We start from the raw sequence: 54283 nt of genomic DNA, 5'->3' as shown, positions 1-54283 counted from the left end.
TTGCCGGTTTGCCCTGGAAGACCCGGATTACGGGCGTTGCAGCTATGCCGAAGGGCATATCGAGGGGGCACAGTATGCCGATCTGGAACGCCACCTCAGCGGGCCGGTGACTAAAGGCGTGACTGGACGCCATCCGCTGCCGGCACCCGAGGCGCTGGTCCAGCAGTTGCGGGCCTGGGGCATCCATGCCGACAGCGAAATCGTGCTGTATGACGATGGTCCTGGCGCATATGCCGCCCGTGCCTGGTGGCTGCTGGCCTGGTTGGGCAAGCGCGACGGGGTGTCGATCCTCGATGGTGGCCTGAAGGCCTGGCACAGCGCCGGTTTCCCTTTGAGCCTGGATGCGCCGGGCACCGAGCCGGGGACCTTTGCTGGCACTGCGGACTACGACCTGCTACTGGACGCAGAGCACCTGCAAAAACGCCTGGGCCAGCCGGGCCTGACACTGATCGACGCCCGGGCCTTGCCGCGCTTTCGCGGTGAGGTGGAACCCATCGACCCGATTGCCGGGCATATTCCCGGCGCGCAATGTGCGGCGTTCAGCGAGAACCTGGGCAGTGACGGGCGCTTCTTGCCGGTGGAGCAGCTCAAGCAGCGGTTTGCCGACAAGCTGCAAGGTCGTTCGCCGAATGAGTTGGTGGCGTATTGTGGCTCGGGCGTGACGGCATGTCACAACCTGTTTGCCCTGAGCCTGGCGGGGTATCCGTTGGGCAAGTTGTATGCGGGGTCGTGGAGTGAGTGGATCAATGATCCGCAGCGGGCAATTGCTACTGGCGACTGATTTCACCAGGCAAGCCAGCCACATTACTTATCGAGTTGAGACAGCAGCCATTGCGGGATCCGCCGCTCCAGGTAGTACCCGGGCTGTTTCAGCGAACCATCGACAAACCCCACGTGCCCGCCCTTGGCCTGCAATTCAAACTCGATGCAGTCCGACAGTTCACTGGCCTGGGGCAGGCTGTGGGCAAACACAAAAGGATCATCTGCCGCCTGGATGATCAGCGTCGGTGTGCGAATCGCCCCGAGGAAGTAACGGCTCGACGCCCGTCGGTAATAGTCCTCAGCACTCAGGTAGCCATGCAGTGGCGCAGTGACGCGCCCATCAAAATCCCAGAACGTGCGCATCTTTTCCAGGGAGCCCAGCTCGGCCAGGGTTTTCAGTGCTTCTTCGCGACCATCCTGTAGGAATTGGCGCTGCTTGACCCGGATATAGCCGAGCATCTCGCGCATGAAGTGCTTCTGATAGACCCGTGAAAAGCCCAGGCCGATACGGTCGGCGCACTGGTCCAGGCGAAACGGTACCGACACCGCGGCCGCGCCTTGCAGGCCGGAGTTGTCGCCGGTTTCGCCCAAGTGCTTGAGCAACACATTGCCGCCCAGGGAGTAACCCACGGCATACAGCGGCGCCAATGGGCGCTTGGCCCGCAGGTGCGCGATGGCGGCCGCCAGGTCTTCACTGGCACCGGAGTGATAACTGCGGGCCAGCAGGTTGGGTTCGCCGGAACAACCACGCCAATTCAACGCGACACTGGCCCAGCCCTGACTGGCCAGGACTTTTTGCAGGCCGGCGACGTAGGGCGAATTGGACGAGCCGGTCAGCCCATGCAGCACCAGCACCAAGGGCGCATGCGGGTCGTGGGGGCCGTGCCAGTCAAGGTCGAGGAAGTCGCCATCCTCCAGCCATAGGCGCTCGCGTTGGCGTTCGAGGTGGGTGGTGGGGCGCCAGAGCGGGCCCCACAACGTTTGCAGGTGAGGGTTGCCAAGGCCGAAGGCGGGGGTGAAGCGGTGGGAGGGTTGCGGCACGATGGGTGGTCTCGACACTGCTTTAATGTTGGCTGCGTATTTTGTGGCTGTGGCTTGTGGCTTGTGGCTATGGCTATGGGTGTGGCTGTGGCTGTGGCTGTGGCGAGCGGGCTTGCCCGCGTTGGACTGCGCAGCAGTCCCATTTTCTAGGGTCGCTGCGCAACCCAACGCGGGCAAGCCCGCTCGCCACAGTAAAGCGGTTTGCCACGTTATTTAGTCAGCGGTCTGGACCGTACGTTGCCACAACGCGTAATACACCCGCCCGGATTTTTGCTCGCGGTGCAGGCGCCAGTTGCCCGGCAGGCCCAGGGTCGACGGCGCGGTTTCGCTTTCGGTGTAGACCCAGGCGTCATCGGCCAGCCACTGGCGCTCTTCCAGCAGCGCGCAGACGGTTGGCAACAGGTTCTGGTTGAACGGCGGGTCGAGGAACACCACGTCGAATGCACTGGCTGGCTGGGTTTCCAGGTAGCGCAGGGCATCGGCGGTTTGGACGTGACCGGTGGTGCAACGCAGGGTGCCCAGGTGTTCGCGCAGACTGGAAACCGCCACGTTGCTCGCGTCCAGCGCCTGGCCCAGGGCGGCGCCGCGGGACAGGGACTCGAGGAACAACGCGCCGCTGCCGGCGAACGGGTCAAGCACCTTGGCCCCTTCGATATACGGCGCGAGCCAGTTGAACAGGGTCTCGCGGACCCGGTCCGGGGTCGGGCGCAGGCCCACGACATCGGGGAAGCTCAGCTTGCGGCTGCGCCATTGGCCGCCAATGATGCGCAGCTGGCCCACACCGTTATGCACGTTATGGACAGGTTTTTTAGGGCGGGATGGACTAGCCATTAATGCTCCGGAACCCCGAGCGGCTGCTCGGCAGGTTTATCAGTGGGGGGCGGTAGTGGCTTTTGCGCGGTGGTGGGACCAGCGGTCACGATCACCATTTTATCGCTGCTCAAGTGCTTGTTCATTGCGGCCTTGACCTGTTCGGTAGTCAGGGCCTGGGATTGCTTCATGAAATCTTCCAGGTAGTTGAGCGGCAGGTTGTAGAAACCCATGGCGCCCAGTTGCCCGACGATATCGGCGTTGCTCGCAGTGGACAGCGGGAAGCTGCCGGCCAGTTCGCGCTTGGCGTCATCCAGTTCTTTTTGCGTCGGCCCGGTCTTGAGGTAGTCGGCCAGCACTTGCTCCACCAGGCGCAAGGTGCCGCCGCTCATCTCGGCGCGGGTCTGCAGGTTGATCATGAACGGACCACGCACCTGCATCGGCGAAAAGCCCGAGTACACGCCATAGGTCAGGCCGCGCTTCTCGCGCACTTCGCTCATCAAGCGAGTGCCAAAGCCACCGCCGCCAAGGATCTGGTTGCCCAGGGACAGGGCCGCGTAGTCCGGATCGGCGCGGTTGATGCCCAGTTGTGCGAACAACAGGTGCGTCTGCTTGGAGGGAAACTCGATATGCCCCAGGCCGGCCTTGGGCTCGGTCGGCTCGGCGATCTTCGCCAGTGCCGGGCCCTTGGGCAGGGATGCGGACACCTTGGCTGCCATGGCTTCGGCGTCGGCACGGGACAGGTCGCCGACCATCGCGATCACCGCGTTACCGGCGGCGTAGGCCTTGGCGTGGAATGCCTTCAGCTGTGCCTGGGTAATGGCCGGAACGCTCTCGGGCGTGCCTTCGCTCGGGTGCGCATAGGGATGGTCGCCGTACAGGCGCTTGAACAGCTCGATGCTCGCCAGCTTGCCCGGGTTCTGCTTCTGGTACTCGAAGCTGGCCAGCAACTGGTTCTTGATCCGCGCCAGGGAGTCGGCGGGGAAGGTCGGCTGGCCGATCACCTGGTCAAACAGCGTGAGGGCGGCCTCGCGCTTGTCGGCGGCACTGAGGCTGCGCAGCGACACCAGCGCCATATCGCGGTAGGCACCGTTGCTGAAATCCGCGCCCAGGCCTTCAAAACCGGCGGCAATCTGCCCCACATCCTTGCCCGGCACGCCTTCGTTGAGCATGGCGTTGGTCAGCAGGGCCAGGCCCGGCGTGTTGCCGTCCTGGCTGCTGCCGGCAGCGAACAGGATGCGCATGTCGAACATCGGCAGTTCGTGGGCTTCGACGAACAGCACCTTGGCGCCTTCGGCGGTGTTCCAGGTCTGCACGTTGAGCTGGCGGTTGGTTGGGTTCTTGCCGTCCAGTTCTGCCAGGGATTGCAGGGTCTTGCTGGACTTGGCCTGCTCCAGCGCCGGGCTGGCAACGGAGTCGTCCGGGCGACCGATATACACCGCGACTGCCGCCACCAGAGTCACGACGATCAGGCCAGGCAGCACCAGGCGGTTGTTTTTGCGATCACTCATGAGTGCTCTCCTGTGGCATGACATGGGCGACACTCAGGCGTTCGCGGGTGAAATACGTGCGCGCGGCCTTCTGGATGTCTTCGGGCGTCACGCTTTGCAGTTCGGCAAGCTCGGTGTCCATGAGTTTCCACGACAGGCCGACCGTTTCCAGGGAGCCAATGGCTGTGGCCTGGCTGGTGATGGAGTCACGCTCGTAGACCAACCCGGCAATGACCTGGGCGCGAATACGCTCCAGTTCCTCGGCGGTCGGTGGCTTGGCCTTGAGTTCATCCAGTAGGCGCCAGAGCCCGGCTTCGGCCTGGGCCACGGTTTTCTTCTTCTGCTGGTTGGGGGTGGCGCTCAAGGTGAACAGGCTGTCGCCGCGGGTGTAGGCGTCGTAGCTGGTCGAGGCAGCCGACACCAATTCTTCACCGCGTTCCAGCTGGCTCGGGATGCGCGCGCTGTAGCCGCCATCGAGCAGTGCCGAGATCAGGCGCAGGGCGTTGACCGAGCGCTTGTCTTCGGCGGTGGCCAGGCCCGGTACGTTGAAGCCGAGGATGACGCTCGGTAGCTGCGTCTGCACATGCATGGTCAGCAGGCGTTCGCCCGGCTCGGCCAGTTCCAGGGGCTTCTTCGCCGGTGGCACGTCACGCTTGGGGATCGGGCCGAAGTAACGCTGGGCCAGGGTTTTCACCTCGTCCGAGGTCACGTCGCCGACCACCACCAGGGTGGCGTTGTTCGGCACATACCAGGATTGGTACCAGTGGCGCAGTTCCTCGACCTTCATGCGGTCCAGGTCGGCCATCCAGCCGATGGTCGGCGTGTGATAGCCGCTGGCCGGGTAGGCCATGGCCTTGAAGCGTTCGAAGGCCTTGGACATTGGATTGTCATCGGTGCGCAGGCGGCGCTCCTCCTTGATGACTTCGATCTCGCGGCTGAATTCGTCGGCCGGCAGGCGCAGGGTGGCCATGCGGTCGGCTTCCAGCTCCAGGGCCACGCCCAGGCGGTCGCGGGCCAGCACTTGGTAGTAGGCGGTGTAGTCGTCGCTGGTGAAGGCGTTCTCTTCGGCGCCCAGGTCGCGCAGGATCAACGAGGCTTCGCCGGGGCCGGTCTTGGAGCTGCCCTTGAACATCATGTGTTCCAGGGCGTGGGACAAACCGGTCTGGCCAGGGGTTTCATAGCTGGAGCCGACCTTGTACCAGACCTGCGAGACCACCACCGGGGCGCGATGGTCTTCGCGCACGACGACCTTGAGGCCGTTGTCCAGGGTGAATTCATGGGTGGGTTGTGGGTCGGCAGCCAAGGCTGAAAGGGGCAGACAAACTGTGCTGAGCAGCAGGCCTGCGGCGCGGCGGGCTAGAGCATTCATTCGTTTTTAAACCTGTTGGGCTGCCCGCTTGGTCTTAGCGTCGGCGGGCGAGGAGGTGCTAGGATACTGATCCGTATTAGCGGCGGCCACTGCGGCTGTCATATCGTTTCGGATCCAGTCGTCGTAAAGATGGAGTTATCCGTGGGTTTCCCCGGTTTTAATTCGCTTTTCGCCGATTTTATCGCTTCAGTCCTATATTGAATCGATTTGTTGAGGCTGTATTCACGCCTCACAAAATGCTGCGCATGAACAAGCTGGCTAAAAAACAGTCTGTTGCGCATCGAATATTATTTACCGAGGCGCCTCCTTGGCGCGTCGCTACCGTGAGATAGCCGTCCTCCATGTTTGGTTCCAACGACGACAAGAAGAGCCCAGCTGCGGCTGGCGAGAAAAAAGGCCTGTTCGGATGGCTGCGCAAAAAGCCGCAGGAAACCGTCGTCGAACAGCCGCAAGTCCAACCTGAGTCGGTGCCTGAGCCTGTTCTGCAAGCGGAACCGGCGATTGAGCCCGTGGCCGAGCCTGTCGTCGAGACGCCAGCGCCGGTGGTGCTGCCTATCGCCGAGCCGGTCTTGCAGCCGGAGGTGGAGGCTGCGCCAGAGCCAGAGCCAGAGCATAAGCCGTGGCCGTCATTGCCGGTGGCTGAAGAGCCTGTTGCGTTGGTCGAGGATGTGCAGGCCGAACATGTGACGCCGCCGATCCCTGTGGTGGTGGAGCCGGTCCAGGTCGCCGTCGAGCCCCAGCCCGTTTTCGTTGAGCCGGCGCCGTTGGTGGTCGAGCCAGTGGTTGCCGAGCCCGTTGCGGTGGTTGCCGAACCCGTCGCTGCACCTGCTGAAACCAGTAAGACCGGCTTCTTCGCCCGCCTCAAGCAAGGCCTGAGCAAGACCAGCGCGAGCATCGGCGAAGGCATGGCCAGCCTGTTCCTGGGCAAGAAGATCATTGATGACGAGTTGCTCGAAGATATCGAGACCCGCCTGCTGACCGCTGACGTGGGCGTCGAAGCCACTGCCGTGATCATCCAGAGCCTGACCCAGAAGGTGGCGCGCAAGCAGCTCACCGACGCCGACGCGCTTTACAAGTCATTGCAGGCCGAACTGGCCGCCATGCTCAAGCCGGTGGAAGCACCGCTGGTGATTACCGAGAAAAAACCCTTTGTGATCCTGGTGGTCGGCGTCAACGGCGCCGGCAAGACCACCACCATCGGCAAGCTGGCGAAGAAGCTGCAACTGGAAGGCAAGAAAGTCATGCTCGCCGCCGGTGACACCTTCCGCGCCGCCGCCGTAGAGCAATTGCAGGTGTGGGGCGAGCGCAACAAGATCCCGGTGATCGCCCAGCATACCGGCGCCGATTCTGCCTCGGTGATCTTCGACGCCGTGCAGGCCGCCAAGGCCCGCAACATCGACGTACTGATTGCCGATACCGCTGGTCGCCTGCATACCAAAGACAACTTGATGGAAGAGTTGAAGAAAGTCCGCCGGGTGATGGGCAAGCTCGACGCCGACGCGCCGCACGAGGTGCTGTTGGTGCTGGACGCCGGTACTGGGCAGAACGCCATCAGCCAGGCCAAGCAATTCAACCAGACAGTCCAACTGACTGGCCTGGCGTTGACTAAGCTCGATGGCACGGCCAAGGGGGGGGTGATTTTCGCCCTGGCTAAACAATTCGGGCTGCCGATTCGTTATATCGGTGTAGGCGAAGGTATTGATGACCTGCGCACGTTTGAGGCCGAACCCTTTGTCCAGGCACTGTTTGCCGAGCGGGAGCGTTCATGATTCGTTTTGAACAGGTGGGCAAGCGCTACGCCAACGGGCATGTCGGCTTGCATGAGCTGAGTTTCCGGGTGCGCCGTGGCGAGTTCTTGTTTGTCACCGGTCATTCCGGGGCCGGCAAAAGTACGTTGCTGCGCCTGCTGCTGGCCATGGAGCGCCCGACCACCGGCAAACTGCTGCTGGCAGGCCAGGATCTGGCCACCATCAGCAATGCGCAGATCCCGTTCCTGCGCCGGCAGATCGGCGTGGTGTTCCAGAACCACCAGTTGCTGTTCGATCGCACGGTGTTCAATAACATCGCCCTGCCATTGCAGATCCTCGGGCTGTCCAAGGCCGAGATCGTCAAGCGTGTGGATTCGGCCCTGGAGCGCGTGGCGCTGTCGGACAAGACCGACCTGTATCCCGGCGACCTGTCCACCGGCCAGCAACAGCGCGTCGGCATTGCCCGCGCCATCGTCCATCGCCCGGCCTTGCTGCTGGCGGACGAACCCACCGGTAACCTCGACCCGCGCCTGGCGGCGGAGATCATGGGTGTCTTTGAAGACATCAACCGCCTGGGCACCAGTGTGCTGATTGCCAGTCACGACCTGGCATTGATCGCGCGTATGCGCCATCGCATGTTGACCCTGCAGCGCGGGCGCCTGATCGGTGACGGGGAGGCCGGCGTATGAGTGCCACACGCAGCCCTAAAGTTTCCGAGCGCGTGGCGCCGAAAGCCGCCGACCCGCAACCGCAGAAAAAGAAACGCGACGATGATGACGGTCCTGACTTCAGCACCTTGCTGCACGCCTGGATCGAAAGCCATCGCGCCAGCCTGGTGGACAGCCTGCGCCGCCTGGGCAAGCAGCCGATTGGCAGCTTCTTCACCTGCCTGGTGATGGCCGTGGCGTTGAGCCTGCCGATGGGTTTGTCGTTGCTGCTGAATAATGTCGAGCGCCTGGGCGGTTCCTGGCAGCGCGCGGCGCAGATTTCCCTGTACCTGCAACTGGATGCCAGCGCCACTGAAGGCGAGGCCCTGCGCGAGCAGATCAAGAACCTGCCGGGTGTGGCGGATGCCGAGTACATCAGCCGCGACCAGGCGCTGGAAGAGTTCCAGCAACAGTCCGGCCTGGGTGAGGCGCTCAAGGAGCTGCCGCAGAACCCGCTGCCAGGGGTTGTGCTGGTCACGCCCAATGAAATCGACAAGACGGCCCTTGAAGCATTAAGACAAAAATTGGCTGAACTGCCCAAGGTGCAACAGGCGCAGCTTGATTTAGTGTGGGTCGAGCGTCTGGCGGCGATTCTCAAGCTGGGCGACCGGTTTGTCTTCGGCCTGACGGTGTTGCTGGTTTCTGCATTACTTTTGGTGATAGGCAATACCATTCGTCTTCATATTGAAAACCGCCGCACCGAGATAGAAGTGATTAAACTGGTCGGCGGCACAGACAGCTATGTGCGTCGTCCTTTTCTATATATGGGCGCGCTTTATGGCTTCGGTGCGGGGATTCTGTCCTGGGGCGTCCTGGCGTTTGGCCTGGATTGGCTGAACGACGCGGTAGTCGGCCTGGCCGGATTGTATGGCAGTGACTTTGCCCTGGCTGGCGTACCTGCGGCCGATGGTCTATCACTCTTGCTTGGCGCGGTGTTGTTGGGGTATATCGGTGCTTGGATTGCGGTCGCACGGCATCTACGTGAGCTGGCGCCGAAGTAGTTAATGTCAGATTAATGTGGTTTCGTTTGTATTGACCGTATCAGTGGTTTAGGGAACTTGTCCTACGGTTCCCGGTCAATTTTCGCAGTGCTGAACTGCACGAGTTATGTGAGTCGGAGGTTTTTTCGTATGACCACTTCTTTGCAACCTGCTTATGCTCTGGTCCCGGGTGCGAACCTGGAGGCTTATGTGCACACGGTCAACAGCATTCCATTGCTGACGCCTGAGCAGGAGCGTGAACTGGCCGAGAGTCTCTACTATGAGCAGGATTTGGGGGCGGCTCGGCAGATGGTGCTCGCCCACCTGCGTTTTGTCGTACATATCGCCCGTAGCTATAGCGGCTACGGCCTGGCCCAGGCTGACCTGATCCAGGAAGGCAACGTCGGCCTGATGAAGGCTGTAAAACGCTTCAACCCGGAAATGGGTGTGCGCCTGGTGTCGTTCGCTGTGCACTGGATCAAGGCGGAAATCCACGAGTTCATCCTGCGCAACTGGCGCATCGTGAAAGTGGCGACCACCAAGGCCCAGCGCAAGCTGTTCTTCAACCTGCGCAGCCAGAAGAAACGCCTGGCGTGGCTGAACAACGAGGAAGTCCACCGTGTGGCGGAAAGCCTCGGTGTGGAGCCTCGGGAAGTGCGCGAGATGGAAAGTCGCCTGACCGGCCATGACATGGCCTTCGACCCGGCCGCCGAAGCGGACGACGACAGCGCTTTCCAATCGCCGGCCAACTACCTGGAAGACCACCGGTACGACCCGGCGCGTCAACTGGAAGATGCCGATTGGAGCGACAACTCCAACCACAACCTGCACGAAGCGCTGGAAGTGCTGGACGACCGCAGCCGTGACATCCTCTACCAGCGCTGGCTGGCAGAAGAAAAAGCCACGCTGCACGACCTGGCGCAGAAGTACAACGTGTCGGCCGAGCGTATTCGTCAGCTTGAGAAGAGCGCGATGAATAAGCTGAAACTGTCGATCGCCGCCTAACACGCTGCGAACGACCAAAAAAATGCCCCGATCGAAAGATCGGGGCATTTTTGTTCGTGCCCGAAAAACCTCAAGCCTTACGCGGTCCAAGGTGTAGGCGCTGGCTGGCCTGCGATCGCGGTGGGTCAGCCAGCCCTATTGGGTGGTGTCAGTTGGCCCACGGCGCCTGCCGCGTACTGTTCAGCTCATTCAAATAGCCGGTACCACCCAACTGCCCCATCTGCTGACGAATCCAAGCCGCCCGCCGCGCCACATACGCCGTCGGATGGCTGGCACTCCACACCCGTGGATTAGGCAGTACAGCGGCCAGATAGCTGGCCTGCTGCCGCGAAAGTCCCTTGGCACCCACGCCAAAATGATGCCGCGCCGCCGCCTCTGCGCCAAACACCCCTTCATCCCACTCCACACTGTTGAGGTACACCTCAAGGATCCGCTGCTTGGGCCACAGGATCTCGATCAACCCGGTAAACCAGGCTTCCAGGCCCTTGCGCAAATAACTGCGGCCGGCCCACAGGAACAGGTTCTTCGATACCTGCTGGCTCAGCGTACTGGCACCGCGAATCGAACCACCGCGCTCGTTATGCAGCAAAGCGGCCTGGATCGCACCAAAGTCAAAGCCCCAATGCTGCGGGAAGCGCTGGTCCTCGCCGGCCATCACCGCGACTTTCAGGTCATCGGAGATCTCATCCCACGGCACCCAGGTCCGTTGCAGGTCAATGGGCTCGCTGTCGATCCAGGATTCGATCTTGCGCTCGACCATCAGTGCGGTGAACGGCGGCGGGACGACACGAAACAGCAGCACCAGCAAAACACTGCCGATGACAAACCATTTCACGACTTTGAGAAAACGACTGAAGAGGACACGCAGCATAGAGATGGCTTGGCCGAACCCGTTGAGCGGGCCATTATACAGACCCTGCCCAATGAGTCTGACTGGAGTTCCTCATGTTGCGTGGCTTTCTGATGCTGGCTGCCTTTTTCGGTTTTACCGGTGTTGCCCTCGGCGCATTTGCCGCCCATGGCCTGAAAAAGAGCCTGAGTGCTGAGTACCTGGCGATTTTCCACACCGGTGTGACCTACCAGTTGGTGCACGCCCTGGCGTTGTTTGGCGTGGCCTTGCTCGCCGCGCATATGCCTGGGCGGCTGGTGCTGTGGGCCGGAGTGTCGTTCAGCATCGGTATCCTGTTGTTCTCCGGCAGCCTGTACCTGTTGACCACCATCGGCATCGGCAAACTGGGAATCATCACGCCGTTTGGCGGCCTGGCGTTCCTGATTGGCTGGCTGTGCCTGGGGCTCGCCGCCTGGCGCCTGCAACTGACCGCCTGACGCTTGTAGCTGACCTTCAGGTCACGATCAGGCTAGAATGCTGGCCCCTAAAAACGATGGCGGCCCGTGGCATGCGCATTCAATTGAACGGCGAATCCTATGAACTGCCCGACGGTGAAACCGTCGCGGCCCTGCTGACCCGTCTGGAACTGACCGGACGTCGCGTCGCAGTGGAGCTCAACCAGGATATCGTCCCGCGTAGCCAGCACACCGAAACCGCCCTCACCGAAGGCGACCAGGTCGAAGTGGTCCACGCCATCGGCGGCGGCTAGGCCCGGGGCAACTACCCGAATTCTGCAGAACCTCACCCCAACTCGAGGATTTCCCATGAGCATCGTTCGTAGCGACAAGCCCTTCGTCCTGGCCGGTCGTACTTACCAGTCGCGTTTGTTGGTAGGCACCGGCAAGTACCGCGACATGGAAGAAACCCGCCTGGCTATCGAAGCCTCGGGCGCCGAAATCGTGACAGTGGCCGTGCGCCGCACCAATATCGGCCAGAACCCGGGCGAACCGAACCTGCTGGATATCCTGCCGCCGGATCGCTACACCATCCTGCCGAACACTGCCGGTTGCTACGACGCCATCGAAGCCGTGCGCACCTGCCGCCTGGCCCGTGAGCTGCTCGACGGCCACAACCTGGTGAAGCTGGAAGTGCTGGCGGACCAGAAAACCCTGTTCCCCAACGTGATCGAAACCCTCAAGGCCGCCGAAACCCTGGTCAAGGAAGGTTTCGACGTGATGGTCTACACCAGCGATGACCCGATCATCGCCCGCCAACTGGCCGAGATCGGCTGCATCGCGGTGATGCCACTGGCCGGCCTGATCGGCACTGGCCTGGGGATCTGCAACCCGTACAACCTGCAGATCATCCTCGAAGAAGCCAAGATCCCGGTGCTGGTGGATGCCGGCGTCGGTACCGCGTCCGATGCCACCATTGCCATGGAGCTGGGCTGCGAAGCGGTGCTGATGAACTCGGCCATCGCCAACGCACAACAGCCGATCATGATGGCCGAAGCCATGAAACACGCGATTGTCGCCGGCCGCCTGGCGTACCTCGCCGGGCGTATGCCGAAAAAACTTTACGCCAGCGCCTCCTCGCCGCTGGATGGTCTGATCAAGTAAGAGCCATTGATGACTGAATCAAACGAAACGCCGAACCCCGTGGAAGAAGGCGACGAGTCCAAGCACCGCCGCATCAAGAGTTTTGTGATGCGTGCCGGGCGCATGACCGAAGGCCAGCAAAAGGGCCTCGACCAGGGCGCGCCGCTGTTCGTCCTGCCCCTGGCTGACGCGCCGGTGGACTTTGACCAGGTGTTTGGCCGTTCTGCCCCGCGCTCCCTGGAGATCGGCTTCGGCATGGGCCATTCCCTGCTGGAAATGGCTGCAGCGTCGCCCGAGCAAGACTTTATCGGTGTGGAAGTGCACCGTCCGGGCGTAGGCGCACTGCTCAACGGCGTGCTGACCCAGGGCCTGAAAAACCTGCGGGTCTATGACTGCGACGCGATCGAAGTGCTCAACCGCTGCATCGCCGATAACAGCCTCGACCGCCTGATGCTGTTTTTCCCGGATCCATGGCACAAGAGCCGTCACCACAAGCGCCGTATCGTCCAGGCGTCCTTCGCGGAGCTGGTGCGCAGCAAACTCAAGGTCGGCGGCATCCTGCACATGGCCACCGATTGGGAACCGTATGCGGAGTACATGCTGGAAGTGATGAACGTCGCCCCTGGCTACCGCAACCTGGCCGAAGATGGTCAGTGCGTACCACGCCCGGCCGAGCGTCCGATCACCAAGTTCGAACGCCGTGGCGAGCGATTGGGGCATGGGGTTTGGGATTTGAAGTTCGAAAAGCTGGCGTAATCAGCTAGCAAGCTGAAATGCGATTAACTGTGGGAGCTGGCTTGCCGGCGATAGCATCACTTCGGTGTCACTGATACACCGAGGTGCTTGCATCGCAGGCAAGCCAGCTCCCACAGTTGTTTTGTGGTGGGCTTTGAGTCAGCGGCGGTCGGCAACCACGCCAATCAACACCAGCACCACCAACAGCACCGGTGCCAGGCTGTAGTTATTGAACTGGCTCAACCCCCGCACAATCCAGGGTGTGGCGTAGATCAGCGCAGCACCGCTGCCGATCATGCACAGCAGGGCCATCAACGGTACGCGCAAGGCGCCGGCGATGTTGCCCAGGCGTGCTTCGACCCAACCCTTGATATCGGCGCCGAATAGCACCAACAGGCAGCCTACCAGCGCCAGGGAGATTTCCGACAGGTTGCTACGGCTCCAGCGGGATACGGTGGCGAGCAGGTCGAGTACCAGATCCATTCGATTTCCTTAGAGCGATCAGCTCAAAAACTTCTGCAGCAGGTCATTGAGAAAGAGTTGCCCACGGTCCGTGGCCGCCAGGCGTGACGGTTCGACCTGCAATAAGCCACTTTGTTCGGCATCCCTGCGGGCTTGTTCCAGGCTGGCCAAGTCCAGGCCGGTGCGCTCGGCATACAGCCTGGCTTCGACGCCCTCGGTCAGGCGCAGGGCGTTCATCAGGAACTCAAAGGGCAACTCTTCATTGCTCAGCTCTTTCGACCCGGCCTGGAAGGTTTTTGCCGGGTTGAGGTAGTCCTTCGGTGCGCGGGTCTTCCAGGTGCGCACGATGCGCCCGTCTGGATGGCTGAGCTTGCCGTGGGCGCCGGCGCCGATGCCGATAAAGTCGCCAAAACTCCAGTAATTGAGGTTATGCCGCGCGGGCCGGCCCGGCTGGGCGTAGGCCGAGACTTCATATTGCGCGTAGCCGTGTTCGGCGAGCAGGGCCTGGCCGGCTTCCTGGATATCCCACAGGGTGTCGTCTTCCGGCAGCGTCGGCGGCTGGTTCCAGAATACAGTGTTGGGTTCCAGGGTCAGTTGGTACCACGACAGATGGGTCGGCTTGAGCGCAATCGCCTGGCGCAGGTCGCCCAGGGCGTCGTCCAGGGATTGGTCGGGCAAACCGTGCATCAGGTCCAGGTTGAAGTTATCGAAGCCGGCCTGGCGTGCCATGCCGGCGGCGCGTACGGCTTCGTCGCCGTTGTGGATGCGGCCCAGGGCCTTGAGCTTGTCCTGCTGGAAGCTCTGGATGCCAATCGACAGGCGATTGATCCCCAGCTTGCGGTAGGCGACGAACTTCTCTTGCTCGAAGGTACCGGGGTTGGCTTCCAGAGTGATCTCGATGTCGCGGGCAAACGGGATACGTTGCTCCACGCCCTCCAGCAACCGGCCCAGCGCCGCAGCACTGAACAGGCTTGGCGTGCCGCCGCCAAAGAAGATCGAACTCAGCTCGCGGCCATACACCGCGTGCAGGTCCTGATCCAGGTCCGCCAGCAACGCGTCGACATACTCTTCTTCCGGCAGCACCTTGCTGGCGGTGTGGGAGTTGAAGTCGCAATAGGGGCATTTACGCACGCACCACGGGATGTGGATGTACAGCGCCAGGGGCGGCAGTACTGGCAGGGCCGCCCGAGGTGTTTGCGCGCCACCGAGGATCAGGGGCTGCGCGGAGGTGTTCTGGGTCATTTCAAGCCCAGACGCTGGCGCAGCAAATCCATTGCGCGGGCGCGGTGGCTGATCTGGTTCTTGTCGGCGGGGCTCAGTTCGGCGCTGGACACATTGCGCTCCGGCACCCAGAACAGCGGGTCATAGCCAAACCCGTGCTCGCCGCTGGCCGCGTGCAGGATGCGCCCGTGCCACAAGCCTTCGCAGAGAATCGGCAGCGGGTCGTCGGCATGTCGCACCAGGGCCAGCACACAGACAAACTGCGCGCCGCGCATCGCGTCCGGCACGTCCTTGAGGGCGTCCAGCAGCTTGGCGTTGTTCGCCGCGTCGCCTTTGCCGTCGGCATAGCGCGCCGAGTAGATGCCGGGGGCGCCGCCGAGGAAGTCCACGGCCAGGCCGGAGTCGTCGGCCAGTGCCGGCAGCCCGGAAATGCGCGCGGCATTGCGGGCCTTGAGGATGGCGTTCTCGACGAACGACAGGCCGGTTTCCTCCGGCTCCACCTGGCTGAACTCGCCAATCGAGCGCAATTGCACCGATTCGCCGAGCATGGCCTGGAGTTCCTTGAGTTTGCCGGCGTTATGGCTGGCCAGTACGAGTTGTGTCAGGTTCATTATTCGGCCGGGAACAGTTCTTGGGTGAAACTGAAGCCGTGGGCTTTGCCGCCGGTTTCAACATTGATGGTAAAGGTGCGGAATTCCTGTTGCGGCACCGAGTAGGGGGCGAGGTAGTAGATAGCGCCTTTTTCGGTGATTTGCTTGAAGGTCAGCATTTCACTCTTGCCGGTCAAGTCCTTGATCGTGCCGGTCACTTGGGCCGCCACGGGCTCCACGCCCTTGATCACCGAGACATTGATCATGCCCTTGTTCTTGCTGCGCACCACGCCCACGGCCTGGGCCGTCTCGGGTTGCAGGAAGCTGGAGGTGAAGGTGCTGTAGTGCACGGTGATATCACCAAACGCCTTCTGCCGATTGCTGTCGATAGGGCCGGCAGCCATGGCGCTGGCGCCCAGGCAGGCGGTGAGTAGAAAAATAGCCAGGCGACTCATGATCGTCCTCCTCGAAAATGGTTAGACGGCAATCTGATGATCGGTCAGGCCAGGACTGCTGACCCGATAAATCCCGATTTCACCTAAAAGATTAGGCCATAGCTTACTTGCCCAGCCGTGGCGATGCTGTTGATCGACGGCAAGGCGATTGATCACCTTGGCTTCGCGCCCGCTGCACAGCGCTTCGAAGTCCTCGAAGGTGCAGAAGTGAATATTGGGCGTGTTGTACCAGGTGTACGGCAGGAAGTCCGATACCGGCATCCGGCCCTTGGTGGCCAGGTACCAGCGGCAGCGCCAGTGGCCGAAGTTGGGGAAGGTGATGATGCACTGGCGGCCGACGCGCAGCATTTCGTCGAGGATCCGGTCCGGGTAATGCACAGCCTGCAGGGCCTGGGTCATCACCACGATATCGAAGCTGTTGCTGGCAAAGTTGCCCAGGCCCTTGTCCAGGTCCTGCTCGATTACGTTGATGCCCTTGGCCACGCACTGGGCGATGTTGTCCGGGTCGTTTTCCAGGCCATAGCCGGTGACTTGCTTGTTGTCGCGCAGCCAGCTCAGCAGTTCGCCATCGCCGCAACCCAGGTCGAGCACGCGGCTGCCGGCGGGGATCCAGTCTTGGATGATTTCCAGGTCGGCTCTCATGGCGTTCTCACAAAGTTATGCGGTTCATGTAATTGCTGAAGGCCTGCAGATAGCGCGGGATCGGGATCAGGAAGGCATCGTGGCCCTGCGGTGCGTCGATCTCCAGGTAGCAGACGTCTTTGCGCGCAGCCATCAGCGCATCCACCAGCTCCCGCGAACGGGCCGGCGAGAAGCGCCAGTCGGTGGTGAATGACATCACGCAGAACTTGGCCGTGGCGCCTTCGAAGGTCTTCGCCAGGTCGTCATCAAAGTTTGCCGCCGGGTCGAAGTAGTCCAGGGCCTTGGTCATCAGCAGGTAGGTATTGGCGTCGAAACGCCCGGAAAACTCCTCGCCCTGGTAACGCAGGTAGCTTTCGACCTGGAATTCGACGCTGTGGAAGTCGTAGTTGAGCTTCTCGCTCTTGAGCCCACGGCCGAATTTTTCGCCCATGGAGTCATCCGACAGGTAGGTGATATGTCCGACCATCCGCGCCAGCATCAAGCCGCGCTTGGGGATCACCCCGGCTTCCTGGAATGAACCGCCGTGGAACTCGGGGTCGGTGAGGATCGCCTGGCGCGCCACTTCGTTGAAGGCGATGTTCTGTGCCGACAACTTCGGGGCCGAGGCGATGGCCAGGCAATGGCGCACGCGGTCGGGGTAGGTAATGGTCCATTGCAGGGCCTGCATGCCGCCCAGGCTGCCGCCGATCACCGCTGCCCATTGCTGGATGCCCAGCCGGTCGGCCAGGCGTGCCTGGCTGTGCACCCAGTCTTCCACGGTCAGTACCGGGAAGTCGGCGCCAAACGGCTTGCCGGTTTCCGGGTTGAGGCTGCTGGGGCCGGTGGAGCCGTTGCAGCCGCCGAGGTTGTTCAGGCTGACCACAAAGAACTTGTTGGTGTCGATGGGTTTGCCAGGGCCGATGCAGCTGTCCCACCAGCCGGGCTTGCGCTCGTCGGCGCTGTGGTAGCCGGCGGCGTGATGATGGCCCGACAGGGCGTGACAGATCAGCACGGCGTTGCTGGCCGTGGCGTTCAACGCACCGTAGGTTTCATAGATCAGGTCATAGGCCGGCAGCGACCGCCCACAGGCCAGGGCCAGGGGTTCGCTGAAGTGCGCCACTTGGGGCACGACCAGTCCAACAGAATCGGGGGGAAAGGCAGTTGGCATCGACCCTGCTCTCGTTTAAATGAGGCGTAAGTCTAAAGAGCGGGGGGCCTAGCGGCAAGCGAAGGCCTGCATGGATTCACTTCAAGACACAGTTACAAAAATGTGGGGGCTTGCCTGCCCCCACATGTTGTCCTGCGCAGCCCGCAAACAGTCGTCAGATCAGCAAGCGCAGGATGTCCGGCATCATGGTCATTGCCGCCAGGTTGTTGATCACCAGCATGTCCAGGAGCTTGAGCACCATGAACGCGAGGATCGGCGAGATATCCAGGCCGCCGAGGTTCGGCAGGATCTTGCGGAATGGCGCCAGGGCCGGTTCGCAGATCTGGTTGACCAGTTCGGCGCCAGGGTTATGGCTGCCCGGTGCGACCCAGGACAGGATCACGCTGATGATCAGTGCAAAGAAGAAAATCTTCAGGAACAGCGCGGTCACGCCGATCAGGGCCCAGACCAGCAGTTGCAGGAAGTTGCCCATGGTGCCGTAGGTCAGCAGCAGCGTCAGGGCCATCAGCGCCAGTTGCACCAGGATCGCCAGCACCAGCGACGACATGTCCAGGCCGAACAAGCTCGGGATTACCCGGCGCAGCGGCTTGAGCAGCGGCTGGGTGGCCTTCACGGCGAATTGGCAGAGCGGGTTGTAGAAGTTGGCGCGTACCAGTTGCAGGACAAAGCGCAACAGCACGATCAGCAGGTAAAGGCTGCCGAGGGTTTGCAGTACATAGACGGCAGCGGTGTTCAAACCAATCATATTGGCTCCTTATTGACCCAGTTGTTCGGCAAGTTCAGCCGAGCGGTGCGCGGCGGCACCCAGTGCTTTTTCGACCAGGGCTTCAAAGCCCCCGGCCTGGAATGATTCGATGGCCGCCTGTGTGGTGCCATTGGGCGAGGTCACGCGACGACGCAATTCGGCCGCATCCACATCGCTGGAGACCACCATATGTGCGGCGCCGAGGGCGGTTTGCTGGGTCAGTTGCTCAGCGATTTCCCGTGGCAGGCCCAACTTCACGCCGGCGGCGGTCATGGCTTCGACCAGCAGGAAGAAATACGCCGGGCCACTGCCGGACACGGCGGTGACGGCGTCCAGTTGCTGCTCTTCTTCCAGCCACAGGGCCACACCCACGGCCGACAACAGCTCCTGGGCCTGCTCACGCTGGGCGGCGCTCACTTGGGCGGTGGCGTACAGGCCGCTGACACCCTGGCGCAGCAGCGATGGGGTGTTGGGCATGCAGCGCACGATGGGCTGGGCGCCGAGCCAGTTGTTCATGCTGGCGCAGTTGATACCGGCGGCAATCGACACCACCAGTTGCTGCGGCGCCAGGCTTGGGCGCAAGGCTTCGCACACGGCTTTCATGGCCTGTGGCTTGACCGCCAGTACGATCACGTCGACGCCCTGGATGGCTTCGGCGTTGTCGGCGAAGGTTTCGATACCGTGTTCTGCGCTCACCCGGGCACGGGTCTCGGCGCCCGGATCGCTGGCGCGAATCTGCGAGGCTTGCAGGCCCTTGGCCCGCAGGCCACCGATCAGGCTGGCCGCCATGTTACCGGCGCCGATAAAGGCTATACGCGTGCTGCTCATGACAGGTCCTTACTCAGATGGAAGTCAGCCATTTCATGGCTGGCCGTAGTCGCGGGCACCAAACAGCGCGGTACCGATCCGCACCCAGGTGGCCCCTTGGGCAATGGCCGACTCAAGGTCATGGCTCATGCCCATGGAAAGTGTGTCGAGCCCCAGGTCCAGGCTCACTTGCAAGTCACGCACAGCGGCAAACGCCGCATCTTGCTGTGCCCGGTCGTCGGTGGGCTCGGGGATCGCCATCAGGCCACGCAGCTTCAAGCGGGGCAGGGCCTGGATCGCCTCGGCCAGCGCTGGCAGGTCGGCGGGTGTACAGCCGGACTTGCTGGCTTCGCCACTGACATTGACCTGAATGCAGATATTGAGCGGCGGCAGGTCGGCCGGGCGTTGTTCGGACAGGCGTTGGGCAATTTTCAGGCGGTCCACGGAATGCACCCAAGCGAAATTCTCGGCGATAGCGCGCGTCTTGTTCGATTGAATGGGGCCGATGAAGTGCCAACTCAAGGGCAGGTCGGTTAAATCGGCCTGTTTGCCCAGGGCTTCCTGCAAGTAGTTCTCGCCGAAGTCGCGCATCCCGGCGGCGTAGGCTTCGCGCACGGCTTGCGCGGGTTTGGTCTTGCTCACGGCCAGCAAGTGCACGCTGGTTTCATCGCGTTGCACGGCCTGGGCCGCGGCACGGATCCGCTCGGTAACCAGGCCGATATTGTCTGCTATGGTCGACATTAAAGTTGCGCCCGCGGATATGGAGTCCGCGGCATTCTACTGGAAATGGATAGCCCTATGGACATCACTGAACTGCTGGCCGCAAGCGTCAGCCAGGGCGCCTCCGACCTGCATCTGTCGGCAGGCTTGGCGCCGAGGATGCGCGTCGATGGCGAGGTACTGCCACTGGATTGGCCGGTGCTGAGTGCTACGCAAGTAGCGGACTTGCTCAGCCCGATCCTCCATAAACACCAGCAAAAGGATTTCGAAACATCTCTTGAAACGGATTTTTCCTTCGATTTGCCTGGCGTCGCGCGCTTTCGCGCCAACGTGTTCTGCCAGCACCGGGGGCTGGGGGCGGTGTTCCGTGCGATCCCCTCTCGGGTCCAGAGCCTGGAAGCCCTGGGGCTGGGGGACATATTCCGGCGCATCGCCGAATTGCCCAGAGGGCTGGTGCTGGTGACCGGTGCCACGGGCTCGGGCAAGTCCACCACCCTGGCGGCGATGGTCGATTACCTCAACAGCACCCGTCAGCAGCACATCCTGACCCTTGAAGACCCTATCGAGTTTGTCCACGAACCGCGTAAAGCGCTGATCAGCCAACGCCAGGTGCACCGCGACACCCACAGTTTCTCGACGGCCCTGCGTTCGGCGTTGCGCGAAGACCCGGATGTGATCCTGGTCGGCGAATTGCGCGACCTGGAAACCATCCGCCTGGCCCTGACGGCGGCGGAAACCGGGCACTTGGTGTTTGGCACCCTGCACACCAGTTCGGCGGCGAAAACCGTGGATCGGCTGGTGGATGTGTTTCCGGCGGGGGAAAAGGCCATGGTCCGCTCGATGCTCTCGGAATCGCTGCAGGCGGTGGTGTCCCAGGTGTTGCTGAAGAAAGTCGGCGGCGGGCGCGTGGCGGCCCATGAAATCATGCTCGGCACACCGGCGATCCGCAACCTGATCCGCGAGGACAAGGTGGCGCAGTTGTATTCGGCGATTCAGACGGGCGGGGCGCTGGGGATGAAGACGTTGGATATGAGCTTGAAGGGGTTGGTCAGTCAGGGACTGGTCAGGCTTGAAGAGGCCCGGGAGCAGGCGAGGGTGCCCGCAGATATATAGGATGTGGGAGCTGGCTTGCCTGCGATGCAGGCAACTCGGTGTGTCAGTCACACTGAGGTGATGCTATCGCAGGCAAGCCAGCTCCCACACAAGCCAGCATTCACATTTGCATTTACTGTCAGCGCTGCACAATCCGCAGGTTGTTCTGCTCTTTGGGCAGCACGCGCTTGGCAATCACGTAGTTCTTGTTCCAGAACGGCTTTTTCAGGGTGTCGATGCTGACCGACTTGCCACGGCGCGGTGCGTGGATAAAGCGGTCGTTGCCCAGGTAGATGGCAACATGGTTGACCTGGCGGCTCTTGAGCTTGAAGAACAACAGGTCGCCGGGCTTCAGATCCTTGCGATCGACCTTCTGCCCGTGGCCGCTGGCCATGGCGTTGGAGGTGCGTGGCAAATCCACTGCAGCCACATCATTGAAGGCGTATTTCACCAGGCCGCTGCAATCAAAGCCTTTACTTGGGCTACTGCCGCCCCAACGATAAGGGGTACCGAGCACGTTCACGGCACGGCTCAAGACTTTGCTGCTTTGCTGGTTATTGCTCGCTACCAGGCCCGGAACTGCTTTAACGTTGGCCTTGCTCAGCTGAGTCGGGCGCTTGACGGTGAGCTTTGCCGATTTGGCGGAGGTGGTAGTGGCGTGAACTTTAGGGGTAAAACCATTAACGTTCGGAAGTCGTTGCTCACGATTGGTGGCGTGGGCGGCCAGTGGCATCAATAGGCAAATGGTTAGCCATGTCTTTAAAAATGGTCGCATAAGGCAGGCTCTTGTTGGTTTGCGCGCAACTTTATAACAGCTTTTAGTGTCTTTCTCAGGCCGTCTGTCGACTGAACCTTGACGTCAAAATCAGGAAAACCGCGACGAACTGTCGCAATTGTCCTACACAAGTCAGGCGGTATAAGGCTTTGAGGGAAGCGACGATAACATTTGCCGTACGTCGGGTGCCTGTAAAAAAGTCACAAAGAAACCAGAAATATTTATCTATCGAGGCTAAAGAGGTCATTCATGAACACCTATCGACAGGATGTTTCGCAACAGGACACCCATAGCAAGGTGATCGGTTACCTGCTCTGGATCTTCGGTTTTACCGGGGCACACCGCTTTTACTACGGCAAGCCGGTGACCGGGACGATCTGGTTCTTCACCTTTGGTTTGCTGGGTATTGGCTGGCTGATCGACCTGTTCCTGATCCCGGCGATGGACCGTGAAGCCGACCTGCGTTTTACCGCCGGGCCGATCGAGTACAACGTGGCCTGGATTCTTCTGACGTTTCTTGGGGTGTTTGGCTTGCACCGCATGTATCAGGGCAAATGGCTCACCGGCCTGTTGTATCTGGTAACGGGCGGCTTGTTCCTGGTCGGCGTGCTGTATGACTTCTGGACGCTGAATACGCAGGTTTCGATCCGCAATGCCGAGCGGCTGGGCGGGCGCTAAGCCTGGCTAGGCTCATGTGGGCACGGTCAAATGTGGAAGCAGGCTTGCCTGCGATGCGGGCACCTCGGTATGTCAGTGGCACTGAGGTGATGCAATCGCAGGCAAGCCAGCTCCCACACAAGCTGGCTCCTACATTTTTGACCGTGCCCACTTTAGAGCGGATCAGGCCTGGTAGCTGATCCGTCCATCCACCAGGGTGTAGCGCACAGTCGCCGGCAAGCTATGGCCGATGAATGGGCAGTTTTCACCCCGAGACAGCCACTGCTCGCCAGCCACGGTGGAGCTGGCCGGATCAAACAGCACCAGGTCCGCCGCAGAACCCACCGCCAGCTTGCCCGCCGGCAGGCGCAGCGCTTGGGCCGGGCCTGAGCTCAGGCGTGCCAGCAGCGTTGGCAAGTCCAGCAACCCATCTTCCACCAGGGTCATCGCCAGCGGCAGCAGCAACTCGACGCTGCTGATCCCAGGCTCTGTCGCGCCAAATGGGGCCAGCTTGGCATCCCGCTCGTGGGGTTGGTGATGGCTGGAGATCGCCGAAACCACCCCGGACTTCACCGCTGCGCGCAAACCGTCGCGGTCGGCGCGGGTGCGCAGTGGCGGTTGCACGTGGTACAGGCTGGAGAAGTCGATCAACGCCTCATCTGTCAGAATCAACTGGTACAACGCCACATCGGCGGTCACCGGCAAGCCGCGGGCCTGGGCCTGGGCGATCAGGGCCACGCCGCGGGCGCTGGTCAGTTGGCTGAAGTGCGCACGCACCCCGCTTTGTTCCACCAGCAGCAGGTCACGGGCCAGGGCTACGGTTTCTGCGGTTTCCGGGATGCCTGCCAGGCCGAGGAAGCTGGCGGTAGGGCCTTCATGGGCCAGGCCGCCTTCAGCCAGGTCGTGGTCCTGGGAGTGGAAGATCACCGTCAGGTCGAAGGTGGCTGCGTATTCCAGGGCACGGCACAGGGTGCGGGTGCTGCGGAAGCTTTCCAGGCCATTGCCGAAGGCCACGCAACCCGCATCGCGCAGGGCAATCAGCTCAGCCAGTTGTTCGCCATCCAGGCCTTTGCTCAGGGCGCCGATGGGGAACACTTTGCAATTGCCGGCCTCGCGGGCACGGTCGAGGATCAGCTCGGCCACGGCCGAGGTGTCCAGTACCGGCTTGGTCTGCGGCGGGCAGCACAGGCTGGTGACACCGCCGGCAGCGGCGGCGCGGGTTTCGCTGGCGATGCTGCCTTTGCGGCTGTAGCCCGGCTCGCGCAGGGCGACGTTCAGGTCTACCAGGCCGGGAGCAGCCACCAGGCCTTTGGCGTCGATGCTCTGAACCGGGCTGAAACCGCTGGGGGCGGCGCCAATGGCAATGATCTTGCCGGCTTCCAGGTGCAGATCAGTGACTTGATCCAGGCCGCTGGCCGGATCGATGACTCGGGCGCCGAGAATGCTGAGCTTCACTGGGCGTTCTCCTGCTCGAATTGACGTTGGGCGGTTTGCCCGCTCATGGCCATGGACAGCACGGCCATGCGTACGGCGATGCCGTAGGTAACCTGGTTGAGAATCACCGAGTGCGGCCCGTCGGCCACCGCCGACTCAATCTCCACCCCGCGGTTGATCGGGCCGGGGTGCATGACAATGGCATCCGGCTTGGCACCGGCCAGGCGCGCGGTGGTCAGGCCGAACAGGCGGTAGAACTCGCCTTCGCTGGGCAGCAGGCCACCGGCCATGCGCTCGCGTTGCAGGCGCAGCATGATCACCACGTCCACATCCTTCAGGCCCGTGGCCATGTCGGTGTAGACCTTCACCCCGTATTGCTCGATGCCTACCGGCAGCAGGGTTTTCGGTGCAATCACGCGGATATCCGGGCAGCCCAGGGTTTTCAGGGCCAGCATGTTCGAGCGCGCTACCCGCGAATGCAGGATATCGCCGACGATGGCCACCGAGAGGTTTTCAAAGCCACCCTTGTGCCGACGGATGGTAAGCATGTCGAGCATGCCCTGGGTCGGGTGGGCGTGGCGGCCATCGCCGCCGTTGATGATCGCCACCTGCGGGCACACGTGCTCGGCGATAAAGTGCGCCGCGCCCGAGTCGCCATGACGCACCACGAACATGTCGGCCGCCATGGCCTCCAGGTTACGCAGGGTGTCGAGCAGGGTTTCGCCCTTGCTCGCCGACGAGGTGGAGACGTTCAGGGTGATCACGTCGGCTGACAGGCGCTGGGCTGCCAGTTCGAAGGTGGTGCGGGTGCGCGTCGAGTTCTCGAAGAACACGTTGCAAATGGTTTTGCCGCGCAGCAGCGGGACTTTCTTCACCGCTCGGCCGCCGACTTCAAGGAACGAGTCGGCAGTGTCGAGGATTTCGGTGAGCAATTCGCGGGGCAGGCCGTCGAGGGACAGGAAGTGTTGCAGCTGGCCCTGAGCGTTGAGCTGCAGCGGGCGCTTGGCATCTAGAGGCGTCATCGCGGGGACTCTTTACAAGGCGGTTTAAAGGGCGAGGTCTTGCAGTTCGAGTTCGAGCGGCGTGGGACCGGACAATTTTACCCGCTGCTGGGCTGAAAGCGACAGGGTCGCGCCCACCACATCCGGGCTGATCGGCAGTTCGCCAGCCTCGAGGTCGAGCAGGCAGACCAGGGTGATGCTGGCCGGGCGGCCGTAGTCGAACAGCTCGTTCATGGCGGCCCGGATGGTGCGGCCGCTCATCAGCACGTCATCAATCAGCACCAGGTGCTGGCCTTCGATCTCGAACGGCAGGGCTGACGGGCGCACTTGCGGGTGCAGGCCGTTCTGGCTGAAGTCATCGCGGTAGAAGGACACGTCCAGGGTGCCCAGGGGCGAGTCATTGCCCAGCTCTTGCAGCAACGCCTGGGCGACCCACACACCGCCGGTGCGGATGCCGATGAAGCGCGGCTCGCTGATGGCGCGGTGTTGCAGATGGGCCTTGAGGCGAATCGCCATCTGGCTGATCAGTTCGGCGGGATTGGGCAGGCTCATGGTGGCTCCTTCAAGGGCTCGGCCAGCGTGACGCTGACAAAGTCCGGGCTCAAACGTAAGAAGACGCGGCAAGCCGCGTCAGTCAGGATTCAAATAAAGCAGTGTTTTCATCCAGCCAGCCCTGCAACAGCAAGGCGGCGGCAATGGCGTCGACCGGGTTGTCGCGGTAGCTGCCTTTCTGCCCGCCACGGTCGCGGCGCTCACCCTTGGCCTCGAAGGTCGTCAGGCGCTCATCGTGGGTATAGAAGGGCAGGTTGTAGCGGCCATTGAGGCGACGAGCGAACTTCTCGGCGCGCAGGCACATGTCGCTGGGGGTGCCGTCCATGTTCAGCGGCAGGCCGACCACCACCGCGTCGGGCTTCCATTCCTTGATCAGGGCTTCGACCTGATTCCAGTCCGGAATGCCGTTTTGCGCCTTCAAGGTACACAGCTCGCGGGCCTGGCCGGTGATGACCTGGCCCACGGCCACGCCGATCTGCTTGGTGCCGTAGTCAAACCCGAGGATCAGTCGCAAGGCCATCAGGCGTGCCCCGCCTGGCTGGTCAGCAGGTTGAGGTTGACCCCCAACTGCTTGGCCGCGGCATTCAGGCGCAGTTCGCTGGCGGTATTGAACAGAATGTCGGCATCGAACGGGCAGGTCAGCCAGGCATTGTTGGCCAGTTCTTCTTCCAGTTGCCCGGCTTCCCAGCCCGCGTAGCCCAGGGTAATCAGGCTCTGCTGCGGGCCGACGCCATCGGCGATGGCAAACAGCACGTCCTGGGAGGTGGACAGCGACACGCCCTCCAGGTCGACAGTGGCCTGGAACGTCGGGCCGCTGGGATGCAGCACGAAACCCCGGTCCGTCTGCACCGGGCCGCCGAAATAGATCGGCACTGCCTGGCAACTGGCGGGCGGGTCGATCTCCGGGCGCAGTTGCTCAAGGATATCTGCCAGGTTCAGGCTTTGCGGGCGGTTGACCACCAGCCCCATGGCGCCATCGGCCGTGTGCTCGACGATATAGGTCAAGGTGTGCGCAAAGTTCGGGTCGGCCATATGGGGCATGGCGATCAGGAATTGGTGCTTGAGGTAAGTCGGGCTGACATTTTTCATGTCCGCTAGTGTGGCGTTGGAGGGGCGAACTGACAAGCTGGGGATGTGTAGGAATACGGTTAGCGGATTTGTTTCCCGTGTAGGCGCGAGCTTGCAGAGGTCAGTTGCTGGAAAGCCGGTCGCCTTTGGCAAAACGCCAGGTGCGGATGATTTCCAGGCGGTCGATATCGTTCAGGTCGCCGGTAAACGGGGCGAACGGTGCAGCCAGGCGCACGATGCGTTGCGCCGCCTGGTCCAGCAATGGCTGGCCGGAGGACTCCAGCACCAGCACTTCATACAGGGAGCCGTCGCGGTTGATCGACACCAGCAGGCGCAAGTTGCCGTAGATCTGCTGGCGACGGGCCTCGTCCGGGTAGTTCAAGTTGCCGATGCGCTCGACCTTCTTGCGCCATTCGTCCTTATACCAGGCGCCTTTGTCGCGCATGGTGGAGGCGGCATTGAGCCGGTAGATGCGCGGGCGCTTGGCGTACAGTTGTTGTTCGTTGGCCAGTTCGGCTTCCAGGCTGGAGATTTCGCTGGAAAGCTGCGAGCTGTCAAATGTGGGGGCGGGTTTGCTTGGCGTAGGCTCGGTCTTCACGGCTTCGCGCTGGGTCACGGCCTTCTGGGGTTTTGGCGCAACGGTGGCGACGGCGGCCTTGGGCGCGGCCTGCTTGACCTCAGGCTTGGCCGCTGGAGGCGGGGTGACCTTATTGATCTTGTTGTCCTGGAAGGGCGCCACTTCGGTGGTCTTGGGCACTGCCTTTTTATCCAGGGTGCCGCTGCCCTGCTGATTGTCCTGGGCCAGGAAGTCAGCCTTTTCGGGCTTTTTTTCACTTTTGAAGGTGGCGAGGGTGATTTCCAGGGTTTTGCTGATCTGTTGGGGTTCGACGAAGGTGAAGCCCAGGCCAAGGATCAACGCCAAATGAATCAGCGCTGCCAGGAACAGGGTAAATCCGAGCCGATCAGCCGGGCGTACGCCGCTATGGGTGAATTGGGGGGGCAGGTCGGACGGAAGCGTCATAACAGGAAAACCAACATCGCGCGTCTCACGGGTGGCGCATGATAGCGCAATGTTGGTTTACATCTGGCTGTTCTATGTCACTTGGCTTGTAGCTTGTCGGCAATCGCTGCCATGAGCATTTCGCCGATATTGGTGCCGAACGCGTTGTCTATTTCGCGGATACAGGTGGGACTGGTCACGTTGATTTCGGTCAGGTGCTCGCCAATTACGTCAAGGCCTACAAACAGCAGGCCCTTTTCCCGCAGGGTCGGGCCAACCTGGGCGGCGATCCAGCGGTCCTTGTCGCTCAGCGGGCGGGCTTCGCCACGACCACCGGCCGCGAGGTTGCCACGGGTCTCGCCGGCCGCCGGGATGCGTGCCAGGCAGTAATCCACCGGCTCGCCGTCGATCATCAGGATGCGCTTGTCGCCGTCCTTGATCGCTGGCAGGTAGGCCTGGCCCATGATCTGCTGGGTGCCGAGGGCGGTCAGGGTCTCAAGGATCACCGACAGGTTCGGGTCGCCCGCGCGGTGACGGAAGATCGAGGTGCCGCCCATGCCGTCCAGCGGCTTGAGGATCACATCGCCATGCTTGGCGGCAAATTCACGCAATACATCGGCGCGGCGGCTGACCACGGTCGGTGGCGTGCACTGCGGGAACAGGGTGGCGAACAGCTTTTCGTTGCAGTCGCGCAGGCTCTGCGGCTTGTTGACGATCAGCACGCCGGCGCGCTCGGCCTGCTCCAGCAGGTAGGTGGAGTAGACGAACTCCATGTCGAACGGCGGATCCTTGCGCATCAGGATCACGTCCAGGTCGCTCAGGGGGCTGTCGATCTCGTCTTGCAGCTCAAACCACTTCTCTGGATTGGCGAACACCTGCAAGGGGCGCATCCGCGCCCGCGCCTCGCCGTCGCCCTGGTAAAGGTCGCGCTGCTCCATATAGAACAGGGTCCAGCCGCGGGCCTGGGCGGCGAGCAGCATGGCCAGCGAGCTATCCTTTTTATAGGAGATGCTGGCGATAGGGTCCATGACAATGCCGACGCGAACGCTCATGGGGAATTCCTCTAACAAATAAGGGCGCATAAAAGTGGCGTCAGAGTGGCGCTGCGGCTGTTGTGGGTCAAGGAAAAACCACCTTGCCGGTCGGCCGATAGATTGCCTTCCCAGTCTGTGCTAAAAAGGCTGCCATGGCGTGTCGGCCCTTGCACGGCAAGGGTTTTGGCGCTGGTCCCAGGCCGCACCCGGCAGTACACACCGAAAACCGATTCGCTGTGGCGATGGTAGAGCAGATATGGAACAGCATTCCAACGCCTTGAAAGTGATGGTGATCGACGATTCGAAAACGATTCGCCGCACCGCTGAAACGCTGTTGAAGAACGTGGGGTGCGAAGTCATCACGGCCATCGACGGTTTTGATGCCCTGGCCAGGATCGTTGACCACCACCCGCACATTATCTTTGTCGACATCATGATGCCGCGCCTGGATGGCTATCAGACCTGCGCCCTGGTCAAGAACAACCCGGCGTTCAAGGCCATTCCGGTGATCATGCTCTCGTCCAGGGACGGCCTGTTCGACAAAGCCAAGGGGCGCATCGTCGGCGTCGATCAATTTTTGACCAAGCCTTTCAGCAAGGAAGAACTGCTGAGTGCGATCAAGGCCTATGTGCCGGGTTTCGCTGCAGTAGAACAAGCACATTGACCTAGCCCCCGGGGCTTGCGTCAACCAATGTAGTGGGGAAAACCATGGCACGCGTTCTGATCGTCGACGATTCGCCGACTGAAATGTACAAACTGACCGGCATGCTGGAAAAGCACGGTCACCAGGTCCTCAAGGCCGAAAACGGTGCCGATGGCGTCGCCCTGGCCCGCCAGGAGAAGCCCGACGCCGTCTTGATGGATATCGTCATGCCCGGCCTCAATGGCTTCCAGGCCACGCGCCAATTGTCCAAGGAACCGGAAACCAGCGGTATCCCGATCATCATCGTCACCACCAAGGACCAGGAAACCGACAAGATCTGGGGCGCGCGCCAAGGGGCCAAGGCATACCTGACCAAGCCGGTGGAAGAAGACAAGCTGATTGAAGTCCTGAACTCGGTGCTCAAACCCTGACGGCACGTTCCCATGACCGAGTCGCAAACCGCCTTTGAGCTGCTGCTGGACATCGACCGCCGCTGCCGCCTGCTGGCCGCTGATTTGCCGTCCCAGGAAACCCGGTCGCACAGCTGGAGCGGCATCGGCTTTCGCTTGGGCGGGCATTGGTATGTGGCGCCCATGGGCGAAGTCGCCGAGGTGCTGCATGAACCGCGCTGCACCTTGATGCCGGGGGTCAAGCCCTGGGTCAGGGGCGTGGCCAACCTGCGCGGGCGCTTGCTGCCGGTGATCAACCTGTGTGGGTTTTTCGGCTATGAGCTGTCGGCGGCGCGCAAGCAGCGCCGGGTGCTGGTGATCGAGCACGAAGACACCTTTGTCGGCCTGCTGGTGGATGAAGTGGTCGGCCTGCAACACTTTGCCCAGGACCTGCTGCTTCCGGTATCGGCCAGCGTGCCCGCCGCCAGCGCCGCGTTTATCCAAGGCCAGTTCAGCGGCGACCCGCTGTGGCAGGTCTTCAGCCCCTTCGCCCTGGCCCAGGCCCCGGGCTTTCTGGATGTTGCCGCATGAGCACCGCCACCCCCGTCAAACCGCAGGAAGCCTCCCGTAGCCGTTCGCAGATCATCGTGCTGTTTATCGCGCTGATCATCTTCATCATGCTGCTGTTCGCCAACTTCGCGTACCTCAACACCCAGTCCACCTACGACAAGCAGTACATCGGCCACGCCGGCGAGCTGCGGGTGCTGTCCCAGCGCATTGCCAAGAACGCCACGGAGGCCGCCGCCGGCAAGGCCGCCGCGTTCAAGCTGCTGAGTGAGGCGCGCAATGATTTTGCCCAGCGCTGGGGTTACCTGAAAAAAGGCGACCCGGCCACCGGCCTGCCCGCTGCACCCGCTGCCGTGCGCAGCGAAATGCGCGCCGTGCAGCATGACTGGGAAGCCTTGCTGAAGAACACCGACGTGATCCTGGCCAGCGAGCAGACGGTGCTGTCCCTGCATCAAGTGGCGGCGACCCTTGCCGAAACCGTGCCGCAATTACAGATCGAGTCGGAAAAGGTCGTCGAGATCCTGCTGCAGCGCGGCGCGCCCGCCAGCCAGGTGGCGGTGGCCCAGCGCCAGTCGTTATTGGCCGAGCGCATCCTGGGAGCGGTCAACACGGTGCTGGCGGGAGATGACACGGCGGTCAAGGCCGCCGACGCCTTTGGCCGCGACGCCAACCGTTTTGGCCAGGTCCTGGCCGGTATGCTCCAGGGCAGTGCCGGCCTGAAGATCAGTGAGGTGCAAGACTCGGACGCCCGGGCGCGCCTGGCGGAAATTGCCGAGCTGTTCGAGTTTGTCTCCGGCTCCGTGGATGAAATCCTCGAAACCTCGCCACAACTGTTCCAGGTGCGCGCCTCGGCGAGCAACATCTTCAGCCTCTCGCAGACCCTGCTCGATGAAGCCTCGCAACTGGCCACCGGCTTTGAAAACCTGGCCGGCGGGCGCACCCTCGACACCATCGGCGGCTATGCCCTGGGCTTGCTGGCGCTGGCCTCGATTATCCTGATCGGCCTGGTGATGGTGCGCGAGACCAATCGTCAGTTGCGCGAAACCGCCGAGAAAAACGAACGCAATCAGAACGCGATCATGCGCCTGCTGGACGAAATCGAAGACCTGGCCGACGGCGACCTCACCGTGACCGCCTCGGTGACCGAAGATTTTACCGGCACCATCGCCGATTCCATCAACTATTCGGTGGACCAGTTGCGTGACCTGGTGGCGACCATCAACCTCACTGCCGGTGAAGTGGCCGGTGCGGTGCAGGAAACCCAGGCCACCGCCATGCACCTGGCCCAGGCCTCGGAGCACCAGGCCCAGCAGATCGCCGAAGCCTCCACGGCGATCAACCAGATGGCCCAATCCATCGACCAGGTATCGGCCAACGCCGCCGAGTCCTCGGCCGTGGCCGAACGTTCGGTGGAGATCGCCAACAAGGGCAACGAGGTGGTGCACAACACCATCCACGGCATGGACAACATCCGTGAACAGATCCAGGACACCGCCAAACGCATCAAGCGCCTGGGGGAATCGTCTCAGGAAATTGGCGATATTGTCAGCCTGATCGACGATATCGCCGACCAGACCAACATCCTTGCCCTCAACGCCGCGATCCAGGCGAGCATGGCCGGTGACGCCGGGCGCGGCTTTGCAGTGGTGGCCGATGAGGTGCAGCGCCTGGCCGAGCGCTCGTCGGCCGCCACCCGGCAGATCGAGAACCTGGTGCGGGCGATCCAGACCGACACCAACGAAGCCGTGATTTCCATGGAGCAGACCACCACCGAAGTGGTGCGCGGCGCGCGGCTGGCCCAGGACGCCGGGGTGGCCCTGGAAGAAATCGAGGGGGTGTCCAAGACCCTGGCTGCGCTGATCCAGAGCATCTCCAACGCGGCGCAGCAGCAAACCTCGTCGGCGGGGCAGATCTCCCTGACCATGAACGTGATCCAGCAGATCACCAGCCAAACCTCATCGGGCTCCACGGCCACCGCCGAAAGCATTGGCAACCTGGCCAAAATGGCCAGCCAGTTGCGCCGCTCGGTATCGGGCTTCACCTTGCCGCCCGTGCGCAAGACCGATGAATGACATGCCCCCCCAAAACCACCGCAATCTAAATGTGGGAGCGGGCTTGCTCGCGAAAGCGGTGTATCAGTCACCTAATGTGCCGACTGACCCAGCGCTTTCGCGAGCAAGCCCGCTCCCACATGGATTCTCACTTTTCACCCATTCAGACGGGAGTCGTTATGGTTGACCGGCACGACTACGTCGCCCTCGAATGGGTCAAGGGCGAGATCGCCGACACCCTGAAGCAGGCCCGTGCGGCACTGGACGCCTTTGCCGACGACGCCAGCGAGCAAGCCCTCGCGCAGTGCCTGGAGGGCATTCATCAGGTCCACGGCGCCCTGCAGATGGTCGAGTTCTACGGCGCGGCACTGCTTGCCGAAGAAATGGAGCACCTGGCTCAGGCCCTGCAAGCCGGGCACGTCAGCCAGCGCGAAGAAGGCATCCGCCTGCTGCAACAGGCCCTCGGGCAACTGCCGTTGTACCTGGACCGTGTGCACAGCGCCCGGCGCGACCTGCCCCTGGTGGTGTTGCCGCTGCTCAACGACCTGCGCAGCGTGCACGGCAAAAGCCTGCTCTCGGAAACCAGCCTGTTCAGCCCGCAACTGCTGGTGATCGCCCCGCTGCCCGATGACGCCCTGGCCCAGCGGGCACCGGCGGACTTTGCCGAGCAACTGCAGCACTGGCGGCAAATGCTGCAACAGGGCCTGGCCGGGCTGCTGCGTGAAGATCACGGCCCGAGCAACCTGGAAGACATGGCACGGGTCTTCGCCCAACTGGAAGCACTGTGTCACGGCGCGCCATTGCTGCCGTTGTGGCAAGTCACCTCGGCGCTGGCCGAAGGCATGCTCACTGGCGTGATCGCCAATAGCCCGGCATTGCGCAGCCTGCTCAAGAGCTGCGACAAGGTGCTCAAGCGCCTGCAAACCCAGGGCATCGAAGGGATCAACAGCCCGGCACCGGACCAGTTGCTCAAGAGCCTGCTGTTTTATATCGCCAAAGTCACCCGGCCGACGCCGCGCATGCAAAGCCTCAAGGAACGCTACGGCCTGGATGAAGCCTTGCCCGACAGCACCGTGGTCGATGCCGAGCGCGCGCGCCTGGCCGGGCCGGACCGCAATGCCATGGGCTCGGTGCTCGGCGCGTTGTGTGAGGAGTTGGTACGGGTCAAGGAACGCCTGGACCTGTTTGTGCGCAGCGACCGCCAGCACATCGCGGACCTCGACAGCCTGTTGGCGCCCTTGCGCCAGATCGCCGATACCCTGGCGGTGCTTGGCTTTGGCCAGCCGCGCAAAGTCATCATCGACCAGTTGGCGGTGGTCCAGGGCCTGGCCCAGGGGCAGCGCGAGCCCAACGACGCGGTGTTGATGGATGTCGCCGGGGCCCTGCTTTATGTCGAAGCGACCCTGGCCGGGATGGTCGGCACTGTCGAGCCGCAAAACCGTGAAGACAGCCGCCTGCCCACCACCGACCTGACCCAGATCCACCAGTTGGTGATCAAGGAGTCGTGCCAGTGCCTCAAGCAGGCGCGGGAGCTGATCATCGACTGCCTTGAGGCGCAATGGGATACACAACGCCTGGAATCCCTGCCAGAGCTGCTGACCCAGGTGCGTGGCGCCCTGGCAATGATTCCGCTGCCCCGTGCGGCGAGCCTGATGCGTGGTTTTAATGACTACGTGGATGAGCAGTTGATGGTCCAGGACACTGCGCCCTCTGCGGCACAACTCGAGCATCTTGCCGACGTGCTCACCAGCCTGGAGCACTACCTCGAACGCATGCTCCAGGACCCGGATGCGCCCGGCGAACGTGTCTTGGACATCGCTTACGAAGGCCTCGCGGCGCTGGGTTACGCGCCGCTGCAGGCCCAGCAGACCTGGCGCCAGGAGCGCTCGGCGTTGAGCGATGAAACCACGGATAACACCCAGACGCTGGCACAGGCGCTCGCCAGCCCGACGCCGCGCCTCAACCCGCCGGCACTGCAACGCCCGGGCAGCCTGTTGCCGCCACCGGCCGACGAAGAGTCGGTGGATGATGAACTGCGCGAAGTGTTCCTGGAAGAAACCGCCGAAGTGCTGGAAGTACTGCAGCGCTTGATACCCCAAGGCGCTGCCAGCCTCGAAGACAAGACCGCCCTGAGCGATATGCGCCGTGCCTTCCATACTCTCAAGGGCAGTGGGCGCATGGTGCGAGCCCTGGTGCTGGCGGAGCTGGCGTGGGCCGTGGAAAACCTGCTGAACCGCGTGCTCGAGCGGGTGGTCGCGCCGGGTGCCGAGGTCCAGGCCGTACTGGATGATGTGCTGGTGCTCTTGCCGGCGCTGATCGCCGAGTTCGCCGCCGACGCCCAGCGCCAGCGCGATGATGTCGACCTGCTTGCCGCGCGCGCCCATGCCCTGGCCAGTGGCGCACCGTTACCCGAAGCCATGGAGCCGGACGACAGCGCACTCGACCCGCTGCTGCTGGAAATTTTCCGCAACGAAGCGCAGAGCCACCTGGACAGCCTCAACCAGTTTTTGCACCAGGCCACCGAACAGATGCCGCTGCCCGTCAGCGATGAGTTGCAACGCGCCCTGCATACCCTCAAGGGCAGCGCCTACATGGCGGGGGTGCTGCCCATCGCCGAATTGGCGCGGCCGTTGGACCACCTGACCCGTGAATACAAGGCCCATCGCTTGCCGTTGGACCTGGATGAAATCGAACTGCTGCTGGAGGGCGAAGCCTTGTTCCAGCGCGGCCTGCGCCAGTTGGACAGCGATCCTCTGGTGCCCATCAACGGCGCGGCCGACTTGATCAAACGCACCCAGGCGCACCTCGACAGCCATCTCGAAGCGGTGCTCAATGCGCCGAGCGCCGGCCTGCGGGTCAAGCGCGACCCACACTTGATCAGCAACTTCCTGGCCCAGGGCATGGACATCCTGCTCGACGCCGAAAGCCTGCTGCGGCGCTGGCAGCAACACCCTGGCGAGCGCCAGGAACTCAGCGCATTGCTGGACGAGCTGACCACCCTGGGCGAGGGCGCGCACCTGGCCGACCTGCACCCGATGGATGAGCTGTGCGAAGCCTTGCTCGACCTCTATGGCGCAGTGGAAGAGAGCAGCCTGGCGGTCAGCGAGCGGTTTTTCCAGGAGGCCGAGCAGGCCCATGAAGCCCTGATCAACATGCTCGACCAACTGGCCGCCGGCCAGGAAGTCAGCCCGGCACCGGCGCGCATGAAAGCCTTGCGCGAGTTGCTCGATGAAGGGCTGGACCCCAGCGCCACCGGCCTGATCAAAACCGACGGCAGCCGCGCATTGAGCATTGCCGAACTGGGGGCGGCCACCACGCAGTTGCAACAGGACTGGGCGGTGGACGATGAAATCGTCGAGATTTTCCTTGAGGAAGCGGTGGATATCCTCGACAGCGCCGGGCAATCCCTCAAGCGCTGGTTGCTAGAGCCCGACGGCGTGGCGCCGCTGTCGTCCCTGCAACGGGACCTGCATACCCTGCGCGGCGGCGCGCGCATGGCCGAAATCGGCCCGGTGGGCGATCTGGCCCAGGAACTGGAAAGTCTTTACGAAGGCCTGGTGGACCGGCGCTACAGCTACTCCGGTGAAATAGCGCAAGTGTTGATGGACAGCCACGAACACCTGGCCTTGCAGTTGGAGCAGTTGCAAGAGCAGCAACCCCTGAGCGACTCCAACGCCCTGATCAGCCGCTTGCGCGAGGTGCGCCAGAACGCTGCGCCGGTCGCGGCGCCCACTGCACCCGAGGCGCAGGGGGCCGGCAGTGATCCCGAGCTGCTGGATATCTTTCTTGAAGAAGCGGCCGACATCCTCGACAGCTCCGGCGCTGCGCTGTTGCGCTGGCAGGCCGAGCCCCAGGGCCGTCAGGAAGTCGAGACCCTGCTGCGCGACCTGCACACCCTCAAGGGCGGCGCGCGCATGGTCGAAATCGGCCCGATCGGTGACCTGGCCCATGAGCTGGAGTTTCTCTACGAAGGCCTGTCGGCGGGCTTGCTGGCGCCCACCAGCGAGCTGTTCGCGCTGCTGCAAGGCTGCCATGACCGTCTGGCGCAGATGGTCGAGGCGGTGGCGGCGGGGTTGCCGGTCGGCTCGGTGGAACGCCTGATCGAACGCATCAAAAGCCTGGTCCAGCCCAGCGAAGACCAGGCGGTACCGGTCGCCATGGTCGCCAGCAAACCGGAAGCGCCGGCAGCCAGCGAGCCGGGCGCGGACATGGTGAAAATCTCTGCCGAGCTGCTGGATGACCTGGTCAACCTGGCCGGTGAAACCTCGATTTTCCGTGGGCGTATCGAGCAGCAGGTCAACGATGCTCGCGCCGCCCTCAGCGAGGTGGAAACCACCATCGAGCGTATGCGCGACCAACTGCGCCGCCTCGATACCGAGACCCAGGGGCGCATCCTCAGCCGTCAGCACGCCGAAACCGAGCGCCTGGGCTATGAAGAATTCGACCCGCTGGAAATGGATCGTCATTCCCAGTTGCAACAGTTGTCCCGTGCGTTGTCTGAGTCAGCCTCGGACCTGCTGGACCTCAAGGAGACCCTCGACCAGCGTAACCAGGACGCGCAAAACCTGTTGCAGCAACAGGCGCGGATCAACACCGAGCTGCAAGAGGGCCTGATGCGCACGCGCATGGTACCGTTCGAGCGCATGCTGCCGCGCCTCAAGCGTATCGTGCGGCAAGTGGCCGGCGAGCTGGGCAAGGACGTGGAATTCGTGGTCGGCAATGCCGAGGGCGAGATGGACCGCAACGTGCTGGAACGCATGGCCGCGCCCCTGGAACATATGCTGCGCAACGCCGTCGACCATGGCCTGGAATCGCGGGATGCGCGGTTGTTGGCGGGCAAGCCGGAGAAGGGCCGGATCACCCTGGACCTGAGCCACGAAGGCGGTGACATCATCTTCGACATGCGCGACGACGGTGCGGGCGTGCCTCTGGATGCGGTGCGGCGCAAGGCGATCAAGCGCGGCCTGCTGGACCCGGAGATGGAGATCAGCGACCGCGACGTGTTGCAGTTCATCTTGCAGCCGGGCTTTTCCACCGCCGAAAAAATCACCCAGATTTCCGGGCGCGGCGTGGGCATGGACGTGGTGCATGAAGAAGTGCGCCAACTGGGCGGCAGCATGGTGATCGACTCCACGCCGGGGCAGGGCGTGCACTTTCGCATTCGCCTGCCGTTTACCGTGTCGGTCAACCGGGCATTGATGGTGCAGTGTTTTGAGGATCAGTACGCGATTCCGCTGAACACCATCCAGGGCCTGGTGCGCGTGCTGCCCAATGAGCTGGAAGGGCATTACCAACTGGACCCGCCGGTGTATGAATACGCCGGCCAGCACTACGAGTTGTATTACCTGGGCGAGTTGCTGCACACCGTGGCCCGGCCCAAGCTGTTGGGGCAAAGCCAGCCGCTGCCGGTGCTGCTGATGCAGTGCAACGAGCGGTACATTGCGGTGCAGGTGGACGACATGGCCGGCACCCGGGAAATCGTGGTCAAGGGCCTTGGCCCGCAGTTTGCGGCGGTGCAGGGGCTGTCGGGGGCGACCATCCTCGGCGATGGCCGGGTGGTGTTGATCATCGACCTGCTGGCGCATATCCGCGCCCTGGCCCCGGCCTTGCCGGCCCAGGCGGCGGACACCGCATTGGCGGTCAACGAGCCGCAGAAAAAACAGCGGTTGCTGGTGCTGGTGGTGGACGATTCGGTGACCGTACGCAAAGTCACCAGCCGCCTGCTGGAACGCAACGGCATGAACGTACTGACCGCCAAGGACGGCATCGACGCCATCGCCTTGCTTGAAGAACACACCCCCGACCTGATGTTGCTGGACATCGAAATGCCGCGCATGGATGGTTTTGAAGTGGCGATCCAGGTGCGCAACGACCCGCGGCTCGCGCGCCTGCCGATCATTATGATCACCTCGCGCACCGGCCAGAAACACCGCGACCGGGCCATGGCGATTGGCGTCAACGACTACCTTGGCAAGCCCTATCAAGAGTCGGTGTTGCTCGAAAGCATCGCCTACTGGAGCCCGAAACATGCTTGACCACCGCACCAGTCAACTCACCGGCTTGCTGCTGCCCCTGGCCGACCGCCACCTGTTGCTGCCCAACGTGGCGGTGGCCGAGCTGATCGACTTCCAGCGCGGCGAACCGGCCAGCGACGCCCCGCCGTGGTACTTGCGGCCAGTGACCTGGCGCGACCAGCAACTGCCCCTGATCAGCTTTGAAGCGGCCTGCGGTGGCACCAGCGTCGTCAGCGAACGCGCACGAATCGTCGTGCTCAACGCCCTGGGCGGGCGCCCGACATTGAAGTTTATTGCGCTGGTGATCCAGGGCATTCCCCGTTCGTACAAGCTCGACAGCCAACTGAGTTATGTGGACGTCCCCCTATCACCGCTGGAACTGGCGGCGGTACAGGTCGGCGAACATGTGGCGAAAGTGCCGGACCTGATGGGGCTGGAAGCGCTGCTGGTCGAAGCTGGCCTGGCCTGAACCCCCGTTCTCAGCACCTCTGAAGACCCAATGTGTGGAGACCTCCCACAGCTAGCTGCGCACGAAAGCTTGAAGCAGGCCGTAATCGTTCAGATCGGCTGCGCGCAGTGCCTGGATGTAGCGCATACGGACTTCATTGGCGGCGATCAGGTTAGCGCTTCCCCAGGAGAAAAGTGCGAGCCCTTGTTGTCTGAGCAGGCAGTCAGCCATCAAGCGCGCGTGGCGACCGTTGCCATTGGGGAATGGGTGCAGTGAAACCAGTTGGTGATGGAAGCGGACAGCAACCTCTTCGCACGGGAATACATCGTGTTCCAGCCAATACGTTGTGTTGTCTAGAAGGTGACGTAGGTTGACTGAAATCTTCGTCCAGTCGCAGCCGATATTTTTGTCGGAGTGCCTGAATGTCCCAGCCCATTTCCATGTATCACTGAACATTCTGACGTGGAGTTGACGGCAGAAATGTTCATTCAAGACATCAAGCTTGTTTTGTCGCCCCAGCCAACGCATTGCCTTGAGGATGTTTGCAGCTTCCCATTCATCCAGCTCGCCTTGGGTGGTGATGTGCCTAGGCTTGAGCCCTGCTACTTCGTCGGGATCCAGGGGTGTTTGGCCGGGTTTCAGCTCAAGTACTATCGCCACAATCGAGCCCATGAGCCGCGGAGCAATTCCATACGGCGAGCGGCCACCTGACGCTCGACGAACGTATCTGACGGGCGCTGGTTTTCGAGGCCCATCGTATGAGCGACACCCATCACTTCTTGCCTGGCCAGTACCTCGGCGCGCGCCTGCACCATCTCGCGCAGCGGTTTTCTTGGCACCAGAGCGTAAACAAGCTCACAGTCCAGACCTGCCGCCAACTTACGCAACTGGGCGAGTGTGATGCGATCATCGGCTTCGGCCTGCTCCGACTGCTGCAACGTCGCAAAGGCAACGCCAAGCAGGGCTGCCTGGGACCTCAGCGATCGGCCCAATGATTCTCTGATCGAGCGCAGCCATCCTCCAGGCGGGGTGGATTTACCGCTTAGTGTTTCAAACGGCTCCAGGGCCTTTTCTACTTGGGCAAGGCGCAGTTCGTTGAGTGAGGAGGAGGTCATGGGGGCACCCGTATTTGCCTATCAGATGTTCACACCGCGAAATTGCGGATGTGTTTGCATCGTTGATCTTAATTATCGAATGCCTATAGGCATACATTTTCAGGCTATATGTATGTTTATAGGCAGTCAATATTGAATGTTTTGTATGTCTATAGGCATTCATTTTTAGTGTGAGCAAGAGGGTTCGGATACAAAAGGCTAGTGAGGCGATGTCCGAGCAACAACCCCCAAAACCTGTAGGAATGATCGTGCGGCATGATTCCTTCAGATTTTTCCCGCACGTTTTCGCGCCGCCCATGAACTTGTCGCTCGCCGCCTTCGCGCCTAGGCTTGGTCGGTCATCGCAAAAAACGGTGACACGGACGTGCAAGTCCGGTTACATATCGGCGCACCAACGCCCATAGCCATTCAACGGGCGTTTTTTATGCCTGCTGTGTTTGTTATGGCGGCTGTGCGTGGGAGACCTTCGGGTCTGCCGGGGGCCGATATGCCCGGTCTTGCACACCTGCGCACAGCTGCCACCCGATTTGCGTGCAAGCAAGTGGTGTCAGTCTCCTTCACATATCGGAGATGTTCACCATGATCAAACCCACCCCCAACCCACCTACCTCATCCAGTATCTTCACCGTCAACCCACACCAGAACACCGAAACCCTGCTGGTCAACGCCAGCGAAACCCTCGCCTCCCTCAACGCCCTGGCCTTTGAGCTCAACGGCGCCCAGCGCGGCGTACTCCTGGCCATCCAACAAATGACCGAACTGGGCCAACTGCTGGTCGAGCGTGCGCTGGAGCAAATATCGCCTGCGGCCGCTGCGTAAAACTTGATCAGTCCCAGAAAGGGACCGTTCGTTCCCTTTTTGGGACTGATGCCTGCTCGGGTAAAGCCCCACGTAAACCCGCCGATAACCCAAGGAGTCTTTCGGTGGAAGCAACAACACAATGTGGCTATTTGACGTATTTGCCCGGCTGTATAACCTCAACCCATTTACCTTCGCTTTCATAATGTGGCTTGTGGTGCTGGTGATCACCGCCAGCGTGACGATGAAACACCCGACCAGGCGCGGCAAGCTCTTAGGGTTTGGGATCACGTCCGTAGGTGCGGTGTTGATTCTGGGGCACCTGGAACTGCTGACGCTCAGCGCCACCGGCAAAGAAATCAAAGGGGTTGTGACCAACTTTATAGTCATGACCCTGGGCGGCCTGGGCTCGGGCCTGCTGGCGGTGGCTATCTCGAAAGGACCGAGCAAGGCCGAGCTCCAAAAGACCCGCAACTTCGTCCGCGGCTGGGGCCTGAGGATCTTTGAATACCTGTTCGTGTTTATCCTCATGTGCTCACTTGCCTTGTCTGCGCTCTGCCTGCTCTTGTGGTTCTTCGGTTGGCCTGTGGTAACGGGGCATGTCGTGTCGGGCCTGTTGCTGGCTTTCCTGAGCGCAGCGTCGGGCTGTGCGATCGTCTCCTATCTGCGTCGGTTGATGAAGTGGGAACAGCTGGGCGTGGCCGTGTTGTTTGGGCTGTTGCTGTTTCTGCTGCCCGTGTACGTGCAGGCCATTTGGGGGCTGGTGAGCTGGAGCCTGGCGGCGGTGCTGGGGTTCCATGGCGTAGCGGGCATTGCCATGGGCTGGACCGTGTGGCGCCAGCGCATGGAATGGCGGCGCTCCTGACCGTTACTCCAACCGTAACAGTCCACCACCGAGCTTGATTGATACCCCTCCGATTCACTCCTATGGTGAGCCCCACGACAGCGAACCCGTGGAGCGATCATGACAACAACAATAACCCCCGACTCGCGCTGGACGCGGCGCCGCGACGAGAAGCGGCGCCGGCTCGGGCTGGTGCAGGCGTTTGCCGATGGGGCGGTGCTGCCCAGCGACCGGATCGTCGAGGCCCTGCAAGCCCTGATCCTGCCCGGCGACCGGGTGGTGCTGGAAGGCAATAACCAGAAGCAGGCTGACTTTCTTTCGCGCTCCCTGGCCAAGGCCGACCCGGCCGTGCTCCATGACTTGCACATGATCATGCCCAGCGTCGGGCGTTCCGAGCACCTGGACCTGTTTGAAAAGGGCATCGCACGCAAACTCGATTTCTCGTTTGCCGGCACCCAATCCCTGCGCATCAGCCAGCTCCTTGAAGACGGCCTGCTGGAAGTCGGCGCGATCCACACCTACATCGAACTCTATGCGCGACTGGTCGTAGACCTGATCCCCAACGTGGTGCTGTCCGCCGGCTTTATGGCCGACCGCGCCGGCAATATCTACACCGGCCCCAGTACCGAAGACACCCCGGCGCTGATCGAGCCGGCGGCCTTCAGCGATGGCATCGTCATCGTGCAGGTCAACCAATTGGTCGACGACGTCAGCGACTTGCCCCGTGTGGACATACCGGCCAGTTGGGTAGATTTCGTGGTGGTGGCCGACAAACCCTTCTATATCGAACCGCTGTTCACCCGCGACCCCCGGCATATCAAGCCGGTGCATGTGTTGATGGCGATGATGGCGATCCGTGGCATCTACGAAAAACACAATGTGCAGTCGCTGAACCATGGCATTGGTTTCAACACTGCCGCGATTGAACTGATCCTGCCGACCTACGGCGAGTCCCTGGGCCTTAAAGGCAAGATCTGCCGCAACTGGACCCTCAACCCGCACCCGACGCTGATCCCCGCCATCGAAAGTGGCTGGGTCGAAAGCGTGCATTGCTTCGGCACCGAACTGGGCATGGAAAACTACATCGCCGCGCGCCCGGATGTGTTCTTCACCGGTCGCGACGGCTCGTTGCGCTCCAACCGGATGTTCTGCCAACTGGCGGGGCAATACGCGGTGGACCTGTTTATCGGCGCCACCTTGCAGGTGGATGGCGACGGTCATTCGTCCACGGTGACCCGTGGCCGGCTCGCCGGGTTTGGTGGCGCGCCGAATATGGGCCATGACCCGCGCGGGCGCCGCCACGGCACCCCGGCCTGGCTCGACATGCGCCACGACGATGCACCCGAAGCCTTGCTGGAACGCGGCAAAAAACTGGTGGTGCAAATGGTCGAGACCTTCCAGGAGGGCGGCAAACCGACCTTCGTCGACACCCTCGACGCGGTGGAAGTGGCGCGCAAAAGCGGCATGCCCCTGGCGCCGATCATGATTTACGGCGACGACGTGACCCACTTGCTCACCGAAGAAGGCATCGCCTACCTGTACAAGGCGCGCTCCCTGGAAGAGCGCCAGGCGATGATCGCGGCGGTCGCCGGGGTGACTGCCATCGGCTTGCGCCACAACCCCAAGGACACCGCGCGCATGCGCCGCGAAGGCCTGATCGCCTTGCCCGAAGACCTCGGCATCCGCCGCACCGATGCCACCCGCGAACTGCTGGCGGCCAAAAGCGTGGCCGACCTGGTGGACTGGTCCGGTGGCCTGTACAACCCGCCCGCCAAGTTCAGGAGCTGGTAAATGCACGCACTCAAACTGCACACACTGACCCTGGCCGAGCAACTGGCGGACCTGGCGGTCGAGGCGCTGATCGACGAAGCGGACCTGTCGCCCAAACCGGCGCTGGTGGATCGGCGCGGCAATGGCGCCCATCAGGATTTGCACCTGGGCTTGATGCACGCCTCGGCGCTGTCCTTGTGGCCGGCCTTCAAGGAAATGGCCGAAGCGGCGATTGCCTTGGGTGAGATTGGCCTGCCGCTACGCGAAGCCCTCGGACGGATCGGCCGCGAAGGCGAGCAGGCGATGCTCGCCACCACTCAGGGCGTGAATACCCACCGTGGCGCGATCTGGGCCCTCGGTCTGCTGGTGGCTGCTGCCGCGCTGGACCCCACCTCCCGTCACGCCAGTGCCCTGAGCCTGCGGGCTGCGCGCCTGGCCCTGCTCAATGACCGTTTTGCACCGCAACCGTTGAGCCATGGCGCGCAAGTCGCGCAACGCTATGGCGTGCGTGGCGCCCGCGAAGAAGCGCAACTGGGCTTCCCCGCCGTGCTGCAACGCGGCCTGCCGCAACTGCACGCAAGCCGCCTGCAGCACCACGGCGAGCAGAACGCGCGCCTCGACGCACTGTTGGCGATCATGACCCAACTGGCCGACACCTGCGTGCTCTACCGCGCCGGCACCGACGGCCTGCAGGCCATGCAACTAGGCGCCCAGGCCGTGTTGGATGCGGGCGGCAGCGCGAGCCTGGCGGGGCGGCGTCGCCTCAATGAATTGGACCAGCAACTGCTGGCGCTGAATGCTTCCCCCGGTGGCGCCGCCGACCTGTTGGCCGCGTGCCTGTTTATCGACCGCATCGAGTCTTGCGACGGAGCGTTTTGATGGAAACCCTATCTTTTGAATTCCCCGCCGGGCAGCCGCCCAAAGGCCGCGCGCTGGTGGGTTGCGTCGGTTCCGGCGACCTTGAAGTGTTGCTGGAACCAGGTACGGCGGGCACCTTGAGCATCCAGGTGCAAACCTCGGTCAACGGCGCCGAGCAACGCTGGCAGCACCTGTTCCAGCGGATCTTCCAGGAACAGACCCCACCGGCCTTGAACATTCAGATCCACGATTTTGGCGCCACCCCCGGCGTGGTGCGTTTGCGCCTGGAGCAAGGTTTCGAGGAGCTGGGCCATGACTGATTTACTCAATAGGCACAGCTTCGTCGAGCTCGGTGCCCGCCAGCGGGCCAAGGCCTTGCTGGATGCCGGCAGCTACCGTGAACTGATCGACCCGTTCCAGCGCGTGATGTCGCCGTGGTTGAGTCGCCAGGGCGTGGTGCCGCAGGCCGACGATGGGGTGGTGATCGCCAAGGGCACGCTCGACGGCCTGCCGCTGGTGATTGCGGCCATCGAAGGCAACTTCCAGGGCGGCAGCCTGGGTGAAGTGGGCGGCGCGAAAATCGCCGGCGCCCTGGAACTGGCCGCCGAGGACAACCGCAACGGCATTCCCACGCGGGCGGTGTTGCTGCTGGAAACCGGCGGCGTGCGCTTGCAGGAAGCCAACCTCGGGCTGGCGGCGATTGCCGATATCCACGCCGCGATTGTCGACCTGCGCCAGTACCAGCCGGTGATCGGCGTGGTGGCCGGCAGCGTGGGCTGTTTTGGCGGCATGTCCATTGCCGCTGGCCTGTGCAGTTACTTGCTGGTGACCCGCGAAGCACGCCTGGGCTTGAACGGCCCACAAGTGATCGAACAGGAAGCCGGCCTTGAAGAATACGACTCCCGTGACCGGCCCTTTATCTGGAGCCTGACCGGCGGCGAGCAGCGCTTCAACAGCGGCTTGACCGACCGTTATGTGGCGGACGATGTGGCGCAGATCCGCCAGCCGATCAGTGAACTGTTGCAGCAAGGTTTGCCGGCAGCGCCGCGCAGCCGCCAAGCGGACTATTACCTGGCGCGCCTGGCTGCACTGGATACCGAACCGCAGATCGAGCCGGCGACGGTTCGCGACCTGTATCAGGGAGAACGCCCATGAGAGGCTTGCAGTGGTTCAATGCATTGAGCGCCGGCGCAGCGCCAGTGGCGGGTTTGCCGGCGTCGTTGAAAGTTGCCGATGGGGTACTCGGCGAGCATGCCGTACGCTTTATCGCGGTGGTGCCGGATGCTGCCAACCGCTTCCCCCGGGCGCGCCAGGGTGAAGTCGGTCTGCTGGAAGGCTGGGGCCTGGCCAAGGCGGTGGATGAAGCCATCGCCAGCGGCGATCAACGCCCGATTGTTGCCATCGTCGACGTGCCCAGCCAGGCCTATGGCCGTCGCGAAGAAGCCCTGGGCATCCATCAAGCCCTGGCGGCGGCGGCAGACAGTTATGCCCGCGCGCGCCTGGCCGGGCACCCGGTGATCGGGTTGCTGGTGGGCAAGGCCATGTCCGGGGCGTTTCTCGCCCATGGCTACCAGGCCAATCGCCTGATCGCCCTGCGGGACCCTGGGGTGATGGTGCACGCCATGGGTAAGGCCTCGGCGGCGCGGGTGACTTTGCGCAGCGTCGAAGAACTGGAAGCCCTGGCCGCCAGCGTGCCGCCCATGGCCTATGACATCGACAGCTATGCCAGCCTCGGCTTGCTCTGGGAAACCCTCACAGTCAGCCAGATCGAACAGCCGACCGTCGACGACCTGGCGCGGGTCAGGGATTGCCTGGTGCAGGCGATCAAGGATGTGCAGAACAGCGGCGTGCGCGATTTGCGCGGGCGCCTGGGCGCCGCCAACCGTGCCGCGTCCAGCCATGTGCGCCAACTGCTGCGGGAACAATGGTGAACGCCCACGACTTGCTCTGGGGCATGACCCCGGCGCACCTGCCTGCTGACGCACCGGCCTGGGTACTGGCGGTGATCGGGGCGGGGCAGCCAGTGGTGGTACGCCGGGCGCTGGTCGATCCGGGCTACGTGGCGGTGGGTGTGCGTGGGCGTTTGCGCGAGCAGCGTTTTGCGGCCGTGATGCCCCTGGCAGCTGTGCAACGGCGAGTGACGCCCGAGGCCCTGCGCGGAATGATCTCACTCCGTGATTTGCCAGCGTTGCGCGCCCTTGATCAACTGCGGCCGGTGCTGGCGCATGAGGCTTGGGGCGTGACCGGCAGCGCGGGGTTCGAGTTGGCCACGGGCATTGAAGCGCTGCATGCCCAGAGCGATCTGGATCTGCTGCTGCGCACTCCCGAGCGTCTTGATCGTGGCGATGCCGAGGATCTGCTGGCGATTTTGGACACCGCGCCGTGTGCCGTGGACCTGCAATTGCAAACCCCTTATGGCGCCGTCGCCTTGCGCGAATGGGCCGGCCCAGCGCGGCGTGTGCTGCTGAAAAACGCCAGCGGTGCGCACTTGGTCAGCGACCCTTGGCAGGCGGTGGCATGAGCAGCCTCCTGGTGTTTCCGGGGCAGGGCGCCCAGCGTCCGGGCATGCTCCAGCAACTGCCCGCCAGCGTCCTTGATGAGGCCAGTGATGCGTTGGTCGAAGATGTGCGTCAGCTCGATTCGGCGCACGCCCTGGCCAGCACCCGCGCCGTGCAACTGTGCCTGCTGATCGCCGGCGTGGCCCATGCCCGGCAATTGCAACGCACCCCGGATTACGTGGCGGGTCTGTCCATCGGGGCCTATCCGGCGGCGGTGATCGCGGGCGCCCTGGAGTTTGCCGATGCGCTCCGGCTGGTCAGCCTGCGCGGTGAACTGATGCAGCACGCTTATCCACAGGGCTATGGCATGACCGCACTGATCGGCCTGAAGTTATCCACCGTCGAAAGCGTGCTCGCCGAGGTCCACAGCACGCAAGCCCCGGTGTACCTGGCCAATATCAATGCCGACAACCAGTGCGTGATTGCCGGCAGCGATGCCGGCATGCAGCGTGTCGCGGATCGTGTCAAAGGCCAGGCCGTGGCCAAGCGCCTGGCCGTCAGCGTGCCGTCTCATTGCGCACTGCTGGAGCAGCCGGCCGAGGCCCTCGCCGAGGTATTCGCCAAGGTTGCGCTCAAGGCGCCGGCCATCACTTACCTGAGCAGTACCCGGGCGCGGCCGATCCGTGATCCCGCGCAGTTGCGCGACGACCTGGCGTTCAACATGTGCCGCATCGTCGATTGGCGCGGCACCGTGCAAAGCGCCTATGAGCGTGGTGTACGCCTGCAGATCGAACTGCCACCGGGCGCAGTCCTCACTGGCCTGGCGCGGCGTGTGTTTGAGCAAGGCACCGTGATCGCCTTCGAAGGCGCGCGCCTGGACACCTTGCAGGCCCTGCTGGAACAGGAGGGCCGCCACCACCGATAAAGCGTGAGCTTGGCTTTCGAAGCACAAAAACAACAATTTCGATCAAGCATCAAGAGGACTACCAGCATGATTATTTACGGTGTGGCGTTTCTGGCCTTGTGTACCCTTGCAGGCTTGTTTGTCGGCGAGCTGTTGGGCAAATGGATGGGCATTCCGGCCAACGTCGGCGGGGTGGGCATCGCGATGTTGCTGCTGATCGGCCTGGGCAGTTACCTCGGCAAGCGTGGCCTGTTTACCGGCAAATCCGAGCAGGGCGTGAGCTTCTGGGCGGCGGTGTACATTCCCATTGTGGTAGCCATGGCGGCCCAGCAAAACGTGTATGGCGCGATCAGTGGCGGCCCCATGGCGATTCTCGCCGGTACGAGCGCGGTGGTGGTGGCATTTGCCCTGGTGCCGGTGCTGGTACGCCTCGGCAACCGTGAGCCGGATGCGGTCGTCCCCACCAAGTCGGCAGGGTGAGCGCCATGTACGAATCCTTGATGAAAGTCATCACCGGCTACGGCCTGATCAGTGGTTTTGCGGTGATCGGCCTGACCATGTGGGTGTCCTACTGGATCAGCGACAACTTCACCAAAGGCCGCCTGCATGGCTCGGCCATCGCGATCCTGCTGGGGCTGGTGTTGTCCTATGTGGGCGGTGCGTTTACCGGCGGGGCCAAGGGCGTGGTGGATATCCCGCTGCTGTCGGGCATCGGCCTGCTGGGCGGGGCGATGCTGCGGGACTTTGCCATCGTCGCCACCGCGTTTGGTGTGAGCGTCGATGAACTCAAACGCGCCGGGTATGTGGGGGTGCTGGCGTTGTTTGTCGGCGTCGGTTCGTCATTTATCGCCGGCGTCGGGGTGGCCATGGCGTTTGGTTATACCGATGCGGTGAGCCTGACCACTATCGGCGCGGGTGCTGTGACCTATATCGTCGGGCCGGTGACCGGGGCGGCGATTGGCGCCAGTTCCGAGGTGATGGCACTGTCGATTGCGGCGGGGTTGATCAAGGCCATTTTGGTGATGGTAATGACCCCGTTCGTCGCGCCGCTGATCGGCCTGAACAGCCCGCGCAGTGCGGTGATCTTTGGCGGGTTGATGGGGACCTCCAGCGGTGTGGCTGGCGGGTTGGCGGCGACTGATCCGAAGCTGGTGCCTTATGGCTGCCTGACGGCGGCGTTTTATACGGCGCTGGGGTGTTTGTTGGGGCCTTCGTTGTTGTTTTTGCTGATGCGGGGGTTGGTGGGGTAGAGCACAACATTTCGATTGAATGATCGGGCCTCATCACGGGCAAGTCGCACCGCCGCCCCCGCATTTTGATGTGTGAATACATTCAAATGTGGGAGCTGCGGTGCGACGATTCGACTTGCCTGCGATGGCGGTTTCAAATTTGCCGATTGGCATACATCCGACACTCCGCCAACAACGCCAGCAAGTTCGGATCACGCTCCTTGGCCTTCAAGAACACCACGCCAATGTGCTGCTGCAACCGGTAGCGTGGCTGCAACGGGATCAGCTTGACCCGGTTCTCATACACCGCCGCAATCCTCCCCGGCAGCAGCGCATAGCCAACGCCCGAGCTGACCATGCTCAGCAGGGTGAAGATGTCGTTGACCTGCATCGCCACCTTCGGCTCGAAGCCCGCCTGCTTGAACACCCGCGCACCGTCCTGGTGGGTGGCGAAGCCTTGGGTCAGGGTGATGAAGGTGGCGTCGCGCACCTGGGCCAGGTCGATTTCCTGTTCGCGGTCCAGGGGCGAGTCGGCGGGGGTGGCGAGGAAGATGTCGTCGGAAAACAGCTGGATCTGCGCGCAGTCCGGCTCGACGGCCTGGTCGTCGAGGGAGATCAGGATCGCATCCACTTCCATGTTCTTGAGCTTGTACATCAGGTCGACGTTGGAGCCCAGGATCAGGTCGATATTCAGCTCGCTGCGCCTGATTTTCAGGCCCATGATCAGTTGCGGCACGGTCTTGACCGTCAGTGAATACAAGGCGCCGAGCTTGAAGCGTTCGGCAGAGAAACCGGCGGCTTCGCGGGTCAGGCGCACGCTGTCGACCACCTCTTGCACCAGCTTCTGTGCGCGTTCTTCGAGGACGTAGGCGCTTTCCAGCGGGGTGAGGTTACGCCCTTCGTGTTTGAACAGCGGGCAACGCAGGGCGTTTTCCAGGGAGTGGATGGCCCGGTGCACGCTGACATTGCTGGTCTGCAACTCGGCGGCGGCGCGGGCCAGGTTGCCGGTGCGCATGAAGGCCAGGAAGATTTCCAGTTTCTTGAGGGTGAATTCTTCGTCGATCAGCATGGCGATGACTCTTATTCGAATGCGTTCGATTGTGCCCGCAAAACCCCGCTGCTCCCAGCCATGTAGCGCCATCTGTACCGCAGTCGTCATAACGGTCTTGCACTCTCGTCTGGCAGGCCTGAGCCTTATGGGGTAGACGCAGCAGTTTTGGAGGTCGGCGACACATGTATCACGGAGAACGATTCAACGCCTGGAGCCATTTGCTCGGCGCCGTGGCAGCCTTTATTGGCGCGGTGTGGATGTTGGTGGTGGCGAGTATGGACGGCAGCCCGTGGAAGATCGTCAGCGTGGCGATCTACGGGGTTACGCTGCTGGTGCTGTACAGCGCCTCGACGGTGTATCACAGCGTGCGCGGGCGCAAGAAAGCGATCATGCAGAAGGTCGACCACTTTTCGATCTACCTGCTGATCGCCGGCAGCTACACGCCGTTTTGCCTGGTGACCCTGCACGGGCCGTGGGGCTGGACGCTGTTCGGGATTGTCTGGGGGCTGGCGGTGATCGGGATCCTGCAGGAGATCAAGCCGCGTTCCGAGGCGCGCATATTGTCGATTGTGATTTATGCGGTGATGGGCTGGATTGTGTTGGTGGCGGTCAAACCGTTGATTGCCGCGCTGGGCATGGACGGGTTTATCTGGCTGGCGTCGGGTGGGGTGTTGTACACGGTGGGGATTATCTTTTTTGCCCTGGAACACCGGTTAAGGCATTCCCATGGGATCTGGCACTTGTTTGTGATTGGCGGCAGTCTGCTGCATTTTGTGGCGATCATGCGCTACGTGCTCTGAAACTGTAGCCGCTGGCTTGTGTGGGAGCTGGCTTGCCTGCGATAGCATCACTGCGGTTTAACTGATGAACCGAGGCGCCTGCATCGCAGGCAAGCCAGCTCTCACAAAAGCCCAGTCCCACATGGGTTTTGTGGTGTTTTAGAGACGGTCTAACTGCTCCTGGGCACGGCTGCCAAAGATCTCCAACAGGCTCGCCAACATATGCGGCGGCGGTTCGTCGGCGCGGGTCAGGGCATACAGGGTGATGGGCAGCGGCGGGGCCAGGGGGCGGATGCAGGTGCTGTCGGTGGATGCACCCAGCGCGGTGAAAGGGTCGATCACCGCCAGGCCGGCGCCGGATTCGACCATGGCGCGGGCCAGGGAATAGGTCTGCACCGAGATTCTCACGCGCGGCGGCGGCTCGACCGCTTCCAGGTAGCTGTCGAGCCGCGCCGACAGTGGGTCGGCACTCGACAGGCCAATCAACGGCGCGCCCGCCAGGGCCATCAAGGGCAAGGGCTTGCCCAGTTCCGACGCCGGCCAGAAGCCCCGTGGCGCCAGGGCCACCAACACGCCGTGGGCCAATGCCTGGGCCTTGAGCCCCGGATGGTCCGGGGACTTGAGGGTCAGCGCCACATCCATCTCGCGCATCAACAGGTTTTGCACCAGCTCACGGCTGTGGGCGCTGGACAGTTCGCAGGCGATGTCCGGGTAGCGCTGGGTCCATTCGCCAATCGCTGGCGGCAGCAGCGACAAGGCCAGAGCTGGCGTGGCGCCGATGCGCAGGCTTTGGCCGGGTGCGCGCCGCAGGTTCTGCGCCAGGCGCCGCACGCCTTGCAGGCTTTCGCTGACCTTATCGACTTCGCGCTCCAGGGCCAGGGCTTCCGGGGTGGGCTGCAGCTTGCCGCGGATGCGCAGGAACAGCGGGAAGCCCAGTTGCAGCTCGGCATGTTGCAGCACCTTGGTCACCGCCGGTTGCGAGACATGCAGCAACTGCGCGGCGGCGCTGACCGAGCCGGTCTGGCGGATGGCCTGGAAGATTTCGATATGACGCAAGCGCATGACGAGTCCATAACCTTTGTTTATAGGTGGCCCATCTTTATTCATTGTCCGGCGCCTGTCACCTGCCCCTACCCTTGGACGCTCATTACAACGCTTGGGAATCGACATGGCTCAGCAGGTTTGCATCATTGGCGGTGGGGTCATCGGTCTGGCGAGTGCCTATGCCCTGGTGCGCGCCGGCATGGACGTGACGGTGGTCGAGGCCCGCGACAGCCTGGGCAGCGAGACCAGCTTTGCCAATGGCGGCCAGTTGTCCTATCGCTACGTTGCGCCGCTGGCGGACAAAGGTGTGCCGCTGCAAGCCATTGGCTGGCTGCTGCGCGGTGATTCACCCTTGAAGCTGCGCCCGCGCCTGGACCCGGCGCAATGGCGTTGGATGGCCTCGTTCCTTGGCGCCTGCCGGGCTTCGGTAAACAAGCGCAATGCCGGCCACTTGTTGCGCCTGGCCAGCCTGAGCCAGGGCATCTTGCAGCAGTGGCGCGAAGAAGACGGGCTGGACGGTTTCGACTGGAAACGCAATGGCAAGCTGGTGACGTTTCGCAGCCACCACACGTTTGAACACGCTCGCAATAAGGTGCTCGATCGCCTGCAACAGCAAGTGCTGTCGGCGGCCGATTGCACGCGCCTGGAACCGACCCTGGGGGCCACGGATTTTGTCGGGGGCATCTACACACCCAATGAAGAAGTGGCGGATTGTCATGGCTTCTGCCAGCAATTGGCGGCACGCCTGGACGCGTCGGGTCGTTGCCGGTTTGTGCTGGGGCGCAAAGTCACGGGCATCCGCCATGCCAACGGCACGGTGCAGGCGATTGAGTTGGGTGGCGAGGTGATGCCGGTGCAGCACCTGGTGCTGGCGGCGGGGGTGCGCAGCCCCGAGTTGGCCTTGCCGGGCATCGCGTTGCCGCTGTATCCGCTCAAGGGCTACAGCCTGAGCGTGCCGATTGGCGAGCAGCACGCCGCACCGAAAATCAGCATCACCGACTATGACCGCAAGATCGTCTACGCGCGGATCGGTGAGCAACTGCGGGTGGCGGCGATGGTCGACATCGTCGGCTTTGATACGGGCCTTGAGCCCAAGCGCCTGGCCCTGATCAAGCGCCAGGCCAGTGAGACGTTCCCCTTGGCCGGCGATTACAGCCAGGCCATCGAATGGGCCGGCATGCGCCCGGCCACCCCCAGCGGCGTGCCGCTGATTGGCGCTAGTGTGTACCGCAACCTGTGGCTCAACCTTGGCCATGGCGCCCTGGGTTTTACCCTGGCCTGTGGCAGCGGCCAGCTGTTGGCCGAACTGATCGGCCGGCATACCCCTTCCATTGATATGCAGGGCCTCGCGCCCCGCGCCGCATAGGACACTGCAATGACCATCACCCGGATCAACAGTAATAGTCGCCTGTCGGGCGCCGTGACCTACCAGGACCTGGTATTCCTCTCCGGCCAGGTGCCGGGCGAGGGCCAGGACGTCGCCACCCAGACCCAAGAGGTGCTGGCCAAAATTGATGCGCTGCTGGCCGAAGCCGGCAGCGACAAGGATCATCTGCTCAACGCGACGATCTACCTGAAAAACATTCAGGAGGGCTTTGCGCCGATGAATGATGCCTGGTCCGCCTGGCTCACGCCCGGCCAGGCACCGACCCGCACCACCCTGCAGGCGGAGCTGGCACGCCCGAGTGTGCTGGTGGAAATCAGCGTCATCGCTGTGCGCCGCCCATAACAAGAAAACCAACGGAGAATAACAATGCAAAAAATCACGTTGATCGGCACTGCGCTGGGGCTGTTGTTGACTGCCCAGGCCCAGGCCAATGAAGCGCCGCTGACGGGCACCCTGGCCAAGGTCGCGAACGCCAAGAGCATCACCCTGGGCTATCGCGATGCGTCGGTGCCGTTTTCCTATGTCGGCGACCATACCGGCAAGCCCATGGGCTATTCGGTGGACCTGGCGAGCAAGATTGTCGAGCGTATCCAACAGAAGACCGGCGTGCCCCAGCTCAACGTGAAGTACAACCTGGTCACCTCCCAGACCCGTATTCCGTTGGTGATCAACGGTACCGTTGACCTGGAGTGCGGCTCCACCGGGGTGACGGCCGAGCGGCAGAAGCAGGTGGCGTTTTCCTATGGCTTTATCTACGTGAAGGGCCAGTTGCTCACTGCCAAGGACAGCGGTATCCAGCGCTTCGCCGACCTGCGCGGCAAGAACGTGGTGACCACTGCAGGCACCACCAACGAGCGCTTCCTCAAGAGCTACAACCACGAGCACAAGCTGGATATGTCGGTGATCAGCGCCAAGGATCACGGCGAGGCGTTCCAGATGCTGCAATCGGGCCGGGCCGTGGCGTTTTATATGGACGATGCGTTGCTCTACGGCGAGCGCGCCAAGGCCAAGGACCCGCACAAGTGGGTGGTGGTGGGCGAGGAGCAATCGCGGGAAATCTACAGCTGCATGGTGCGCAAGGACGACCCGCAGTTTCTGGCGGTGGTCAACGAGACCCTGGGCGAGCTGTACAGCTCGGGGGAAATCAATGGGATCTACCAGCGCTGGTTTGAACAGCCGATCCCGCCGAAGGGCTTGAACCTGGAATTCCCCATGACCAGCGAGCTGAAGGCGATTATTGCCAAGCCGGTCAGCGATCCGGTGGAGTAACCCACCCATCCCGATGTGGGAGCTGGCAAGCCAGCTTGTATGGTTAGACTTGTAGGGGTGGTGGGACTAAAAGCCAGCATCTGACTCTAGCCAGTACAGACCGTGGGAGACTTCGCCCCACCCCTTCACCAAAGCGCCGATAAGGAATG

The 54283-nt window shown here is 62.5% G+C and carries 58 protein-coding genes (1 of these 58 cut by a window edge); 32 read left to right on the top strand and 26 right to left on the bottom strand.

The window, feature by feature from the left end:
- Positions 1 to 781 carry the 3' portion of a sulfurtransferase gene (locus HBR94_RS25405; protein WP_057440387.1) on the top strand. 74 nt of this gene lie to the left of the window's left edge, so the window shows 781 of its 855 coding nt (coding positions 75-855); its start codon lies beyond the left edge, outside the window; the stop codon is at positions 779 to 781.
- 23 nt (positions 782 to 804) lie between these two features.
- Here HBR94_RS25405 and HBR94_RS25400 read toward each other — a convergent pair whose 3' ends face one another.
- From HBR94_RS25400 to HBR94_RS25385, 4 genes are all read right to left on the bottom strand, one after another.
- Positions 805 to 1803 carry a hydrolase gene (locus HBR94_RS25400; RefSeq protein ID WP_170045722.1) on the bottom strand — a complete coding sequence of 333 codons (999 nt, stop codon included), beginning with the start codon at positions 1801 to 1803 and terminating at the stop codon, positions 805 to 807.
- A 213-nt stretch (positions 1804 to 2016) separates the two neighbouring features.
- Positions 2017 to 2634 (bottom strand): 16S rRNA (guanine(966)-N(2))-methyltransferase RsmD, encoded by a 618-nt coding sequence (rsmD, locus tag HBR94_RS25395; protein ID WP_057960893.1) that lies wholly within the window; start codon positions 2632 to 2634, stop codon positions 2017 to 2019.
- Complete coding sequence (locus HBR94_RS25390; RefSeq protein WP_115129208.1) at positions 2634 to 4124, bottom strand: pitrilysin family protein; 1491 nt, start codon at positions 4122 to 4124, stop codon at positions 2634 to 2636. The genes rsmD and HBR94_RS25390 overlap by 1 nt, the downstream gene beginning before the upstream one ends.
- Positions 4117 to 5472: a pitrilysin family protein gene (locus tag HBR94_RS25385; protein WP_170045721.1), complete on the bottom strand. Its 1356-nt coding sequence runs from the start codon at positions 5470 to 5472 to the stop codon at positions 4117 to 4119. The genes HBR94_RS25390 and HBR94_RS25385 overlap by 8 nt, the downstream gene beginning before the upstream one ends.
- Positions 5473 to 5813: 341 nt before the next feature.
- Here HBR94_RS25385 and ftsY point away from each other — a divergent pair, with 341 nt between their 5' ends.
- From ftsY to rpoH, 4 genes are all read left to right on the top strand, one after another.
- Complete coding sequence (gene ftsY / locus HBR94_RS25380; RefSeq protein ID WP_170045720.1) at positions 5814 to 7241, top strand: signal recognition particle-docking protein FtsY; 1428 nt, start codon at positions 5814 to 5816, stop codon at positions 7239 to 7241.
- Positions 7238 to 7909: a cell division ATP-binding protein FtsE gene (gene ftsE, locus HBR94_RS25375; protein WP_003213784.1), complete on the top strand. Its 672-nt coding sequence runs from the start codon at positions 7238 to 7240 to the stop codon at positions 7907 to 7909. Before ftsY ends, ftsE begins: the two co-directional genes overlap by 4 nt.
- The gene (gene ftsX, locus HBR94_RS25370) at positions 7906 to 8928 is read left to right on the top strand and encodes a permease-like cell division protein FtsX (protein WP_057440383.1); all 1023 of its coding nucleotides are present in this window, start codon (positions 7906 to 7908) and stop codon (positions 8926 to 8928) included. The genes ftsE and ftsX overlap by 4 nt, the downstream gene beginning before the upstream one ends.
- Positions 8929 to 9057: 129 nt before the next feature.
- Entirely contained in the window at positions 9058 to 9912 is an 855-nt protein-coding gene (gene rpoH / locus HBR94_RS25365; RefSeq protein WP_003176698.1) for an RNA polymerase sigma factor RpoH, read from the top strand.
- Positions 9913 to 10060: 148 nt separating this feature from the next.
- Here rpoH and mtgA read toward each other — a convergent pair whose 3' ends face one another.
- Entirely contained in the window at positions 10061 to 10783 is a 723-nt protein-coding gene (mtgA, locus tag HBR94_RS25360; protein ID WP_057440382.1) for a monofunctional biosynthetic peptidoglycan transglycosylase, read from the bottom strand.
- 74 nt (positions 10784 to 10857) lie between these two features.
- Here mtgA and HBR94_RS25355 point away from each other — a divergent pair, with 74 nt between their 5' ends.
- The 4 genes from HBR94_RS25355 to trmB all read left to right on the top strand — a co-directional run bounded on the left by HBR94_RS25355 (position 10858) and on the right by trmB (position 13095).
- Complete coding sequence (locus HBR94_RS25355; protein WP_057440381.1) at positions 10858 to 11238, top strand: DUF423 domain-containing protein; 381 nt, start codon at positions 10858 to 10860, stop codon at positions 11236 to 11238.
- Positions 11239 to 11309: 71 nt separating this feature from the next.
- The gene (gene thiS, locus HBR94_RS25350; RefSeq protein ID WP_162947777.1) at positions 11310 to 11510 is read left to right on the top strand and encodes a sulfur carrier protein ThiS; all 201 of its coding nucleotides are present in this window, start codon (positions 11310 to 11312) and stop codon (positions 11508 to 11510) included.
- Positions 11511 to 11565: 55 nt separating this feature from the next.
- Positions 11566 to 12360 (top strand): thiazole synthase, encoded by a 795-nt coding sequence (locus HBR94_RS25345; RefSeq protein ID WP_017845016.1) that lies wholly within the window; start codon positions 11566 to 11568, stop codon positions 12358 to 12360.
- 9 nt (positions 12361 to 12369) lie between these two features.
- Positions 12370 to 13095 carry a tRNA (guanosine(46)-N7)-methyltransferase TrmB gene (gene trmB, locus HBR94_RS25340; protein ID WP_057440379.1) on the top strand — a complete coding sequence of 242 codons (726 nt, stop codon included), beginning with the start codon at positions 12370 to 12372 and terminating at the stop codon, positions 13093 to 13095.
- A gap of 138 nt (positions 13096 to 13233) precedes the next feature.
- Here the strand turns inward: trmB and HBR94_RS25335 are convergent, their stop codons facing one another.
- The 9 genes from HBR94_RS25335 to HBR94_RS25295 all read right to left on the bottom strand — a co-directional run bounded on the left by HBR94_RS25335 (position 13234) and on the right by HBR94_RS25295 (position 19884).
- The gene (locus tag HBR94_RS25335; RefSeq protein WP_029300493.1) at positions 13234 to 13557 is read right to left on the bottom strand and encodes a DUF3392 domain-containing protein; all 324 of its coding nucleotides are present in this window, start codon (positions 13555 to 13557) and stop codon (positions 13234 to 13236) included.
- Between the two features lie 18 nt (positions 13558 to 13575).
- The gene (hemW, locus tag HBR94_RS25330) at positions 13576 to 14778 is read right to left on the bottom strand and encodes a radical SAM family heme chaperone HemW (protein ID WP_115129206.1); all 1203 of its coding nucleotides are present in this window, start codon (positions 14776 to 14778) and stop codon (positions 13576 to 13578) included.
- On the bottom strand, positions 14775 to 15371 hold the full coding sequence (rdgB, locus tag HBR94_RS25325) for an RdgB/HAM1 family non-canonical purine NTP pyrophosphatase (RefSeq protein ID WP_027606096.1): 597 nt from the start codon (positions 15369 to 15371) through the stop codon (positions 14775 to 14777). The genes hemW and rdgB overlap by 4 nt, the downstream gene beginning before the upstream one ends.
- Positions 15368 to 15802: a DUF4426 domain-containing protein gene (locus tag HBR94_RS25320; RefSeq protein WP_029300487.1), complete on the bottom strand. Its 435-nt coding sequence runs from the start codon at positions 15800 to 15802 to the stop codon at positions 15368 to 15370. The genes rdgB and HBR94_RS25320 overlap by 4 nt, the downstream gene beginning before the upstream one ends.
- Before the next feature lie 21 nt (positions 15803 to 15823).
- Positions 15824 to 16444, bottom strand: coding sequence for a methionine biosynthesis protein MetW (gene metW / locus HBR94_RS25315; protein WP_029300485.1), 621 nt, complete (start codon positions 16442 to 16444; stop codon positions 15824 to 15826).
- 7 nt (positions 16445 to 16451) lie between these two features.
- Positions 16452 to 17591 (bottom strand): homoserine O-acetyltransferase, encoded by a 1140-nt coding sequence (locus tag HBR94_RS25310; RefSeq protein ID WP_120734289.1) that lies wholly within the window; start codon positions 17589 to 17591, stop codon positions 16452 to 16454.
- A 154-nt stretch (positions 17592 to 17745) separates the two neighbouring features.
- Positions 17746 to 18336: a YggT family protein gene (locus tag HBR94_RS25305; protein WP_057440376.1), complete on the bottom strand. Its 591-nt coding sequence runs from the start codon at positions 18334 to 18336 to the stop codon at positions 17746 to 17748.
- A 9-nt stretch (positions 18337 to 18345) separates the two neighbouring features.
- On the bottom strand, positions 18346 to 19164 hold the full coding sequence (proC, locus tag HBR94_RS25300; RefSeq protein WP_057440375.1) for a pyrroline-5-carboxylate reductase: 819 nt from the start codon (positions 19162 to 19164) through the stop codon (positions 18346 to 18348).
- A 33-nt stretch (positions 19165 to 19197) separates the two neighbouring features.
- A complete protein-coding gene (locus HBR94_RS25295) occupies positions 19198 to 19884 on the bottom strand; it encodes a YggS family pyridoxal phosphate-dependent enzyme (RefSeq protein ID WP_170045719.1) in 687 nt (228 codons plus the stop codon).
- Between the two features lie 57 nt (positions 19885 to 19941).
- Between HBR94_RS25295 and HBR94_RS25290 the strand changes: the two genes are divergently transcribed.
- Positions 19942 to 20976: a type IV pilus twitching motility protein PilT gene (locus HBR94_RS25290; RefSeq protein WP_057960884.1), complete on the top strand. Its 1035-nt coding sequence runs from the start codon at positions 19942 to 19944 to the stop codon at positions 20974 to 20976.
- Between the two features lie 118 nt (positions 20977 to 21094).
- On the opposite strand, the gene HBR94_RS25285 is transcribed toward HBR94_RS25290, so the two are convergent.
- On the bottom strand, positions 21095 to 21730 hold the full coding sequence (locus HBR94_RS25285; protein WP_057440373.1) for a C40 family peptidase: 636 nt from the start codon (positions 21728 to 21730) through the stop codon (positions 21095 to 21097).
- A gap of 249 nt (positions 21731 to 21979) precedes the next feature.
- Here HBR94_RS25285 and HBR94_RS25280 point away from each other — a divergent pair, with 249 nt between their 5' ends.
- Positions 21980 to 22408, top strand: a complete 429-nt coding sequence (locus tag HBR94_RS25280) for a TM2 domain-containing protein (protein WP_057440372.1) — start codon at positions 21980 to 21982, stop codon at positions 22406 to 22408.
- Positions 22409 to 22570: 162 nt separating this feature from the next.
- Here HBR94_RS25280 and HBR94_RS25275 read toward each other — a convergent pair whose 3' ends face one another.
- The 7 genes from HBR94_RS25275 to gshB form a co-directional block, all read right to left on the bottom strand.
- On the bottom strand, positions 22571 to 23842 hold the full coding sequence (locus HBR94_RS25275; RefSeq protein WP_057440371.1) for a dihydroorotase: 1272 nt from the start codon (positions 23840 to 23842) through the stop codon (positions 22571 to 22573).
- Positions 23839 to 24843 (bottom strand): aspartate carbamoyltransferase catalytic subunit, encoded by a 1005-nt coding sequence (locus tag HBR94_RS25270; RefSeq protein WP_057440370.1) that lies wholly within the window; start codon positions 24841 to 24843, stop codon positions 23839 to 23841. The genes HBR94_RS25275 and HBR94_RS25270 overlap by 4 nt, the downstream gene beginning before the upstream one ends.
- A 24-nt stretch (positions 24844 to 24867) precedes the next feature.
- Complete coding sequence (pyrR, locus tag HBR94_RS25265) at positions 24868 to 25374, bottom strand: bifunctional pyr operon transcriptional regulator/uracil phosphoribosyltransferase PyrR (protein WP_169960108.1); 507 nt, start codon at positions 25372 to 25374, stop codon at positions 24868 to 24870.
- Between the two features lie 82 nt (positions 25375 to 25456).
- Complete coding sequence (gene ruvX, locus HBR94_RS25260) at positions 25457 to 25894, bottom strand: Holliday junction resolvase RuvX (RefSeq protein ID WP_005792259.1); 438 nt, start codon at positions 25892 to 25894, stop codon at positions 25457 to 25459.
- On the bottom strand, positions 25894 to 26463 hold the full coding sequence (locus tag HBR94_RS25255) for a YqgE/AlgH family protein (protein WP_057440369.1): 570 nt from the start codon (positions 26461 to 26463) through the stop codon (positions 25894 to 25896). Before HBR94_RS25255 ends, ruvX begins: the two co-directional genes overlap by 1 nt.
- Before the next feature lie 100 nt (positions 26464 to 26563).
- Positions 26564 to 27463 carry an energy transducer TonB gene (locus tag HBR94_RS25250; RefSeq protein ID WP_115129202.1) on the bottom strand — a complete coding sequence of 300 codons (900 nt, stop codon included), beginning with the start codon at positions 27461 to 27463 and terminating at the stop codon, positions 26564 to 26566.
- Positions 27464 to 27540: 77 nt separating this feature from the next.
- Positions 27541 to 28494 (bottom strand): glutathione synthase, encoded by a 954-nt coding sequence (gshB, locus tag HBR94_RS25245; RefSeq protein ID WP_029300457.1) that lies wholly within the window; start codon positions 28492 to 28494, stop codon positions 27541 to 27543.
- 238 nt (positions 28495 to 28732) lie between these two features.
- Between gshB and pilG the strand changes: the two genes are divergently transcribed.
- The 6 genes from pilG to HBR94_RS25215 all read left to right on the top strand — a co-directional run bounded on the left by pilG (position 28733) and on the right by HBR94_RS25215 (position 38609).
- Positions 28733 to 29140, top strand: a complete 408-nt coding sequence (gene pilG / locus HBR94_RS25240) for a twitching motility response regulator PilG (RefSeq protein ID WP_032858786.1) — start codon at positions 28733 to 28735, stop codon at positions 29138 to 29140.
- 44 nt (positions 29141 to 29184) lie between these two features.
- Entirely contained in the window at positions 29185 to 29550 is a 366-nt protein-coding gene (gene pilH / locus HBR94_RS25235) for a twitching motility response regulator PilH (protein WP_057440367.1), read from the top strand.
- 12 nt (positions 29551 to 29562) lie between these two features.
- Positions 29563 to 30099 carry a chemotaxis protein CheW gene (locus HBR94_RS25230; protein WP_057440366.1) on the top strand — a complete coding sequence of 179 codons (537 nt, stop codon included), beginning with the start codon at positions 29563 to 29565 and terminating at the stop codon, positions 30097 to 30099.
- Entirely contained in the window at positions 30096 to 32147 is a 2052-nt protein-coding gene (locus HBR94_RS25225) for a methyl-accepting chemotaxis protein (protein ID WP_057960880.1), read from the top strand. The genes HBR94_RS25230 and HBR94_RS25225 overlap by 4 nt, the downstream gene beginning before the upstream one ends.
- Before the next feature lie 158 nt (positions 32148 to 32305).
- Positions 32306 to 38161 (top strand): Hpt domain-containing protein, encoded by a 5856-nt coding sequence (locus HBR94_RS25220; protein WP_169989449.1) that lies wholly within the window; start codon positions 32306 to 32308, stop codon positions 38159 to 38161.
- On the top strand, positions 38154 to 38609 hold the full coding sequence (locus HBR94_RS25215) for a chemotaxis protein CheW (protein WP_057440365.1): 456 nt from the start codon (positions 38154 to 38156) through the stop codon (positions 38607 to 38609). The genes HBR94_RS25220 and HBR94_RS25215 overlap by 8 nt, the downstream gene beginning before the upstream one ends.
- A gap of 51 nt (positions 38610 to 38660) precedes the next feature.
- Here the strand turns inward: HBR94_RS25215 and HBR94_RS25210 are convergent, their stop codons facing one another.
- Complete coding sequence (locus HBR94_RS25210; protein WP_162947776.1) at positions 38661 to 39260, bottom strand: mobile mystery protein B; 600 nt, start codon at positions 39258 to 39260, stop codon at positions 38661 to 38663.
- Positions 39239 to 39703, bottom strand: a complete 465-nt coding sequence (locus HBR94_RS25205; protein ID WP_057440363.1) for a mobile mystery protein A — start codon at positions 39701 to 39703, stop codon at positions 39239 to 39241. The genes HBR94_RS25210 and HBR94_RS25205 overlap by 22 nt, the downstream gene beginning before the upstream one ends.
- 579 nt (positions 39704 to 40282) lie before the next feature.
- Here HBR94_RS25205 and HBR94_RS25200 point away from each other — a divergent pair.
- The 11 genes from HBR94_RS25200 (at position 40283) to madM (ending at position 48625) form a co-directional block, all read left to right on the top strand.
- Positions 40283 to 40522 (top strand): DUF6124 family protein, encoded by a 240-nt coding sequence (locus tag HBR94_RS25200; protein WP_057440603.1) that lies wholly within the window; start codon positions 40283 to 40285, stop codon positions 40520 to 40522.
- 196 nt (positions 40523 to 40718) lie between these two features.
- A complete protein-coding gene (locus HBR94_RS25195) occupies positions 40719 to 41366 on the top strand; it encodes a hypothetical protein (protein WP_170045718.1) in 648 nt (215 codons plus the stop codon).
- Positions 41367 to 41465: 99 nt separating this feature from the next.
- Positions 41466 to 43136, top strand: a complete 1671-nt coding sequence (gene mdcA, locus HBR94_RS25190) for a malonate decarboxylase subunit alpha (RefSeq protein WP_170045717.1) — start codon at positions 41466 to 41468, stop codon at positions 43134 to 43136.
- Positions 43137 to 43994, top strand: coding sequence for a triphosphoribosyl-dephospho-CoA synthase (locus tag HBR94_RS25185; protein ID WP_057960875.1), 858 nt, complete (start codon positions 43137 to 43139; stop codon positions 43992 to 43994). It abuts the gene before it with no gap.
- Positions 43994 to 44293 (top strand): malonate decarboxylase subunit delta, encoded by a 300-nt coding sequence (locus tag HBR94_RS25180; protein WP_057960874.1) that lies wholly within the window; start codon positions 43994 to 43996, stop codon positions 44291 to 44293. Before HBR94_RS25185 ends, HBR94_RS25180 begins: the two co-directional genes overlap by 1 nt.
- Positions 44286 to 45128, top strand: a complete 843-nt coding sequence (locus tag HBR94_RS25175) for a biotin-independent malonate decarboxylase subunit beta (RefSeq protein ID WP_170045716.1) — start codon at positions 44286 to 44288, stop codon at positions 45126 to 45128. Before HBR94_RS25180 ends, HBR94_RS25175 begins: the two co-directional genes overlap by 8 nt.
- On the top strand, positions 45125 to 45904 hold the full coding sequence (mdcE, locus tag HBR94_RS25170) for a biotin-independent malonate decarboxylase subunit gamma (RefSeq protein WP_120734280.1): 780 nt from the start codon (positions 45125 to 45127) through the stop codon (positions 45902 to 45904). The genes HBR94_RS25175 and mdcE overlap by 4 nt, the downstream gene beginning before the upstream one ends.
- Positions 45898 to 46494, top strand: a complete 597-nt coding sequence (locus HBR94_RS25165) for a malonate decarboxylase holo-ACP synthase (RefSeq protein ID WP_170045715.1) — start codon at positions 45898 to 45900, stop codon at positions 46492 to 46494. The genes mdcE and HBR94_RS25165 overlap by 7 nt, the downstream gene beginning before the upstream one ends.
- Positions 46491 to 47396, top strand: coding sequence for a malonate decarboxylase subunit epsilon (gene mdcH / locus HBR94_RS25160; RefSeq protein WP_170045714.1), 906 nt, complete (start codon positions 46491 to 46493; stop codon positions 47394 to 47396). Before HBR94_RS25165 ends, mdcH begins: the two co-directional genes overlap by 4 nt.
- Before the next feature lie 66 nt (positions 47397 to 47462).
- Positions 47463 to 47855, top strand: a complete 393-nt coding sequence (gene madL / locus HBR94_RS25155; RefSeq protein WP_057440357.1) for a malonate transporter subunit MadL — start codon at positions 47463 to 47465, stop codon at positions 47853 to 47855.
- Between the two features lie 5 nt (positions 47856 to 47860).
- Complete coding sequence (gene madM, locus HBR94_RS25150) at positions 47861 to 48625, top strand: malonate transporter subunit MadM (RefSeq protein WP_115129192.1); 765 nt, start codon at positions 47861 to 47863, stop codon at positions 48623 to 48625.
- Positions 48626 to 48758: 133 nt separating this feature from the next.
- Here the strand turns inward: madM and HBR94_RS25145 are convergent, their stop codons facing one another.
- Positions 48759 to 49673, bottom strand: coding sequence for a LysR substrate-binding domain-containing protein (locus HBR94_RS25145; protein ID WP_057440356.1), 915 nt, complete (start codon positions 49671 to 49673; stop codon positions 48759 to 48761).
- A gap of 164 nt (positions 49674 to 49837) precedes the next feature.
- Here HBR94_RS25145 and HBR94_RS25140 point away from each other — a divergent pair, with 164 nt between their 5' ends.
- Positions 49838 to 50455, top strand: coding sequence for a hemolysin III family protein (locus HBR94_RS25140; protein WP_057960867.1), 618 nt, complete (start codon positions 49838 to 49840; stop codon positions 50453 to 50455).
- 138 nt (positions 50456 to 50593) lie between these two features.
- On the opposite strand, the gene HBR94_RS25135 is transcribed toward HBR94_RS25140, so the two are convergent.
- Positions 50594 to 51496: a LysR substrate-binding domain-containing protein gene (locus HBR94_RS25135; protein ID WP_170045713.1), complete on the bottom strand. Its 903-nt coding sequence runs from the start codon at positions 51494 to 51496 to the stop codon at positions 50594 to 50596.
- A 106-nt stretch (positions 51497 to 51602) separates the two neighbouring features.
- Between HBR94_RS25135 and HBR94_RS25130 the strand changes: the two genes are divergently transcribed.
- From HBR94_RS25130 to HBR94_RS25120, 3 genes are read left to right on the top strand one after another with little or no spacing between them, the layout of a single operon-like run.
- Positions 51603 to 52844, top strand: coding sequence for a D-amino acid dehydrogenase (locus HBR94_RS25130; protein WP_170045712.1), 1242 nt, complete (start codon positions 51603 to 51605; stop codon positions 52842 to 52844).
- 9 nt (positions 52845 to 52853) lie between these two features.
- Positions 52854 to 53207, top strand: coding sequence for a RidA family protein (locus HBR94_RS25125; protein ID WP_115129190.1), 354 nt, complete (start codon positions 52854 to 52856; stop codon positions 53205 to 53207).
- A 24-nt stretch (positions 53208 to 53231) separates the two neighbouring features.
- On the top strand, positions 53232 to 54134 hold the full coding sequence (locus HBR94_RS25120) for a transporter substrate-binding domain-containing protein (protein WP_057960864.1): 903 nt from the start codon (positions 53232 to 53234) through the stop codon (positions 54132 to 54134).
- Positions 54135 to 54283 lie beyond the last annotated feature (149 nt).

It is taken from the genome of Pseudomonas sp. WS 5412 (genome assembly GCF_012985615.1).
Taxonomy (GTDB): Bacteria; Pseudomonadota; Gammaproteobacteria; order Pseudomonadales; family Pseudomonadaceae; genus Aquipseudomonas; species Aquipseudomonas shahriarae.
The sequence above is the reverse complement of the archived record's forward strand: the minus strand, read 5'-3'. Positions and strand labels throughout refer to the sequence as shown.

Excerpts from the sequence above, each read along its gene's own strand:
- HBR94_RS25345 (WP_017845016.1), top strand. The coding sequence starts at position 11,566 with ATGAGCATCGTTCGTAGCGACAAGCCCTTCGTCCTGGCCGGTCGTACT.
- HBR94_RS25145 (WP_057440356.1), bottom strand. The coding sequence starts at position 49,673 with ATGCTGATCGACGAAGAATTCACCCTCAAGAAACTGGAAATCTTCCTG.
- HBR94_RS25335 (WP_029300493.1), bottom strand. The coding sequence starts at position 13,557 with ATGGATCTGGTACTCGACCTGCTCGCCACCGTATCCCGCTGGAGCCGT.
- ruvX (WP_005792259.1), bottom strand. The coding sequence starts at position 25,894 with ATGGCCTTGCGACTGATCCTCGGGTTTGACTACGGCACCAAGCAGATC.
- ftsX (WP_057440383.1), top strand. The coding sequence starts at position 7,906 with ATGAGTGCCACACGCAGCCCTAAAGTTTCCGAGCGCGTGGCGCCGAAA.
- metW (WP_029300485.1), bottom strand. The coding sequence starts at position 16,444 with ATGAGAGCCGACCTGGAAATCATCCAAGACTGGATCCCCGCCGGCAGC.
- HBR94_RS25290 (WP_057960884.1), top strand. The coding sequence starts at position 19,942 with ATGGACATCACTGAACTGCTGGCCGCAAGCGTCAGCCAGGGCGCCTCC.
- mdcH (WP_170045714.1), top strand. The coding sequence starts at position 46,491 with ATGAGCAGCCTCCTGGTGTTTCCGGGGCAGGGCGCCCAGCGTCCGGGC.
- HBR94_RS25280 (WP_057440372.1), top strand. The coding sequence starts at position 21,980 with ATGAACACCTATCGACAGGATGTTTCGCAACAGGACACCCATAGCAAG.
- HBR94_RS25255 (WP_057440369.1), bottom strand. The coding sequence starts at position 26,463 with ATGAAAAATGTCAGCCCGACTTACCTCAAGCACCAATTCCTGATCGCC.
- pilG (WP_032858786.1), top strand. The coding sequence starts at position 28,733 with ATGGAACAGCATTCCAACGCCTTGAAAGTGATGGTGATCGACGATTCG.
- HBR94_RS25130 (WP_170045712.1), top strand. The coding sequence starts at position 51,603 with ATGGCTCAGCAGGTTTGCATCATTGGCGGTGGGGTCATCGGTCTGGCG.
- thiS (WP_162947777.1), top strand. The coding sequence starts at position 11,310 with ATGCGCATTCAATTGAACGGCGAATCCTATGAACTGCCCGACGGTGAA.
- mdcA (WP_170045717.1), top strand. The coding sequence starts at position 41,466 with ATGACAACAACAATAACCCCCGACTCGCGCTGGACGCGGCGCCGCGAC.
- HBR94_RS25215 (WP_057440365.1), top strand. The coding sequence starts at position 38,154 with ATGCTTGACCACCGCACCAGTCAACTCACCGGCTTGCTGCTGCCCCTG.
- HBR94_RS25180 (WP_057960874.1), top strand. The coding sequence starts at position 43,994 with ATGGAAACCCTATCTTTTGAATTCCCCGCCGGGCAGCCGCCCAAAGGC.
- pilH (WP_057440367.1), top strand. The coding sequence starts at position 29,185 with ATGGCACGCGTTCTGATCGTCGACGATTCGCCGACTGAAATGTACAAA.
- HBR94_RS25165 (WP_170045715.1), top strand. The coding sequence starts at position 45,898 with ATGGTGAACGCCCACGACTTGCTCTGGGGCATGACCCCGGCGCACCTG.
- HBR94_RS25270 (WP_057440370.1), bottom strand. The coding sequence starts at position 24,843 with ATGACGCCTCTAGATGCCAAGCGCCCGCTGCAGCTCAACGCTCAGGGC.
- HBR94_RS25295 (WP_170045719.1), bottom strand. The coding sequence starts at position 19,884 with ATGTCGACCATAGCAGACAATATCGGCCTGGTTACCGAGCGGATCCGT.
- HBR94_RS25205 (WP_057440363.1), bottom strand. The coding sequence starts at position 39,703 with ATGACCTCCTCCTCACTCAACGAACTGCGCCTTGCCCAAGTAGAAAAG.
- mtgA (WP_057440382.1), bottom strand. The coding sequence starts at position 10,783 with ATGCTGCGTGTCCTCTTCAGTCGTTTTCTCAAAGTCGTGAAATGGTTT.
- ftsE (WP_003213784.1), top strand. The coding sequence starts at position 7,238 with ATGATTCGTTTTGAACAGGTGGGCAAGCGCTACGCCAACGGGCATGTC.
- HBR94_RS25140 (WP_057960867.1), top strand. The coding sequence starts at position 49,838 with ATGTATCACGGAGAACGATTCAACGCCTGGAGCCATTTGCTCGGCGCC.
- HBR94_RS25250 (WP_115129202.1), bottom strand. The coding sequence starts at position 27,463 with ATGACGCTTCCGTCCGACCTGCCCCCCCAATTCACCCATAGCGGCGTA.
- hemW (WP_115129206.1), bottom strand. The coding sequence starts at position 14,778 with ATGACCCAGAACACCTCCGCGCAGCCCCTGATCCTCGGTGGCGCGCAA.
- trmB (WP_057440379.1), top strand. The coding sequence starts at position 12,370 with ATGACTGAATCAAACGAAACGCCGAACCCCGTGGAAGAAGGCGACGAG.
- HBR94_RS25200 (WP_057440603.1), top strand. The coding sequence starts at position 40,283 with ATGATCAAACCCACCCCCAACCCACCTACCTCATCCAGTATCTTCACC.
- proC (WP_057440375.1), bottom strand. The coding sequence starts at position 19,164 with ATGAGCAGCACGCGTATAGCCTTTATCGGCGCCGGTAACATGGCGGCC.
- HBR94_RS25135 (WP_170045713.1), bottom strand. The coding sequence starts at position 51,496 with ATGCGCTTGCGTCATATCGAAATCTTCCAGGCCATCCGCCAGACCGGC.
- HBR94_RS25385 (WP_170045721.1), bottom strand. The coding sequence starts at position 5,472 with ATGAATGCTCTAGCCCGCCGCGCCGCAGGCCTGCTGCTCAGCACAGTT.
- rsmD (WP_057960893.1), bottom strand. The coding sequence starts at position 2,634 with ATGGCTAGTCCATCCCGCCCTAAAAAACCTGTCCATAACGTGCATAAC.
- HBR94_RS25120 (WP_057960864.1), top strand. The coding sequence starts at position 53,232 with ATGCAAAAAATCACGTTGATCGGCACTGCGCTGGGGCTGTTGTTGACT.
- gshB (WP_029300457.1), bottom strand. The coding sequence starts at position 28,494 with ATGAGCGTTCGCGTCGGCATTGTCATGGACCCTATCGCCAGCATCTCC.
- HBR94_RS25175 (WP_170045716.1), top strand. The coding sequence starts at position 44,286 with ATGACTGATTTACTCAATAGGCACAGCTTCGTCGAGCTCGGTGCCCGC.
- HBR94_RS25320 (WP_029300487.1), bottom strand. The coding sequence starts at position 15,802 with ATGAGTCGCCTGGCTATTTTTCTACTCACCGCCTGCCTGGGCGCCAGC.
- rpoH (WP_003176698.1), top strand. The coding sequence starts at position 9,058 with ATGACCACTTCTTTGCAACCTGCTTATGCTCTGGTCCCGGGTGCGAAC.
- HBR94_RS25220 (WP_169989449.1), top strand. The coding sequence starts at position 32,306 with ATGGTTGACCGGCACGACTACGTCGCCCTCGAATGGGTCAAGGGCGAG.
- HBR94_RS25285 (WP_057440373.1), bottom strand. The coding sequence starts at position 21,730 with ATGCGACCATTTTTAAAGACATGGCTAACCATTTGCCTATTGATGCCA.
- HBR94_RS25230 (WP_057440366.1), top strand. The coding sequence starts at position 29,563 with ATGACCGAGTCGCAAACCGCCTTTGAGCTGCTGCTGGACATCGACCGC.
- madL (WP_057440357.1), top strand. The coding sequence starts at position 47,463 with ATGATTATTTACGGTGTGGCGTTTCTGGCCTTGTGTACCCTTGCAGGC.
- HBR94_RS25225 (WP_057960880.1), top strand. The coding sequence starts at position 30,096 with ATGAGCACCGCCACCCCCGTCAAACCGCAGGAAGCCTCCCGTAGCCGT.
- ftsY (WP_170045720.1), top strand. The coding sequence starts at position 5,814 with ATGTTTGGTTCCAACGACGACAAGAAGAGCCCAGCTGCGGCTGGCGAG.
- mdcE (WP_120734280.1), top strand. The coding sequence starts at position 45,125 with ATGAGAGGCTTGCAGTGGTTCAATGCATTGAGCGCCGGCGCAGCGCCA.
- HBR94_RS25355 (WP_057440381.1), top strand. The coding sequence starts at position 10,858 with ATGTTGCGTGGCTTTCTGATGCTGGCTGCCTTTTTCGGTTTTACCGGT.
- HBR94_RS25185 (WP_057960875.1), top strand. The coding sequence starts at position 43,137 with ATGCACGCACTCAAACTGCACACACTGACCCTGGCCGAGCAACTGGCG.
- madM (WP_115129192.1), top strand. The coding sequence starts at position 47,861 with ATGTACGAATCCTTGATGAAAGTCATCACCGGCTACGGCCTGATCAGT.
- HBR94_RS25210 (WP_162947776.1), bottom strand. The coding sequence starts at position 39,260 with ATGGGCTCGATTGTGGCGATAGTACTTGAGCTGAAACCCGGCCAAACA.
- HBR94_RS25310 (WP_120734289.1), bottom strand. The coding sequence starts at position 17,591 with ATGCCAACTGCCTTTCCCCCCGATTCTGTTGGACTGGTCGTGCCCCAA.
- HBR94_RS25125 (WP_115129190.1), top strand. The coding sequence starts at position 52,854 with ATGACCATCACCCGGATCAACAGTAATAGTCGCCTGTCGGGCGCCGTG.
- HBR94_RS25305 (WP_057440376.1), bottom strand. The coding sequence starts at position 18,336 with ATGATTGGTTTGAACACCGCTGCCGTCTATGTACTGCAAACCCTCGGC.
- pyrR (WP_169960108.1), bottom strand. The coding sequence starts at position 25,374 with ATGAGCCTGCCCAATCCCGCCGAACTGATCAGCCAGATGGCGATTCGC.
- HBR94_RS25390 (WP_115129208.1), bottom strand. The coding sequence starts at position 4,124 with ATGAGTGATCGCAAAAACAACCGCCTGGTGCTGCCTGGCCTGATCGTC.